Source organism: Paenibacillus albicereus (genome assembly GCF_012676905.1).
Lineage (GTDB): Bacteria > Bacillota > Bacilli > Paenibacillales > Paenibacillaceae > Paenibacillus_O > Paenibacillus_O albicereus.
In genome coordinates, this window is record NZ_CP051428.1 from 1,793,029 (window position 1) to 1,848,667 (window position 55,639).

Annotated in this window: 50 protein-coding genes, 1 tRNA gene and 1 pseudogene (1 of these 52 cut by a window edge); 39 read left to right on the forward strand and 13 right to left on the reverse strand. The window is 64.2% G+C overall.

What is annotated here, in order from left to right:
- Positions 1-1,657: 1,657 nt before the first annotated feature.
- Both pnpS and HGI30_RS07730 read left to right on the forward strand, forming a co-directional pair.
- On the forward strand, positions 1,658-3,448 hold the full coding sequence (gene pnpS, locus HGI30_RS07725) for a two-component system histidine kinase PnpS (protein WP_168907093.1): 1,791 nt from the start codon (positions 1,658-1,660) through the stop codon (positions 3,446-3,448).
- A 105-nt stretch (positions 3,449-3,553) separates the two neighbouring features.
- Positions 3,554-4,273 carry a response regulator transcription factor gene (locus HGI30_RS07730; protein ID WP_168907094.1) on the forward strand — a complete coding sequence of 240 codons (720 nt, stop codon included), beginning with the start codon at positions 3,554-3,556 and terminating at the stop codon, positions 4,271-4,273.
- 86 nt (positions 4,274-4,359) lie between these two features.
- Here HGI30_RS07730 and HGI30_RS07735 read toward each other — a convergent pair whose 3' ends face one another.
- Entirely contained in the window at positions 4,360-5,229 is an 870-nt protein-coding gene (locus HGI30_RS07735) for a helix-turn-helix domain-containing protein (RefSeq protein ID WP_168907095.1), read from the reverse strand.
- 171 nt (positions 5,230-5,400) lie between these two features.
- On the opposite strand from HGI30_RS07735, the gene HGI30_RS07740 reads away from it, so the two are divergent.
- Complete coding sequence (locus HGI30_RS07740; protein WP_168907096.1) at positions 5,401-6,480, forward strand: Gfo/Idh/MocA family protein; 1,080 nt, start codon at positions 5,401-5,403, stop codon at positions 6,478-6,480.
- Positions 6,481-6,538: 58 nt separating this feature from the next.
- On the opposite strand, the gene HGI30_RS07745 is transcribed toward HGI30_RS07740, so the two are convergent.
- Positions 6,539-7,048, reverse strand: a complete 510-nt coding sequence (locus tag HGI30_RS07745; RefSeq protein ID WP_168907097.1) for a tetratricopeptide repeat protein — start codon at positions 7,046-7,048, stop codon at positions 6,539-6,541.
- Positions 7,048-8,247 (reverse strand): M20 family metallopeptidase, encoded by a 1,200-nt coding sequence (locus HGI30_RS07750; RefSeq protein ID WP_168907098.1) that lies wholly within the window; start codon positions 8,245-8,247, stop codon positions 7,048-7,050. Before HGI30_RS07750 ends, HGI30_RS07745 begins: the two co-directional genes overlap by 1 nt.
- Positions 8,248-8,514: 267 nt before the next feature.
- On the opposite strand from HGI30_RS07750, the gene HGI30_RS07755 reads away from it, so the two are divergent.
- The 6 genes from HGI30_RS07755 to HGI30_RS07780 all read left to right on the forward strand — a co-directional run bounded on the left by HGI30_RS07755 (position 8,515) and on the right by HGI30_RS07780 (position 15,791).
- Positions 8,515-9,966 carry a PTS mannitol transporter subunit IIBC gene (locus HGI30_RS07755; protein ID WP_168907099.1) on the forward strand — a complete coding sequence of 484 codons (1,452 nt, stop codon included), beginning with the start codon at positions 8,515-8,517 and terminating at the stop codon, positions 9,964-9,966.
- Between the two features lie 109 nt (positions 9,967-10,075).
- Positions 10,076-12,202 (forward strand): BglG family transcription antiterminator, encoded by a 2,127-nt coding sequence (locus HGI30_RS07760; RefSeq protein WP_168907100.1) that lies wholly within the window; start codon positions 10,076-10,078, stop codon positions 12,200-12,202.
- A 16-nt stretch (positions 12,203-12,218) separates the two neighbouring features.
- Complete coding sequence (locus HGI30_RS07765; protein WP_168907101.1) at positions 12,219-12,650, forward strand: PTS mannitol transporter subunit IIA; 432 nt, start codon at positions 12,219-12,221, stop codon at positions 12,648-12,650.
- Positions 12,647-13,798 (forward strand): mannitol-1-phosphate 5-dehydrogenase, encoded by a 1,152-nt coding sequence (locus HGI30_RS07770; RefSeq protein WP_168907102.1) that lies wholly within the window; start codon positions 12,647-12,649, stop codon positions 13,796-13,798. Before HGI30_RS07765 ends, HGI30_RS07770 begins: the two co-directional genes overlap by 4 nt.
- Positions 13,795-15,525 (forward strand): phosphoenolpyruvate--protein phosphotransferase, encoded by a 1,731-nt coding sequence (ptsP, locus tag HGI30_RS07775; protein ID WP_168907103.1) that lies wholly within the window; start codon positions 13,795-13,797, stop codon positions 15,523-15,525. The genes HGI30_RS07770 and ptsP overlap by 4 nt, the downstream gene beginning before the upstream one ends.
- Positions 15,526-15,527: 2 nt before the next feature.
- Complete coding sequence (locus HGI30_RS07780; RefSeq protein ID WP_168907104.1) at positions 15,528-15,791, forward strand: HPr family phosphocarrier protein; 264 nt, start codon at positions 15,528-15,530, stop codon at positions 15,789-15,791.
- Positions 15,792-15,953: 162 nt separating this feature from the next.
- Here the strand turns inward: HGI30_RS07780 and HGI30_RS07785 are convergent, their stop codons facing one another.
- On the reverse strand, positions 15,954-16,208 hold the full coding sequence (locus HGI30_RS07785) for a GlsB/YeaQ/YmgE family stress response membrane protein (protein WP_168907105.1): 255 nt from the start codon (positions 16,206-16,208) through the stop codon (positions 15,954-15,956).
- A 412-nt stretch (positions 16,209-16,620) separates the two neighbouring features.
- On the opposite strand from HGI30_RS07785, the gene HGI30_RS07790 reads away from it, so the two are divergent.
- The 4 genes from HGI30_RS07790 to HGI30_RS07805 all read left to right on the forward strand — a co-directional run bounded on the left by HGI30_RS07790 (position 16,621) and on the right by HGI30_RS07805 (position 19,451).
- On the forward strand, positions 16,621-17,451 hold the full coding sequence (locus HGI30_RS07790; protein ID WP_168907106.1) for a transglutaminase domain-containing protein: 831 nt from the start codon (positions 16,621-16,623) through the stop codon (positions 17,449-17,451).
- 96 nt (positions 17,452-17,547) lie between these two features.
- Positions 17,548-18,210: a hypothetical protein gene (locus HGI30_RS07795; protein ID WP_168907107.1), complete on the forward strand. Its 663-nt coding sequence runs from the start codon at positions 17,548-17,550 to the stop codon at positions 18,208-18,210.
- A gap of 118 nt (positions 18,211-18,328) precedes the next feature.
- A complete protein-coding gene (locus HGI30_RS07800) occupies positions 18,329-18,988 on the forward strand; it encodes a nitroreductase family protein (RefSeq protein ID WP_168907108.1) in 660 nt (219 codons plus the stop codon).
- 94 nt (positions 18,989-19,082) lie between these two features.
- Complete coding sequence (locus HGI30_RS07805) at positions 19,083-19,451, forward strand: DUF3243 domain-containing protein (RefSeq protein ID WP_168907109.1); 369 nt, start codon at positions 19,083-19,085, stop codon at positions 19,449-19,451.
- 8 nt (positions 19,452-19,459) lie between these two features.
- Here the strand turns inward: HGI30_RS07805 and HGI30_RS07810 are convergent, their stop codons facing one another.
- On the reverse strand, positions 19,460-20,359 hold the full coding sequence (locus HGI30_RS07810; protein WP_168907110.1) for a LysR family transcriptional regulator: 900 nt from the start codon (positions 20,357-20,359) through the stop codon (positions 19,460-19,462).
- Positions 20,360-20,548: 189 nt separating this feature from the next.
- Between HGI30_RS07810 and HGI30_RS07815 the strand changes: the two genes are divergently transcribed.
- The 6 genes from HGI30_RS07815 (at position 20,549) to phoU (ending at position 25,839) form a co-directional block, all read left to right on the forward strand.
- The gene (locus HGI30_RS07815; protein WP_168907111.1) at positions 20,549-21,460 is read left to right on the forward strand and encodes a phosphate ABC transporter substrate-binding protein; all 912 of its coding nucleotides are present in this window, start codon (positions 20,549-20,551) and stop codon (positions 21,458-21,460) included.
- 116 nt (positions 21,461-21,576) lie between these two features.
- Entirely contained in the window at positions 21,577-22,590 is a 1,014-nt protein-coding gene (gene pstC, locus HGI30_RS07820; RefSeq protein WP_168907112.1) for a phosphate ABC transporter permease subunit PstC, read from the forward strand.
- Between the two features lie 2 nt (positions 22,591-22,592).
- Positions 22,593-23,480, forward strand: a complete 888-nt coding sequence (pstA, locus tag HGI30_RS07825) for a phosphate ABC transporter permease PstA (RefSeq protein ID WP_168909788.1) — start codon at positions 22,593-22,595, stop codon at positions 23,478-23,480.
- Between the two features lie 25 nt (positions 23,481-23,505).
- The gene (gene pstB / locus HGI30_RS07830) at positions 23,506-24,315 is read left to right on the forward strand and encodes a phosphate ABC transporter ATP-binding protein PstB (protein WP_168907113.1); all 810 of its coding nucleotides are present in this window, start codon (positions 23,506-23,508) and stop codon (positions 24,313-24,315) included.
- 74 nt (positions 24,316-24,389) lie between these two features.
- Positions 24,390-25,148, forward strand: a complete 759-nt coding sequence (gene pstB / locus HGI30_RS07835) for a phosphate ABC transporter ATP-binding protein PstB (RefSeq protein ID WP_168907114.1) — start codon at positions 24,390-24,392, stop codon at positions 25,146-25,148.
- Positions 25,149-25,179: 31 nt separating this feature from the next.
- Positions 25,180-25,839 carry a phosphate signaling complex protein PhoU gene (gene phoU, locus HGI30_RS07840; protein WP_168907115.1) on the forward strand — a complete coding sequence of 220 codons (660 nt, stop codon included), beginning with the start codon at positions 25,180-25,182 and terminating at the stop codon, positions 25,837-25,839.
- 1,271 nt (positions 25,840-27,110) lie between these two features.
- On the opposite strand, the gene HGI30_RS07845 is transcribed toward phoU, so the two are convergent.
- Positions 27,111-27,857 (reverse strand): glycerophosphodiester phosphodiesterase, encoded by a 747-nt coding sequence (locus HGI30_RS07845; protein WP_168907116.1) that lies wholly within the window; start codon positions 27,855-27,857, stop codon positions 27,111-27,113.
- A 178-nt stretch (positions 27,858-28,035) separates the two neighbouring features.
- Positions 28,036-28,575: a nucleoside 2-deoxyribosyltransferase gene (locus HGI30_RS07855; protein ID WP_168907117.1), complete on the reverse strand. Its 540-nt coding sequence runs from the start codon at positions 28,573-28,575 to the stop codon at positions 28,036-28,038.
- A 157-nt stretch (positions 28,576-28,732) separates the two neighbouring features.
- Here HGI30_RS07855 and HGI30_RS07860 point away from each other — a divergent pair, with 157 nt between their 5' ends.
- From HGI30_RS07860 to HGI30_RS23195, 5 genes and pseudogenes are all read left to right on the forward strand, one after another.
- Positions 28,733-30,004: an ABC transporter substrate-binding protein gene (locus HGI30_RS07860; protein WP_168907118.1), complete on the forward strand. Its 1,272-nt coding sequence runs from the start codon at positions 28,733-28,735 to the stop codon at positions 30,002-30,004.
- 1 nt (position 30,005) lies between these two features.
- Positions 30,006-31,037, forward strand: coding sequence for a FecCD family ABC transporter permease (locus HGI30_RS07865; RefSeq protein WP_168907119.1), 1,032 nt, complete (start codon positions 30,006-30,008; stop codon positions 31,035-31,037).
- The gene (locus tag HGI30_RS07870; protein ID WP_168907120.1) at positions 31,034-31,912 is read left to right on the forward strand and encodes an ABC transporter ATP-binding protein; all 879 of its coding nucleotides are present in this window, start codon (positions 31,034-31,036) and stop codon (positions 31,910-31,912) included. The genes HGI30_RS07865 and HGI30_RS07870 overlap by 4 nt, the downstream gene beginning before the upstream one ends.
- Positions 31,905-32,282 (forward strand): annotated as a pseudogene (locus HGI30_RS23190) (ankyrin repeat domain-containing protein); the annotation flags it as partial. The gene HGI30_RS07870 and the pseudogene HGI30_RS23190, both read left to right, overlap by 8 nt.
- 42 nt (positions 32,283-32,324) lie before the next feature.
- Positions 32,325-32,771, forward strand: coding sequence for an antibiotic biosynthesis monooxygenase (locus HGI30_RS23195; RefSeq protein WP_328805280.1), 447 nt, complete (start codon positions 32,325-32,327; stop codon positions 32,769-32,771).
- A gap of 60 nt (positions 32,772-32,831) precedes the next feature.
- Here HGI30_RS23195 and HGI30_RS07880 read toward each other — a convergent pair whose 3' ends face one another.
- Positions 32,832-33,062: a PLDc N-terminal domain-containing protein gene (locus tag HGI30_RS07880; RefSeq protein WP_328805254.1), complete on the reverse strand. Its 231-nt coding sequence runs from the start codon at positions 33,060-33,062 to the stop codon at positions 32,832-32,834.
- Between the two features lie 127 nt (positions 33,063-33,189).
- Here HGI30_RS07880 and polA point away from each other — a divergent pair, with 127 nt between their 5' ends.
- From polA to HGI30_RS07905, 5 genes are all read left to right on the forward strand, one after another.
- Positions 33,190-35,850, forward strand: coding sequence for a DNA polymerase I (gene polA / locus HGI30_RS07885; RefSeq protein ID WP_168907122.1), 2,661 nt, complete (start codon positions 33,190-33,192; stop codon positions 35,848-35,850).
- Between the two features lie 129 nt (positions 35,851-35,979).
- The gene (gene mutM, locus HGI30_RS07890; RefSeq protein ID WP_168907123.1) at positions 35,980-36,846 is read left to right on the forward strand and encodes a DNA-formamidopyrimidine glycosylase; all 867 of its coding nucleotides are present in this window, start codon (positions 35,980-35,982) and stop codon (positions 36,844-36,846) included.
- Between the two features lie 114 nt (positions 36,847-36,960).
- A complete protein-coding gene (locus tag HGI30_RS07895; RefSeq protein ID WP_206110043.1) occupies positions 36,961-37,785 on the forward strand; it encodes a manganese efflux pump in 825 nt (274 codons plus the stop codon).
- A gap of 104 nt (positions 37,786-37,889) precedes the next feature.
- Positions 37,890-38,486, forward strand: a complete 597-nt coding sequence (gene coaE, locus HGI30_RS07900; protein WP_168907124.1) for a dephospho-CoA kinase — start codon at positions 37,890-37,892, stop codon at positions 38,484-38,486.
- Positions 38,483-39,061, forward strand: a complete 579-nt coding sequence (locus HGI30_RS07905; RefSeq protein ID WP_168907125.1) for a lytic transglycosylase domain-containing protein — start codon at positions 38,483-38,485, stop codon at positions 39,059-39,061. The genes coaE and HGI30_RS07905 overlap by 4 nt, the downstream gene beginning before the upstream one ends.
- A 78-nt stretch (positions 39,062-39,139) precedes the next feature.
- On the opposite strand, the gene HGI30_RS07910 is transcribed toward HGI30_RS07905, so the two are convergent.
- Positions 39,140-39,358 carry an alpha/beta-type small acid-soluble spore protein gene (locus tag HGI30_RS07910; RefSeq protein WP_168907126.1) on the reverse strand — a complete coding sequence of 73 codons (219 nt, stop codon included), beginning with the start codon at positions 39,356-39,358 and terminating at the stop codon, positions 39,140-39,142.
- Positions 39,359-39,512: 154 nt separating this feature from the next.
- Here HGI30_RS07910 and nrdR point away from each other — a divergent pair, with 154 nt between their 5' ends.
- A complete protein-coding gene (nrdR, locus tag HGI30_RS07915) occupies positions 39,513-39,980 on the forward strand; it encodes a transcriptional regulator NrdR (protein ID WP_168907127.1) in 468 nt (155 codons plus the stop codon).
- A 93-nt stretch (positions 39,981-40,073) separates the two neighbouring features.
- On the opposite strand, the gene HGI30_RS07920 is transcribed toward nrdR, so the two are convergent.
- Positions 40,074-40,826, reverse strand: coding sequence for an SDR family NAD(P)-dependent oxidoreductase (locus HGI30_RS07920; RefSeq protein ID WP_168907128.1), 753 nt, complete (start codon positions 40,824-40,826; stop codon positions 40,074-40,076).
- A 50-nt stretch (positions 40,827-40,876) separates the two neighbouring features.
- Positions 40,877-41,326 (reverse strand): MarR family transcriptional regulator, encoded by a 450-nt coding sequence (locus HGI30_RS07925; protein ID WP_168907129.1) that lies wholly within the window; start codon positions 41,324-41,326, stop codon positions 40,877-40,879.
- A 266-nt stretch (positions 41,327-41,592) separates the two neighbouring features.
- On the opposite strand from HGI30_RS07925, the gene HGI30_RS07930 reads away from it, so the two are divergent.
- Together HGI30_RS07930 and HGI30_RS07935 are read left to right on the forward strand one after the other, a co-directional pair.
- Positions 41,593-41,665 (forward strand) — tRNA-Ala (locus HGI30_RS07930).
- A gap of 222 nt (positions 41,666-41,887) precedes the next feature.
- On the forward strand, positions 41,888-42,517 hold the full coding sequence (locus tag HGI30_RS07935; RefSeq protein ID WP_168907130.1) for a TVP38/TMEM64 family protein: 630 nt from the start codon (positions 41,888-41,890) through the stop codon (positions 42,515-42,517).
- A gap of 52 nt (positions 42,518-42,569) precedes the next feature.
- Here the strand turns inward: HGI30_RS07935 and HGI30_RS07940 are convergent, their stop codons facing one another.
- Entirely contained in the window at positions 42,570-43,487 is a 918-nt protein-coding gene (locus HGI30_RS07940) for a VOC family protein (RefSeq protein ID WP_168907131.1), read from the reverse strand.
- A 190-nt stretch (positions 43,488-43,677) separates the two neighbouring features.
- On the opposite strand from HGI30_RS07940, the gene HGI30_RS07945 reads away from it, so the two are divergent.
- Entirely contained in the window at positions 43,678-45,063 is a 1,386-nt protein-coding gene (locus HGI30_RS07945) for an FAD-binding oxidoreductase (protein ID WP_168907132.1), read from the forward strand.
- A 121-nt stretch (positions 45,064-45,184) separates the two neighbouring features.
- Here HGI30_RS07945 and HGI30_RS07950 read toward each other — a convergent pair whose 3' ends face one another.
- Positions 45,185-46,372, reverse strand: coding sequence for an MFS transporter (locus tag HGI30_RS07950; RefSeq protein ID WP_168907133.1), 1,188 nt, complete (start codon positions 46,370-46,372; stop codon positions 45,185-45,187).
- 131 nt (positions 46,373-46,503) lie between these two features.
- On the opposite strand from HGI30_RS07950, the gene HGI30_RS07955 reads away from it, so the two are divergent.
- From HGI30_RS07955 to HGI30_RS07980, 6 genes are all read left to right on the forward strand, one after another.
- Positions 46,504-46,875, forward strand: a complete 372-nt coding sequence (locus HGI30_RS07955; RefSeq protein ID WP_168907134.1) for a winged helix-turn-helix transcriptional regulator — start codon at positions 46,504-46,506, stop codon at positions 46,873-46,875.
- Between the two features lie 145 nt (positions 46,876-47,020).
- Complete coding sequence (locus tag HGI30_RS07960) at positions 47,021-47,509, forward strand: PH domain-containing protein (protein ID WP_168907135.1); 489 nt, start codon at positions 47,021-47,023, stop codon at positions 47,507-47,509.
- 167 nt (positions 47,510-47,676) lie between these two features.
- On the forward strand, positions 47,677-48,087 hold the full coding sequence (locus HGI30_RS07965; protein ID WP_168907136.1) for an RrF2 family transcriptional regulator: 411 nt from the start codon (positions 47,677-47,679) through the stop codon (positions 48,085-48,087).
- A gap of 97 nt (positions 48,088-48,184) precedes the next feature.
- Positions 48,185-49,102: an NAD(P)/FAD-dependent oxidoreductase gene (locus HGI30_RS07970; RefSeq protein ID WP_168907137.1), complete on the forward strand. Its 918-nt coding sequence runs from the start codon at positions 48,185-48,187 to the stop codon at positions 49,100-49,102.
- Positions 49,103-49,478: 376 nt separating this feature from the next.
- The gene (locus HGI30_RS07975; RefSeq protein ID WP_168907138.1) at positions 49,479-54,962 is read left to right on the forward strand and encodes a glycosyl hydrolase family 28-related protein; all 5,484 of its coding nucleotides are present in this window, start codon (positions 49,479-49,481) and stop codon (positions 54,960-54,962) included.
- Between the two features lie 271 nt (positions 54,963-55,233).
- Positions 55,234-55,639, forward strand: the 5' end (the start) of a protein-coding gene (locus tag HGI30_RS07980; protein WP_168907139.1) for a carbohydrate-binding protein. The gene runs 1,292 nt beyond the window's last position; the window shows 406 of its 1,698 coding nt (coding positions 1-406); its start codon is at positions 55,234-55,236; the stop codon falls past the right edge of the window.

Sequence of the window (55,639 nt, forward strand, 5' to 3'; positions counted from 1 at the left end):
GGGCCGAACAGGTCGCTGCGCGAGCTTAATTGAATGGGCCGAACAGGTCGTTGCGCGAGCTTAATCGGATGGGCCGAACAAGCCGCTCCGCGAGCCGAGCCTTTCTCCGATTCCACTGGAAGCCGGATGCCTGGATTGCCCAACCTCCTATTCGGAGGCCATTCGTCTTCCAAGAGGACCGCTGCCGCTTCTCCAAAAGGCATCGGCTCGCTTCGCTTCCTTCGTCCCGCCGCCCGCCTTCACCCCCTTTATATAGGGGGGATCGTCTCCCGCATGCCCGGGAGACGGCAGCCTAGCCTTGCGCGCTGCGCTGGCCAAAGCCAACAAGCAAGCTTTCCAAGCTGCCTTCGGCCAGCAACTATTTCCCCATGCCACCAAGCTGGCCGGCCATCAATCCATGTTAACTGAGAAAACTCTCTCCGATTAAGAGAACAAGATTTAAGCGGAAAAACCGAGCAACTCGGGCGAGGGAGAGCAGGAACGAGGGAGTTACGCGGAAAAGCCGAGCAACTCGGGTGAGGGAGAGCAGGAACGAGAGAGTCACGCGAAAAAACCGAGCAACTCGGGTGAGGGAGAGCAGGAACGAGGGAGATACGCGGAAAAACCGAGCAACTCGGGCGAGGAAGAGCAGGAACGAGGGAATTACGCGGAAAAACCGAGCAACTCGAGCGAGGGAGAGCAGGAACGAGTGGAGTTGCGCGGAAAAACCGAGCAACTCGGGCAAGGAAGCGAAGGAACGAGGGAGTTACGCGGAAAAACCGAGCAACTCGGGTGAGGGAGAGCAGGAACGAGGGAGTTACGCGGAAAAACCGAGCAACTCGGGTGAGGGAGAGCAGGAACGAGGGAGTTGCGCGGAAGAACCGAGCAACTCGGGCGAGGAAGCTAAGGAACGAGTGGAGTTACGCGGAAAAACCGAGCAACTCGGGCGAGGGAGAGCAGGAACGAGTGGAGTTACGCGGAAGAACCGAGCAACTCGGGCGAGGAAGCTAAGGAACGAGTGGAGTTACGCGGAAAAACCGAGCAACTCGGGCGAGGAAGCGAAGGAACGAGGGAGTTACGCGGAAAAACCGATTAGCTCGGTAGTGAAGGCGGAGGTTCGGCATCGATTTCGACGCCATCGGTCTGCAGGCGGTTCATGTGTCGGAGAGGCCTCCACGCGAAGCGGCAAGTGTTCGGAGAGGGCTCCCGCGAAGCGCGAATGTTCAGGGACCGGGAGCGAAGCGAGGGCGGGGAGCTCGTGGAGAAGCGGCAGCGGTTCCCTTGGAGGCCGGATTCCACCCCTGCTGGGGAATGGAATGAAAGGAATCTGGGCTCCAGGGAGATCGGAACGAGTCCCCGCTCCGCGAAGCGGATTCGGATTCCCAAAGCTCCCGCTCCGAGAAGCGGCTCCGGATTCCCAAAGGCCCCGCTCCGAGAAGCGGCTCCGGTTCCACCTAAGTCCCGCCGCGCGAAGCGGCTCGATCCCGGCTCAATTTGCCGCGAAGCAAACCTATCCATTTTGCCCCCGTCCTGCGAAGCCATCCAGCACTTTTGCTCAAGCTCCGCCCAGGCGCCCGCATGAAATTTTACACAAAGTTTACAATACGCCTATGGCGCCCTTGACCTGCTGGAGGTACGATGAATGGATGAAATCAGATGACAGCGGGGAGATTGCGGCATGAAGCGTTTTCGGGTTCGCCTCACGTGGATCATGATCGTCATGATCGGCCTGTCGGTCACGGCGGCCGGCTTGATGATGGGCAAGACCTACAAGGACAATCATATCGCCGCCCTCGAGGAAAGCATGCTCCGCGAGATGATGGTCATCAACGCCCATCTGGACTGGAGCCTGGCGGACAAGCCGGTGGAAGGGCAGGCGTATTTCAGCGAGCGCGCGAACGAGCTCAAGGAGCTCACCGGCGCGCGCGTCACGTTCATCCGCAAGGACGGCAAGGTGCTCGGCGATTCGGACTCCGATCCGAACGGAATGGACAACCATAGCGGGCGCAAGGAGGTGCTCGAGGCGGAAGCCGAGGGCTCCGGCCGGGCGATCCGCCACAGCGAGACGGTCGGGCAGAACATGCTCTATGTCGCCGTCGCCGCCGATCCGGGACGCCTGCCGTCCGATCTGATCCGGCTGTCCTACAGCCTGGAATCGGTCGAGATCAGCGTGAACAAGCTATGGACGGTGCTGATCGGCGGCCTCATCCTGCTCTTCCTGCTGTCGGCGGCCGTCAGCTACCGGGTGGCGCTCGGCCTGACGCGGCCGCTCGAGCAGATTACCGGCGCCGCGCGCCGCATCAAGGCCATGGACTATTCCGTACGGGTCGACATCCGCAGCAAAGACGAGATCGGCGAGCTCGGCACGGCGATCAACGCGATGGCCGAAGGGCTGCAGGTGCAGATGAACCGCATCCAGGAGAACGAGACGCAGCTGTACAGCGTCCTCGACAACATGACGAGCGGCATCGTCATGATCAATGCCGGCGGCCGCATGGTGCTGTTCAACCGGCGGGCCGAGGAGGTGCTCGGCTTCGAGCACCGCGAGATGGTCGGCAAGCATTACAGCGAGGTCAAGCAGCAGTACGAGCTGTCGCAATTCATCCAGCAGGGCATCGACAACCAGGAGCCGATGCACGACGAGATCACGTTCTATTTCCCGGAGGAAAGGCTGCTGGAGCTCAATCTCGTCCCGGTCTACGCCAGCGACGACCGCTACGGGGGCGCGCTGCTCGTGCTGCACGACGTCTCGGCGATCCGCCGCCTGGAGCGGATGCGCAGCGAGTTCGTCGCCAACGTCTCGCATGAGCTCAAGACGCCCGTTACGGCGATCAAAGGCTTCGCCGAGACGCTGCTCGGCGGCGCGGTGCACGATCCGGTCATGTCGCAGCAATTCATGCAGATCATCTACGACGAGAGCGAGCGGTTAAACCGGCTCATCGGCGATATCCTCGAGCTGTCCAAGGTGGAGTCCAGGCGGGTGCCCCTGCAGCTGTCGCCGGTCGACCTGACCGCCTTCCTGCGCCGGTCGATCGAGGTCATGGAGCCGGAGGCGGCCAAAAAAGGCATCGCGCTGGAAGCCGTGATCGCCGACGGCATCTTCCTGGAGGCGGACGAGGACCGGCTGCGCCAGATCGTCATCAATCTGCTGCAGAACGGAATCAACTACACGCCAGAGGGCGGCCAAGTCGCGGTATCCGCGTCGCTCGCGGTCCGGGAGGACGGGCTCGAGACGGTGCGCATCCGCATCAGCGACACCGGCATCGGCATTCCCAAGAAGGATCTTCCCCGCATCTTCGAGCGGTTCTACCGGGTGGACAAAGCCCGCTCGCGCGTGAGCGGCGGCACCGGACTCGGCCTGTCGATCGTGAAGCATCTCGTGGAGCTGCACAAGGGCACGATCACGGTCGACAGCACGGTCGGCGTCGGAACGTCGTTCATTTTGGAGCTTCCCGTCATCCAGCCGTAGCGGAAAAGGGATCTTTTTGACTCGACACGGGGCTGGTCATGTTAAGATGGAGATAACAATACCGAGAACGGACATCCGTTCCGGACGGCTGGAGGTTTGACGATCATGTCGCACAAAGTGCTTGTCATCGAGGATGAGCCTACCCTTTCAAGGCTGCTATCGTACAACTTGACGCAAGAAGGCTACGACGTGACGGTCTGCGACCACGGGGGAGAAGGGCTGCAGGCGGCGATTCAGCGCAGCTTCGACCTCATCATGCTGGACATCATGCTGCCGGGAATGAACGGCTTCGAGGTGCTGGGCAAGCTGAGGCAGAGCGGAGTCAAGACGCCCGTCATCATCTTGACGGCACGCACGGCGGAGGAGGAGGTCGTCCAGGGCCTCAAGCACGGAGCCGACGACTACATCACCAAGCCGTTCGGCGTCGCCGAGCTGCTCGCCCGCGTATCGGCCGTGCTGCGGCGCTCCGGCCATACGGTGGCGGCGGATGCAGCCCAGCCGCAGGACAAGGTCATCCGTGCCGGAGACCTCGCCATCTATCCGGAGCGCTACGAGGTCATCCTGGCCGGGGAGCAGGTGCCGCTCCGGCCCAAGGAATTCGAGGTGCTGCTGTACCTCATCCAGCGGCCGGGCATGGTCATTACGCGCGACGACCTGATGAACGTCGTCTGGGGCTTCGACTATATCGGCGGCCAGCGCACCGTCGACGTGCATGTCAGCTCCCTGCGCAAGAAGCTGGAGCTCGGGGCGGACTCGGTCTGCATCGAATCGATCCGCGGCGTCGGCTACAAGCTCGTGCTGCCCAAAAAGGTCGGCACGGGCTGAGGCGCAAGCCCTGCACCATCGCCGAATAAGGCTGCCTTCCCGTCCTTGGACGGGAAGGCAGCCTTTGACGTTTTTGACGGCGCTCGTCAGCTTCGGCCCCAAGCGAGCATCTTCTTCTGGAATTCCTTGGGCGAGCAGTCGTTGTATTTTTTGAACATCTTGTAGAAATGGGCCATGTTCGGCATCCCGATCCGGTCGCCGACCTCGGAGATGCTGAGGTCCTTGGTCAGCAGGATGCGCTCGGCCCACTTGATCTTGCGGTAATTGACATATTCGGTGAAGCTCAGCCCGATGGTTTTTTTGAAGTATTTGACGAAATAATAATAGCTCATGTTGGCGAGCTTGCACACTTCCTCGACCTGGATGCGGTCGGTGAGATGCTGCTCGACGAAGGTGAGCACGGGCTTCAGGCGGAGGCGGTCGAAATCGTCCTGGTCGGAAAGGATCTTGCGCTTGTCGTTGCGCAGCAGCAGCAGCAGGATGCGCTTGACGAGCATGCCTACGGCCAGCTCGTAGCCGATCTCCTTGACCGTCGTCTCGTCCAGGAGGTCGCGCACCGCTTGGGCGATCTCGTTCTTGACGAGGGAATTCTCCTGGAAGATGTAGTTCACCTGGCTGAGCGGATGGTTGGTCTCCATGAAGAAGCGCATGTACGGCATCGTGCTGTGGTCGAAAAACTGCTCGAGATCGAACTGCAGCACGATGTAGTCGAGCGCTGCGGAGCTGCTCCGGTCCCGGTGCAGCTGGTTGGCGCCGATGATCGCGACGTCGCCCTCGGCGAGATCGAAGCGCTCCTCCTCGACTTGAACCTCCAGGCTGCCGCTCAGGACGAGCAGCAGCTCCAGCTCCCGATGATAATGCCAATTGATGTGCAGGTTATGGTCGCGCTGCGAACGAAAGACGCGCAGCGACAAAAGAGGGTTTTCATAAAGGACCTTTTCGTTATAGACTTCCAAAGGGGGGCGGCCTCCAATACCAAGATCGCATAAAACCAACGCTAGAAAGAAGCTTTATTTTTGCCGATCGGTTCTCTTATACTTATTTTAGTGTTTGAAGCATGCGCCTTCAAGCGTTCCCCTAAAAAACCAACTTCAATCCAGCATCGGATATCAGGAGGAAAACGAGACATGTCTAAAGTACGTGTTGGAATCATCGGCTGCGGCGGCATCGCGAACGGCAAGCATATGCCGTCCCTGGCCAAAGTCAGCGAGGCGGAAATGGTAGCGTTCTGCGACGTCGAACGCTACCGCGCCGAGGAAGCGAAAGCGAAGTTCGGCAGCGGCGAGGCAGCCGTTTACGAGAACTACCATGACCTGCTGAACGATCCGTCGATCGCGGTCGTGCATGTCTGCACCCCGAACGACTCCCATGCGGAAATCACGATCGCCGCGCTCGAGGCCGGCAAGCATGTCATGTGCGAAAAGCCGATGGCCAAGACGGCGGACGACGCGCGCCGCATGCTCGAAGCTGCGAAGCGCACGGGCAAGAAGCTGACGATCGGCTACCAGAACCGCTTCCGCGGCGACACCCGCTTCCTGAAGGATGCCTGCATCCAGGGCGAGCTGGGCGAAGTCTACTTCGCCAAGGCCCATGCGATCCGCCGCCGCGCGGTGCCGACATGGGGCGTCTTCCTCGACGAGGAGAAGCAGGGCGGAGGCCCGCTCATCGACATCGGCACGCATGCGCTCGACCTGGCGCTGTGGATGATGGACAACTACAAGCCGAAGGTCGTGCTCGGCCGCGCGTACCACAAGCTGTCGCAGACCGAGAACGCCGCCAACGCATGGGGACCTTGGGATCCGGCGAAGTTCACGGTCGAAGACTCGGCGTTCGCGATGATTACGATGGAGAACGGCGCTTCCATCGTGCTGGAATCCAGCTGGGCGCTCAACTCGCTTGAAGTCGACGAGGCGAAGGTGTCGCTCAGCGGCACGAAGGCCGGCGCCGACATGAAGGGCGGCCTGCGCATCAACGGCGAGGAGAACTCCCGTCTGTACGTCAAGGAGATCGAGCTGAACAGCGGCGGCGTCGCCTTCTACGAGGGCGCTTCCGAAGATCCGGGCGAGCTGGAAGCCCGCGCATGGATCCAAGCCGTCATCCACGATACGGAGCCGGTCGTCACGCCGGAGCAGGCGCTCGTCGTCTCCGAGATTCTCGAAGCCATCTACGAGTCTTCCAAGACCGGCAAGGCCGTCTACTTCGAGTAAGCTTCTTGGCAAGCCAAAAGCCGGCTGCGGATCATCCGCAGCCGGCTTTTTCGCGTCCTCAGCCTTCGGCCCGCTCGTCCAGATCCTCCGCATAAGCCAGGATGCCCCGGCTGAAATACCGAAGCTTCTCGTCGTCGCTGGCCTCCAGGAGCGTGCGGATGAGCAGCTCGACGCTTTCCTTGCTGTCGCCGCGGTTGTACAGCGCCATGGAGAGGAAGACGCGCATGGGAAGATTCGCCGGAAATTCCGCGATACCCGTCCGCAGCGTCTCGATCGCCTCGTCGTAACGGCCCCAGTATCGGTACGTGCTGCCGAGCCCCATCAGGCAGCGTTCCCGCTCCGCGCCTGCGAGCCCGAGCTGGAGGGCCTTCTCATAGTAGGGAATGGCTTCGCGGCCGAGCCCCACATTGTCATGAGCGATGCCGGCCTGGTAGAGCGCCCTGGCGTTGCCGGGCTCGTCCGCCGCGAGCGCGAGCAGCCCGCTGCGCGCCTCCTCCAGCAGCTCCATGTCCTGCAGCGAGCGGCCCTGCTCGCGCAGCGCCGTCAGCTCTTCCAAGGTCGGCCGCATCAGGCGCGCCTCCCGTCTGAGCCGGATCGGCTCTCGAACTCGCCCCGGACAGCCCGATACAGCGAGTCGTCCGCGAGCACCTCGAGCGCGGTGGAGGCGAGCAGCCGCGCGCCGAGCAGCATCGCGTCCAGCGCCTCCTCGCGCATGGCTGCATCGCGGAACTCCGCCGTATGCAGGCCGAGCTTCTCCTCCACGACCTTGAGATACGGATGGATGGCCGGGCAGCGCAGCGAGACGTTGCCGAGGTCGAGCGAGCCGTGGTCGCTGCCCGCGAGCACCTGCTCGTCCGGCACGCCCTCCAGGCGCAGCATCCGCTGGTACGTGTCGGACAAAGCCTCGTTCGTGCGCAGCTCGTCATAGCTGAACTCGAACGGCGTGATCTCCAGCCGGCAGCCGGTCTGGAGCGCCGCGCCTTCCGCGCAGGCGCGGACGCGCTCCGTCAGCTCGTCGCGATACGCGCGGTCGGCCGCGCGCACGTAAAATTGAGCCGCGGCATGGGCGGGGATGATGTTCGGCGCCTGGCCGCCCTCGCTGACGATGCCGTGGACGCGGGCGTCGCCGCGCATCTGCTGGCGCAGCGCATTGACCGAGCCGAACAGCAGGAGCACGGCATCGAGCGCGTTCACGCCGAGATGCGGGCTGGCGGCGGCATGGGCGCTGCGGCCGTAGTAGTCGAACTGCAGCGCGTGCATCGCGAGCGAACGGCCCGACCGTTCATGCGCATGGTAAGGATGGGCCATAAGCGCGAAGCCGCAGTCGTCGAACCAGCCGGCCTCGCTCATCGTGACCTTCGCTCCGCGCGTCTCCTCGGCCGGGGTGCCGTAGACGCGGATGCGGCCGCCGCCGCCGCCGGCGTCCAGCGCTTCCTTCAATAACACGGCGGCGGCGACGCCCATGACGCCGATGAGATGATGCCCGCATGCATGTCCGATCTCCGGGAGGGCGTCGTACTCGCACAGCAGCCCGGCGACCGGACCCGGCCGGCCGGAGTCATATTCCGCTAGGAACGCCGTCGGCAGGCCGAGCACGCCCCGCTTCACGTCGAACCCCTGCCTCTCCAGCTCGTCCGCGAGTTGGGCGGAGGCGAAGAACTCCTCATGGCCGAGCTCCGGTCTTTCTCCGATCGTTCTTGACAGCTGCTTCCAGCCTTCCCCGCAACGCTCCGCGGTCTCCTTGAAAATAGCTTTGAAATCGGGCATAGCAATCCCTCCTGAAACCGACAATGTAAAATGGCGCCAGCCATCTGTTCTCCAGTATACCGCAGGATGGACAAAACGGCTTCTTCCCGGCGCAAGGGTCATCCAGCCAGGGGATTCATTGCGTTTTAAAGAAATGGCAGGAGCAATGATGACAGGATAGCGTTTACATTTTATTGAGAGCTTGCGTTTCGTAGCATAGAATGAACCAGGACGAAGGGCCTAGCGCGCAGGGCGCCTTCGGCAAGACAACTTGAGGAGGAATCCACCGTGGCGCAATCCACCAAAACCGCATCCGGCGGCGCACGCGTAGGCGTACAGAAGTTCGGACGCTTTCTAAGCGGCATGGTCATGCCCAACATCGGCGCATTCATCGCCTGGGGCCTGATTACCGCGCTCTTCATTCCGACCGGCTGGCTGCCGAACGAATACTTCGCCAAGCTCGTCGATCCGATGATCAAATACCTGCTCCCTCTGCTGATCGGCTACACCGGCGGCACGATGATCCACAAGCAGCGCGGCGGCGTCATCGGCGCCTTGGCGACGATGGGCGTCATCGTCGGGGCTGAAATCCCGATGTTCCTCGGCGCGATGATCGTCGGCCCGGCCGCAGCCTGGGTGCTCAAAAAGTTCGACCAGGCGGTCGAAGGCAAGATCCGCTCGGGCTTCGAGATGCTCGTCAACAACTTCTCGCTCGGCATCATCGGCGGCGTGCTCGCGCTGGTCGCCTACTCGCTGATCGGCCGCGCCATCGAAGCGGTGACGAACGTCCTCTCCGCCGGCGTCGACTTCCTCGTCGCCAACCACCTCATCCCGCTCGTCAATATCCTGATCGAGCCGGCCAAGGTGCTGTTCCTGAACAACGCCATCAACCACGGCGTGCTGAGCCCGATCGCGATCGAGCAGGCTGCTCAAGCGGGCAAATCGATCCTGTTCATGCTGGAGTCGAACCCGGGTCCGGGCCTCGGCATCCTGCTCGCCTACATGATCGTCGGCCGCGGCGCCGCTCGCCAGTCGGCCTCGGGCGCGTCGATCATCCACTTCTTCGGCGGCATCCATGAAATCTACTTCCCGTACATTCTCATGAATCCGCGCCTGCTGCTCGCGGTCATCGCGGGCGGCGTCACCGGCACGCTGACGTTCTCGCTCGTCGGCGCCGGACTCGTCGGACCTCCGTCTCCGGGCAGCATCATCGCCTACCTGGCCATGGCGCCGAAGGGCGAGATTCTGCAAGTGCTGAGCGGCGTGCTCACCTCCACGGTCGTCTCCTTCCTGATCGCGGCGCTGCTGCTGAAGACCGGCAAGCAGAAGGAAGATGAAACCCTCGAGGAAGCGACGCAGCGCATGAAGGACATGAAAGCCCAGGGCATGACCCCGGCAGCCGGAGCGGCGACGGGAGCGGCGGCTTCGGTCGATGCGGCCGCGGCCGAAGCGAAGGGCGCGACCGACATCCGCAAGATCGTCTTCGCCTGCGATGCCGGCATGGGCTCGAGCGCGATGGGCGCTTCGATGCTGCGCAAGAAGCTCAAATCGATCGGCTCCGGCGTCGAGGTGACGAACACGGCGATCAGCGACATTCCGTCCGACGCCGACGTCGTCATCACGCATCATACGCTGACGGACCGCGCCCGGTCGGTCGCCTCCGGCGCGGAGCATATTTCAATCGACAATTTCCTCAAGAGTCCGGAATACGACAAGCTGGCGGAACGCCTGAAGCCGTGATCCGAGCTTGACCTGCAAAGACGGATGGATGCCAGGAGCCGCGCGCTCCAGGCATCCATGGCGTCTTTCCGGCATTTCGGCGCTGAGGAAGAAGCGAGGAGGGGGACGCATGGAGCTAACGCATCGCATGAGACGCATGCTCGATCTGCTGCTCCAACCCGATGCGGGCGACATCACCGTCGCGGAGATCGCTCGCCGCATCCAGGTCAGCTCGCGCACGGTGCATCGGGAGCTCGATGCGCTCGAAGGCTACTTGCATCGCCAGGGCGTGCGCCTGCAGCGCAAGGCGGGCTCCGGCTTGCGGCTCGACGTCGACGAAGAGCGCCTTCGCCGGCTGAAGCGCGAGCTCGCGGCTCCGGAGGGGGCGGAATTCTCGCCCGAAGAGCGGCAGCTGCATCTGCTCGCCCGGCTGCTCGGCAGCGAGGAGCCGATCAAGCTGTTCGGGCTGGCGTCGGAGATGAAAGTGACCGTGACGACGGTCAGCGCGGACCTCGACGATCTCGAGGCCTGGATCGCGGGCAACCGGCTGGAGCTCGTACGCAGGCGCGGCTACGGCATCGAGCTGTCCGGGTCCGAAATCGCCCGCCGCGATGCGATTCGCGCGCTGCAGCGGCTTCGGCTGGACGATCTGGCGCTGCTTTCGCTCGCCGAGGAGCGGCCGCGCCATCCGATCGACGAGCTCATCTCGGCTCTGTCCGGCTCGCCGCGCATGCCCGCCATCGAGGAGGTGCTCTGGCGCTGGGAAGAGGAGCAGGACGACCATCCGCTCCGCGAGCAGGCGTACACCGACCTGCTCGTGCGGCTGGCGATCGCGGCCGAGCGCATCGGGCGGGGCCATCCGGCGTCGCTGGAGGAGCTGGAGGAGAGGCGCGGCTACTATCGCCGTCCGGCTTCGGAGTCGGAGCGGCTATGCGACCTGCTGCAAAAGGAAACCGGCTTGCCGTACGGGGAAGCCGAGCGCCATTATACGCAGCATCTGCTTGAGCTGGCGGCGCGCCGCTCGGCGGACTCGCTGCCGGCGGAGGATCTCGAGCTGGCAGCGATCGTCCGCCAGCTGATCCGCCGCATGGAGGAGGTCGGAGGCGCGGACTACGCGTCGGACCGCTCGCTGCGGGACGGCCTGTATGCCCACCTGCAGGCCGCGCTCGAGCGGCTCGCCGCCGGACAGCGCATCCGCAATCCGCTGCTCGAAGCCGTTCGCAAGGATTACGCAGACTTGTTCGCGCAGGTGCGAGAGGCGAGCGAGGCCGCTCTGCGCGACTGGAGCGTGCCCGAGGAGGAGATCGCCTTCCTCGTCATGCATTTCGGCGCCAGCCTGGAACGCCGCCGGCAGCTGCGCCAGCCGCTGCGGGCGATCATCGTCTGCACGAGCGGCATCGGCTCCTCGCGCATGCTGGCTACCCGGCTCGCCAAGGAGTTTCCGCAGCTGGACCTCGTCCAGCAGGCGTCCTGGTACGAGGCGAGCCGCATCCCGGCGGCCGCCTACGACATCATCATCAGCACCGTCGACCTGCCGATCGCCCCGAGCCGCTACATCAAGCTCAGCCCGCTGCTCGACGCGGGCGAAGCGCAGCGGCTGCGCGAGTTCATCCTCGCCCGGCCGGACGGAGGCGACGAGGCTGACGCTCAGCCGCAGGGCGCCGCGCCAGGGCCGCTCGACGAGACGCTGTCCGGCCCGAGCCCGCCTCCTCCCTCAGAGCGGAACGGACCGGAAGCGGCGATGCATTCGGTGAGCCGTGCCGCCGCGCAGTGCGCGAGGCTGCTGGAGGAATTCCGCGTGCTGCGGCTGAAGGCGGCGGACGGCGCGCTGCGGCCGTTGCTGATGGAGGCTTGCGGCCGGCCGGAGCTCGCAGCGGCGGTGCGGGATGCGGCGGCGATCGTCGATCGCTTGATCGAACGCGAAGCCCACGGCACGCAACTGCTGCCGGGCACCGATCTCGCGCTGTTCCATACGCGCAGCGGAGAGGTGAGCCGCCCGGTGCTCGCTTTGTTCGAGCTCGAGCATCCGCTCCGGCTCGATCCGGATCCGGGAGCGCCGGCTCTGAGGCGGTTTTTGCTCATGCTGGCCCCTCTGGTCCTTGCCCGCGAGAGCCTTGAGGTGCTGAGCGAGGTCAGCGCGTCGCTGCTCGACAGCGGGATGATCGAGGTGCTGGCGTCCGGGCGCGAGGAGCGCATCCGGGCCGACCTGGCCGTCCATTTGAAAGCGTACCTGAACCATAAATTAGATAGAGAATAAAGGAGTGCGAGACAACATGCTGAAACCTGAACTCATCCGACTGAACGTAGCCGTCAAGGACAAATGGGAAGCCGTGCGCCTGGCGGGCCAGCTGCTCGTCGAAGCCGGCCATGCCGATGCGGACTATGTGGAAAAGATGGTCGAGCGCGAACAGGCGCTGTCCACGTACATGGGCAGCGGACTGGCCATTCCCCATGGCACGAACGAAGCGAAGGCGCTCATCCGCTCCACGGGGCTGTCGGTGCTGCAAATACCGGACGGCGTCGACTTCGGCGGCGACGAGCCGGCGGTGCTTGTCGTCGGCATCGCCGCGCAGGGCGGCGAGCATATGGACATCCTGACGAGCGTGGCGATGGTATGCTCCGAGGAAGAGAGCATGGAGCGCATCCGCACGGCCGACAGCGCGGAGGAGATCATCCGCATCTTCGAAAGCGGGATGGAAGAATGAAGGCGGTCCACTTCGGAGCCGGCAACATCGGCCGCGGCTTCATCGGCCTGCTGCTGTCGCAAGCCGGGTACGAGGTCGTCTTCTCCGACGTGAACGAGCCGCTCGTGCGGGAGCTGCAGCGACGGGGCGAGTACGAGGTGACGCTGGCCGAAGAAGCAGGCCGGCAGTTCCGCGTCGGCGGCGTCAGCGCGATCGACGGCCGTGACCCGCAGGCGGTCGCGGAGGCGGTCGCGTCGGCCGATCTCGTGACGACGGCCGTCGGCGTCGGCGTGCTGCGGCATATCGCCCCCGGCATCGCCGCAGGGCTGCAGCTGCGCCTGGCGCGCGGCGGGGCTCCGCTGCATCTGATCGCTTGCGAGAATGCGATCGGCGCCAGCACGATCCTGAAGCAGCATGTCATGGAGCTGCTGAGCGGGCAGGAGAGGGAGGCGCTTGCCGCCAGCACGGCTTTTCCGGATTCGGCGGTCGACCGGATCGTGCCGATCCAGCACCACGAGGACATCCTCGCCGTCACGGTCGAGCCGTTCTACGAATGGGTCGTGAACCGCTCGCAGCTGCTGCCCGGCGCTGCGGAGATTCCGGGCGTGCATTATGTCGACGACCTGGCGCCGTACATCGAGCGCAAGCTGTTCACCGTCAATACGGGGCATTGCTCGGCGGCCTATGCCGGCTATGCAAAAGGCTTCGCCACGATCCAGCAGTCGATGCAGGACGAGGAGGTCGCCGGCTTCGTGCGATCCGTGCTGCGGGAGACGGGCGACATGCTCGTCCGCAGCTACGGCTTCGACGCCGCCGAGCATGACGCTTATATCGAAACGATTCTTGGCCGCTTCCGCAATCCGCACTTGACCGACGAGGTCGCGCGCGTCGGCCGGTCGCCGCTGCGCAAGCTGTCGCGCGAGGACCGTCTCGTCCGGCCGGCGCTGCTCGCGCTGGAGCAAGGCTTGCCGGCGGACCGCCTGGCCGAGGCGATGGGTCTCGCGCTGCGCTTCGACGAGCCCGGCGATCCCGAGGCGATGCAGCTCCAGCAGGCGCTGCGCGAGCTCGGACCGGCCGGAGCGCTGGCGCAAGCGAGCGGACTGGGCGCCGAGCACCCTCTCGTCCAGGCTGCGGCCGCGAGCTACGAACAGGAGGCGCAAGCATCATGACGACGATTCAATGGAAGGGCACGGCGGCATCGCCTGGCATCGCCATCGCCAAGGCGCTGCGGCTGGAGCCGGCCGCGGCGCCGCCGGAGCGGCGCGCCGTCGCCGATCCGGCAGCGGAGACGGCGCGCCTCGGAGCGGCCGTCGCCCAGGCGAGAGAGGCGATCGACGCGATCCGCCGGTCGACGCTGGAGCGGATGGGCGAGCAGAAGGCCGAGATTTTTGAAGCGCATCTGTTCCTGCTGGACGATCCGGAGCTGATCGAGGCGGCGGAGGACAAGATCCGGGACGAGCGCATCAACGCCGAATCGGCGCTCCACGAAGTGGCGGGCGGCATCGCCGAGCTGCTCCGCTCGATGGATGACGAGCTGCTGCGCGAGCGCGCGGCGGATGTCGGCGACGTCGCCGGACGGGTCATCCGCATTCTGGAAGGCCGCGAGAGCGGGACGATGTCCGGTCTCAGCGAGGAGACGATCCTCGTCGCCGAGGATCTGACGCCGTCGGATACGGCTCAGCTGGATCTCGACTACGTCAAGGGCTTCCTGACCGAGATCGGCAGCCGCACGTCGCACTCCGCCATCATGGCGCGCTCGCTCGAGCTGCCGGCGATCGTCGGCGCGGGCCGCGAGGCCGGCCGCATCGAGAGTGGCACGATGCTCGTGCTCGACGCGGTGGAGGGCATCGTGCTCGTCGATCCGTCCGCGGAGGAGCTGGAGCGCTACCGGCAGCGCAAGCGCGAGTACGAGGAGAAGCAGGCGCGGCTGCGCAGCTTCGTCGACCGTCCGTCGGCGTCGGCCGACGGCCACGAGGTCGAGCTCGCCGCCAACATCGGCAGCGTCGCCGACCTGGCCAAGGTGCTGGAGAGCGGAGCGGATGCCATCGGCCTGTTCCGCACCGAATTCCTCTATATGGGACGCAGCTCGCTGCCGACCGAGGAGGAGCAGTTCTCCGTCTACCGACACGTGCTGGAGAAGATGCAAGGCAAGCGCGTCGTCATCCGCACGCTCGACATCGGAGGCGACAAGGAGCTTCCTTACCTCGACCTGCCCAAGGAAAGCAACCCGTTCCTCGGACGGCGGGCGATCCGCCTCTGCCTCGCCGAGGAGGAGCTGCTGCGCGTGCAGCTGCGCGCGCTGCTGCGGGCAAGCGCCTACGGCCGCCTGGCCATCATGTTCCCGATGATCGCGGTCGTACAGGAGCTGCGCGACGCGAAGCGCATCCTCGCCGAGGAGCGCGCCAAGCTGGAGCAGGCCGGCATCGCCGTGTCCAGCGGGATCGAGGTCGGCCTTATGATCGAAATCCCGGCCGCGGCGCTGAATGCCGACGCGCTGGCTCGCGAAGCGGACTTTTTCAGCATCGGCACGAACGACCTGATCCAGTACACGATGGCCGCCGACCGCATGAACGAATCGGTCGCCTATCTGTACCAGCCGCATCATCCGTCGATCCTGCGCCTCGTCGAGATGGTCATCCGCGCCTCGGAGCGCCATGGCCGCTGGACCGGCATGTGCGGCGAGATGGCCGGCGACCCGGATGCGATCCCGCTGCTGCTCGGCCTTGGCCTGCATGAATTCAGCATGAGCGCCTCCACCGTGCTGTCCGCCCGCGAGCAGATTTCCCGCCTGTCCCGCGCCGAATGCGCAGGGCTGGCCCGTCAGGCGCTGGAGCTAGGCGCCCAGGACGAGGTGCTGGCGCTCGTCCGCAACTACATCGCAAGGAGTGAAGCTTAATCATGGTATCCGGCACATTCACCGTCATTCACCCGCAGGGCTTTCATGCCCGTCCGAGCAAGCTGTTCGTCGAGAAGGCGAATATGTTCCCGTGCAAGGTGACCCTGTTCAAGGGCGAGAAAAAGGCGAACGGCAAAAGCTCGCTCGGGCTGCTGACGCTCGGCATCTCGGCCGGCAGCGAGATCCGTCTGGAAACGGATGGCGAGCAGGAGGAGCAGGCGCTTCGCGAGCTCGGCGAGATGCTGACGAAAATATACGAGGAATAAGGAACGAAAGTCGCTCCATGGCAGCATGCCGCCTCGCGGCGCGCGAGCGATTTTCGGTCCGAGCTGAGCGGGCTGCATGCGAAAAAGGCCGCTTTCCCCAAGGGGAAAGCGGCCTTTTTGCGCTTGGCAAGCTGCCATTCGGCGCTTGCGCTCCGGACCGCCTTAGCGGGCGCGGCGCATGCTGCCGAGGATGAGGCTGACGATCGCGATCAGTACGATGGCGCCGATCAGAGCCGGTACGAAGTAGAAGCCTCCGACGACCGGACCCCATTCGCCGAGAAGCAGCGAGCCGAGCCATGCGCCGACGAAGCCGGCGACGATGTTGCCGATGATGCCGCCCGGTACGTCGCGTCCGACGAGCATGCCTGCCAGCCAACCGATGATGCCTCCGACGATAAGTGCCCATAACCATGCCATGATGTGTTTCCTCCCTTTGTTCGTTTCGTTTGTTTGGTGTCGCTCATGCTATTAAGTAACCGTGCCAGCCGAGCTCCAATCACATTGCCCGCAGCCCGGATTTCCGTTCGCTTTAGGTTATCCGCTTGAAGGCGCAATTATTAATATAGAAAGCCCCTATCGCACAAATGGTTCTAAAGAACTAATTCATTTGGCGGATATTCATTCGAAACTGATTCGATCCGAAGATATACCTAACTAAATACCCGTGCCAATAGAACTACAAATCGATATATTGATCGTTCATTAGTCTCATATCGAAATTTGGCAGGGCAAACGGGAGGATTCGGATATGAACGGATACGGATGTTTCGGAGCGCTGCTTTCAGGTAAACCGAAAGGAAACGCAAAGTCGGGCGGGCCGTCTCGTCGCATGCGGGCAGCGAGGCTCGCGCTGCTGGCCGTCGTCTCCTCGAGCCTGCTCCTCGGCTCGGCGCTACCGGCAGCGGCGGCGGATGCGGCGAGCCGGTCGCAAGCCCCAGCCGCAGCGGCAGACGTTGCGCCCGTGCTCGAAGCTTCGACGTTCGACGAAATCGCGGAGCTTGTCCATGGCGTCATGGCGGACGGATACGGCGAGCGGGCGACGATCCAGTATCGCGGCAGCACGGAAGGGCTGGACCAGAAGCTGCGGCAGGTGTTCAAGGCGATCGGCGCGAAGGACGACGACCTGCGCTTCGTGCTCAAGAAGATGACGTGGAACTGGACAAGCACGGCCTTCTCCGCGACGATCGACTACCGGATGACCTACTGGGAGACGACGGAGCAGACCGCGGCCGTGAACGAGGCCGCCCGGCTTGCCGTCGATTCGCCTGCGATCGCCCGCAAGAAGGAAGGACGGGAGCAGGTGCAGGCCGTCTACGAATGGGTCATCGACCGGTTCCGCTACGACCGCACGCTGGAGGAGCATTCCGCCTACGCGGGGCTGTACGGGAAGAACGGAACGGTCTGCCAGGGCTACGCGCTCATGCTTCACCGGCTGCTTCAAGCCGCCGGCTACGAGAGCCGCATCGTGTACGGCACCTCCAAGGGCGACCTGCATTTATGGAACCTGGTCCGCCTGGACGGCGCATGGCAGCATCTGGACGCGACGCTGGACGATCCCGGCGCGGGCAAAAGCAAGCTCTCCTACTTCCTCCGCTCCGATGCCGCGATGGCGGCGGACCATAGCTGGGACCGCTCGGCTTACCCCGCCGCCTCCCGCTGAAGCACGCGCGGCGAAGCGGCCGGCCGCGCCCTTCATCAAACGCCTTTCCCTTTGCGGGATGGAATGGTAAGATGGACGCATGAGGAGGATGCGTTCATGACGACTAATCAAAATACCGATGAGCTCCAGCAAGAGCAGGGAGCCGAAGCGGCGACGCCAGGGCAGCCTCAGCTGACCGAGGAAGAGCTGCAGCAGATGATCGCTGCGCTTTATCAGCACGGCGAGCTTGCGCTCAAGAGCTTCTACCAAGACGAATACGAAGTAGACGGACAAGTGGTGAATCACCCGATGTACGGGCCGCTGTTCACCTACCGGCTGCTCGATGCCAATAAGAATCCCCATTCCGTAGGCTTCTTCATGAACGAGCTCGTGCATAATTTCCAAAAGAACGAGGATCCGGCGCTCTGGATGTCGTCGTTCTTCGTGGATATCCTGCGCGGCGAGCGCAGCCGCCTGCTGCCTCCGCCTCCGCAGAACGAGGACGAGGCGAAGTACCTGTTCGACCAGATCATCGTGCCGCATTGCGCCAAGATGTGCCGCGCGGAGTTCGAGGACGAGCCGGTGCATGTCGACATCGACATCCATCCGGATCATGGACCGGTCGTCGAGGCCGGCTTCCCTTCGATCCGCGAGGGCAACAATGTCGTGGCGATGCCGTTCCATTACCTGCTTGCGCTGCATCTGCTGAACCGCGATACGGCCGATCCGCTCATCACCGGCTTGTACAAGATCCGCGAAGAACACGGCCTGGACGCTTGACGGGCCGCCCGCCATCCCCTGGAACGAGGGGATGGTTTTTTAATTCCAACCTATTGACAAGGAATTCGCCCGCTTCTATACTGTGATTATTATCATAACAGTTAGGGAGTGGGAGAACATGTCGACGAGCCATCCGCAAGCGAGCCTGCCGGCTGCCGATTTTCATGAAGTCATCAAGAGCAGGAGATCGGTCCGCAAGTATGATCCGGAGTTCAAGCTGACGGACGAGGAGATCAGGGAGCTTCTCACGACAGCGGCGCTCGCGCCGTCCGGAAGCAACATGCAGCCGTGGCGGTTCATCGTCATCACCGACTCGGAGCTCAAGCAGAAGCTGCTCCCGATCGCCTTCAACCAGGAACAGGTCGTCGCCGCATCGGCCGTCATCGCCGTGCTCGTCGATCTCAAGGCGTATACGGAAGCTCCCCGCATCTACGGCAAAGCGGTCGAGGCCGGCTATATGAACGTGGAGACGGCCGCCAAGCTGGTCGAGAACATGAACCGCTTCTACGGCTCGCTGCCGCCCGAGCGGGCCCTTCAATCCGCTCTGATCGACGGCGGCCTCGTCTCCCAGCAGCTGATGCTGGCCGCACGCGCCCGCGGCCTCGACACTGTGCCGATGGCCGGTTATAATGTCGACCAGTTCCGCGAGCTGTTGCAGGTTCCCGAGCGTTATGCCAACGTCATGCTGATCGCGCTCGGCAAGGCGGCGCAGCCCGGCCATCCGAGCGTGCGGCTGCATGTCGACGAGATCACCCATTGGAACGGCTTCGGCGTCTGATGCCGAATCAGGTCCAGAGTGTTTGATTCGCCGCATTTCCACCCGGGTAAGGAGTCCTCATGCAGGACAAATCGACTACGGGAGGCGATGCATCATGGCACATCTGGACGGCACGAAGGGCGAACCGAAAGCGACGGAAGCGTTCGACAAGGTGAAGGACACGATTCAGGGCATGGACGAATCCAAGAAGGACGAGATACTCGCCAGCTTCGACGAGTTCAAGAGCTACCTCGGCAACCGGATCGATCTGGCGCGGCGCATCGGGCTGGACGACGAGCAGCTGGCCGCTGCGGCCGAAAAAGTCGCCGGCTATCTCGCCGAGCACGAAGAGCCCCGCAACGCGGAGGAAAAGCTGCTGCAGGAGCTGTGGAAGGTCGGCAAGGAAGAGGAACGGCATATGCTCGCGCACATGCTCGTCCGCCTCAGCCAGGAAACGAACGAGCCCGTCCTCGAACGCTCGTAAGAATAGGCTCAAGCTTGATCTTCATCGGCCGCCTGCTTCCCATGGGAAGCAGGCGGTTTTTTGACGTCCGCAAACAAGGAAAGCAGCGCCGGCTCGTCCTTGCGCGCGAGCTGCGGGCCGGGATGGAGCTCCAGGCCGTAGGAGGGAGCGCCAGGCAGGGGAAGGAGGCGCAAGCCGGCTGCGCCTGCAGCCGCTGCCGCTGGATGATGTCGGCTGAAGTCGGGCACGATAGCGAAACCGAGCCCTTGCGCCGCGAGCGTCCGGGCCGTGCCGAGATCGGCGGACGTGTACGCCTCCCGGAGTGCGCTGCCGCGGGCGCCGCTCCATTCCAAGCAGAGGCGGCGCAGCTCCGATCCCACCGGGGGAGCGATCCAGGGAGCTTGCGAGCCGAGCAGCGATTCGGCCGAGGCATCCGCATAGCTCGGATGGGAGGCGGATACGGCGAGCTTCAGCTCCGCCTGCCAGTAGATGCTTCCGGCGACGGAGGGCGGCTCGGCCCGCTCGGAGACGATCAGATCCGGTTCTTCCTGCCGCCGTTCGGCGGTAAAATCAATCCCGCGCCCGAACGGCTCGAGCGCCGCTGCGGCCAGCGCCGCGGCCTGCTCGCGGCATGGGGCGTCGATTCGCACATTCAGCCGGCCACCGGCGGACGCGAGCAGCCGCATCTCCTGCCTCGCCTCCTCATGGAGGCGGATGATCTCGCGCGCGAAGCGCAGGAGCGCCTTGCCGGCATCGGTCAGCAGGATACGACCGGTTTTGGACTCGAACAGCTCCGTTCCCCATTCCTCCTCCATCTTCTTCATATGAAAGGTCGCCGTCGGCTGCTTGATGCCCAGCTCGCGCGCCGCAAGAGTCACCTTTTTGTGCTTGTCCAGCAGGACGAGCAGCCTCCATTTAACGATTGTCATGATGGCTCCTTTCTTGGCACCTGTAGTATAGATAAAGTATTTGATTGCCAGCTCTATATTATAGATAAACTAAATGCAATTTTACAATTCCCTTTACAAAGCGAACATACGGCATTAACACCTGGCTCGTACAATGAATTTCGTAAGCCAGATCAAAACTCGGATCTTCGGAAGGGGAAACAAAACAAGATGAAAAAGACGATGCTGGTCCTGATGACGACGGTGCTTGCGCTGACGCTGGCTGCCTGCGGAAGCAAGAACGAGGCGAACAGCGGCGGAGCGGAGGGCGCAAGCCTGAGCGGATCGATCCTGGCGGCAGGCTCCACGGCCATGCAGCCGCTAGTCGAGCAAGTATCCCAGAAATTCATGGCCGAATCGCAATATAGCGGAGTCACGGTCCAGGTGCAAGGCGGCGGCAGCGGCACCGGCCTGACGCAAGTGTCCGAAGGACAAGCCGACATCGGCAACTCCGACATCTTCGCCGGCGAGAAGTTCACCGACGCTGACGCCGACAAAGGCAAAGCGCTGGTCGACCATCAAGTGGCCGTCGTCTCCATCGCCACGGTCGTCAACAAGAACATCGCCGTCGACAACCTGACGAAGCAGCAGCTCGTCGACATCTTCACCGGCAAGGTGACGAACTGGAGCGAGGTCGGCGGAGCCGACGAGAAGATCGTCATCGTCAACCGTCCATCCAGCTCCGGCACGCGCAAGACGTTCGACAAGTACGCCCTCGGCACGAAATCGGAAGACCTGCCGGGCAACATCCAAGAGGATTCCTCCGGTACGGTCAAGAAGCTTGTCGGCGAGACGCCGGGAGCGATCGGCTATCTGGCTCTCTCCTACCTCGACGACACGGTGAAGACGCTCAAGCTTGACGGCGTCGAAGCGAACGCCGACAACGTCAAGACCGGCGACTATCCGGTATGGGCTTACCAGCACATGTACACGAACGGCGAGCCGAACGAAGTCGTCAAGGCGTTCCTGGACTACATGGTCAGCGACGACATCCAGAAGACGGACGTCACCGACCTCGGCTACATCTCCATCAACGAGATGCAGGTTACGCGTGATGAAGCCGGCGCGATCACGAAAAAATAAGATTGTCACCACAAGCTGCGCCCGCCGGCGCAGCGGCAGGCCAAGAGGGAGGCATCCGATGCCCCCTCTTGGCTTTGCGCCATGCCAAGAGTATCCGGCGTAAGGAGAGATCATTCATGAAAGCAACCTTAGACCCGGCCAAGCCAGGCTCCGAAGGCGCAGAGCCGTCCGCCGCCTCGGCCGAGCCGCAGGCGGAGGCTTCCCAAGCGGCCGCCGCCCCCTCCGGCGGAACGCCGCCTCGTCCGGCCGCGCGCCGCAAATCGCGCTCCGGTGGAGAATGGTTCGGCAAGACCTATACGCTCATCTGCGTCGCCGTGCTTATCGTCACGATTTTTTCGATCGTTTATTTCGTCGCGTCCAAAGGTCTGGCGACGTTCTTCGTCAACGGCGTCAGCCTGAGGGAATTCCTGTTCGGCACGAAGTGGGCGCCGGACGGCGAGCCGCAGTCGTTCGGCGCGCTGCCGTTCATCACCGGCTCGTTCGTCACGTCGATTCTGGCCGCCTGCATTTCGGCTCCGCTCGCCTTCTGCGCGGCCATCTTCATGACCGAGCTGATGCCGAAGTTCGGCAAAAGCGTCATGCAGCCGGTCATCGAGCTGCTCGCCGGCATCCCGTCCGTCGTGTACGGCTTCGTCGGCCTGACGGTCATCGTGCCGTTCTTCCGCGCGATTTTCCCCGGCCAGGGCCTCGGACTCGCTGCGGGCGCGGTCGTGCTGTCGATTATGATCCTGCCGACGATCACGACGATCGCCACGGACGCGATGAGCAACCTGCCGCGCGGCCTCAAGGAAGGCAGCTACGCGCTCGGCGCCACGCGCTGGCAGACGATCTCGCGCAGCATCCTGCCAGCGGTCATCCCGTCCATGCTGACGGGCGTCGTGCTCGGCATCGCGCGCGCGTTCGGCGAGGCGCTCGCCGTGCAGATGGTCATCGGCAATGCGCCGCATATTCCGCGCTCGCTGTTTGAATCGGCGTCCACGCTTACGAGCGTCATCACGCTCAGCATGGGCAACACGATCATGGGCCAAGTCCAGAACAACGTCCTGTGGAGCCTCGCGCTCGTGCTGCTCGTCATGACGTTCGTGTTCGTCGCGATCGTACGCGTGCTGGAAAGGAGAAGCCTGCGATGAGAATGTCCAACAAGACCGCCGACCGCGTGGCGACAGCCGTCTTCTATTTCTTCGCTTTCCTCATCATCCTCATCCTGGCCGGGCTGATCGGCTTCATCCTGTATCGCGGCCTCAGCCACATCAGCTTCGACTTCCTGACGTCCGCCCCGCAGACGTTCAAGGCCGGAGGCGGCATCGGACCGCAGCTGTTCAACTCGCTGTTCCTGCTCGTGCTGACGATGATTATCACCGTGCCGCTCGGCATCGGCGCCGGCATCTACATGGCGGAGTACGCCCGCCCGGGCCGGTTCACCGACTTCATCCGGCTCGTCGTCGAGGTGCTCTCCTCGTTCCCGTCGATCGTCGTCGGCCTGTTCGGCCTGCTCGTGTTCGTCAACTACTTCGGGCTGAAGTTCTCCCTGCTGGCCGGCGCGCTCGCGCTGACCGTATTCAACTTGCCGCTCATGGTGCGCATCACCGAGCAGGGCATCCGCGGCGTGCCGCGCGAGCAGAAGGAAGCCGGACTCGCCCTCGGTCTGACGCGCTGGAAGACGATCGTCAAGATCATGCTGCCGGTCGCGCTGCCGACGATTCTGACCGGCACGATTCTGGCCGCCGGCCGCGTCTTCGGCGAAGCCGCCGCGTTGCTGTTCACCGCCGGCATGAGCTCGCCGCGGCTCGACTTTACCGACTGGAATCCGTTCAGCCCGGTATCGCCGCTCAATCCGCTGCGCCCAGCCGAGACGCTCGCCGTGCATATTTGGAAGATCAACAGCGAGGGCATCGCCCCGGATGCCGCGCAGATCGCAGCCGGCGCTTCCGCCGTGCTCATCCTGACGGTGCTGCTGTTCAATCTGGGCTCCCGCTGGCTCGGCCGCTACCTGTACCGCAAGCTGACCGCATCCCGCTAAACCCGACTACGAGGAGGACCCCAACATGGCGATATCCGCACCCTCGCCTAGCGCAGCCGGCGCAAGCACTCGTCCAGGAGGCGCTGCGGCGCTGGCCGCCGAGCAGCTGAGCATTTTTTACGGAGAGAAGGAAGCGGTCAAGAAAGTCGACCTGAGCTTCGCGAAGGGCAGCGTGACGGCGCTCATCGGCCCGTCGGGCTGCGGCAAGTCGACGTTCCTGCGCAGCCTCAACCGGATGAACGACACGATCGCCGGCGCGAGCGCCACCGGAAGCATCTGGCTCGACGGCCAGGACATCAACGCTCCCGGCACCGATGTCGTCACGCTGCGCCAGCGGATCGGCATGGTCTGGCAAAAGCCGAATCCGTTCTACAAGTCGATCTATGAGAACGTCGCCTTCGGCCCGCGCTACCACGGCGTGCGCAGCAAGAGCGAGCTGGACGAGATCGTCGAGTCCTGCCTGCGCCGCACGGCGCTGTGGGACGAGACGAAGGACCGGCTGAACCAGTCCGCGCTCGCCCTGTCCGGCGGCCAGCAGCAGCGGCTGTGCATCGCCCGCGCGCTGTCCGTGCAGCCGGAGATCCTGCTCATGGACGAGCCGGCCTCCGCGCTCGACCCGGTGTCCACGTCCAAGATCGAGGAGCTCATCTCGGAGCTCAAGCAGGAGTTCTGCATCGTTATCGTGACGCATAACATGGGCCAGGCCGCCCGCGTGTCCGACAAGACGGCGTTCTTCTACATGGGCAACCTGATCGAGCACAACGATACGAACGTCATTTTCACCAATCCGGAGAAGAAGCAGACCGACGACTACATCTCGGGCCGCTTCGGCTGATCCGAAAGCCGTGCTGTCCGGAAGGGCCGCGCGGCGGCAATTCGACTATCGACGCATGGGAGAAGGGGAACGTTATGACGACATCGATTATGGAGATTGACCGCCTCAACCTGCATTACGGCGAGTTCCAAGCGCTCAAGAACATCGAGCTGGACATTCCCGAGAAGACCATCACCGCCTTCATCGGTCCGTCGGGCTGCGGCAAGTCGACGTTCCTGCGCACGCTCAACCGCATGAACGACCTCGTCGCAGGCGTCCGCATCGACGGCAGCGTCAAGCTGGACGGCGACGACATCTACGGCTCGGAGACGGACGTGGAAACGCTCCGCAAGCGGGTCGGGATGGTGTTCCAGCAGCCGAATCCTTTTCCGAAGTCGATCTTCGACAACGTCGCCTATGGCCCGCGGCTGCACGGCATCCGCGACAAGTCGACGCTGAACGAGATCGTGGAGCGCAGCCTGCGCGGCGCGTCGCTGTGGGAAGAAGTGAAGGACCTGCTCGGAAAGTCGGCGCTCAGCCTGTCCGGCGGCCAGCAGCAGCGGCTGTGCATCGCCCGCGCGCTCGCCGTCGAGCCGGAGGTGCTGCTCATGGACGAGGCGACGTCCGCGCTCGACCCGATCTCGACGCTCAAGATCGAGGAGCTGGTGCGCGAGCTCAAGAAAGAGTACACGATCGTCATGGTGACGCACAACATGCACCAGGCCGCGCGGGTATCCGACCGTACGGTGTTCTTCCTGAACGGAGAGCTCGTCGAGGCCGACGAGACGGAGAAGCTGTTCTCCAACCCGAGCGACGCGCGCACGGAAGACTATATTACAGGACGATTCGGCTGAAGCGCCGGCGAGAGGGAGAGGAGAGCCCGTCATGATCAAACGCAAGGAACTGGACGAAGGCTTGGAGCAGCTCGACAAAATGCTGCTGGAGATGGGCGAGCGGGTGGAATCGGCGCTCGCGGGATCGATGCAGGCGCTGATGAGCGTCGACGCCGACGCGGCGGCGGAGATCATCCATCGCGATCCGGAGCTGAACCGGCTGGAGGAGCGCATCACCGAGCTCGGATCCAAGCTGATCGCCACGCAGCAGCCGGTGGCCAAGGACTTGAGGCGAGTGCTGGTCGCGTTCCGCATCTCCGGCGACCTGGAACGGATGGGCGATCTGTCCGTCGACATCGCCAAGGTCGTGCTGCGCCTCGAGGGGCAGTCGCTGATCAAGCCGCTGATCGACCTGCCGCGCATGGCGGAGATCGTGCAGACGATGATCTTCGAGTCGATCCAGTCGTTCGTGCAGGAGAACGTCGATCTGGCGTACAAGATGGCCAAGGACGACGACGCGGTGGACGCGCTGTACTCGCAGATCATCCGCGAGCTGTACACGCTCATGGTGCAGGACCCGCGCACGATCAACCAGTCGATGCTGCTCAGCTTCGTCGGCCGATACATTGAGCGCATCGCCGACCATGCGACGAACATCGGCGAGAGCGTCGCCTATCTCGTGACGGGCCGCCGACCGGACTTGAACGTATGATTTGAACGTATAAGGTGGATGCGCCATGCCTGCTTCGGACTTCCGGAGGGGCATGGCGTTTTTTGCTTGAACCCCGTGCAACCCGAGAACCCCGTGAACCCCGTGAACCCCGTGAACCCCGTGACCCCGTGACCCCGTGACCCCGTGACCCCGTGACCCCGTGACCCCGTGACCCCGTGACCCCGTGAACCCGTGAACCCGTGAACCCGTGAACCCCGTGAACCCCGTGAACCCCGTGAGCCCCCTTTAGGCCGCTACGCCACCTCCGCTCCGCGGACGGAACCTCTTTCCGATTCCGCTGAAGCCCAGATTCCTCTGAACTCCCTTTCCTCAACGGAAGGAATCCGGCCTTCAAGGGAACCGCTCCCGCTTCTCCAAGAGGCTTCCGTCCCCTCCGCTATGTGCTCCTGCCGGCTCGTTACCCCATAATCCCCATCTCGGCGACCTAAGTCCTCGCAAACCCAACACCTCACCACGGCTACTCCAGCCACAACTCCAATCCGGCAGTCCACCTCGATGACCTCGGCAGACCAGCAATCCGCCAATACGGCAGTTATGCCTGCACCTCCAAGCCCCCAAGTCCTCAAGCCTTCAAGCCCCCAGGCCCCCAGGCCCCCAAGCACCCAAGCCCGCAAGCTTTCCGAGCAACCAAAGCGCCTCTGTCTGCCCAGCAATCCACGGCAACACATCAGTTAATTCTTGCTCCACCATGCCTAAAGAATTTAACGACTCGGTAGGGGCTTAGAAGCCCATTAAGAGCGAGTTTAAAAAGCTAACGACGGGTCAGAAGTTTAGACGTCACGAAAGGCCGATCAGAGAGGCAATTCGACTGATTTTCGGTCGCTAAGGTGCTCCTACGTCGTTAGGGTTCTACATCCCTGTCTGCGGGCCGTTTAACGCTTTGAATCATCGTTAGCCGTGTGCAATCTGAGGCATAGGCCGACGAAGCAGCTTTCAAGGCGAAGCCGACAGGATCAAACAAGGAAAGGTAGCAAAGAACAGAGGCGGAACCTGGCAAAGGAGGTATGGTTGCGGCTGAGAGAGGATAAGAGGCGCGAGGGAGGTGATCGAAGGCTAGCTCAAACAGCAAAAAGAAACAGGAGCCGCGCTGCATCAACCGAGCACGCTTGTGCGGCGAAGTCTCGGTCAGACAGAGCGTCTCCTGTTCCTTGATTGAATGAGCAGGGCGTCTCATGTTTCTTAAAGGTTGGATAAGCGTCGTTTCCCTGCGTCCACTATTCCGATCCTGGCGTGCGGGATGAACGGAACAATCAGCGGCCTTCGCGCTGGACAAGCCATTCGTTCAGCCGGCCCGGATAGTCGGTGATGATGCCGGAGATGCCGGCCGCGACCAGCCGCTCCCACTCCTCGGGACGATTGGCCGTGTACGGGTAGACCGCGATGCCGGCCGCTCTGGCATCCTCGGCGTCCTGGCGGCCTATGAAGCCGTGATGGGGATGGAGCGACCAGACTGCAGTCCCCAGCAGGGCGGCATAGGAGGCATGATGGTACAGGTCGGCGGCGTACAGCAGGCCGATGCGCAGTTCAGGCTCGGCGTTTTTGAGGCGGACGAGCAGCTTGTGGTCGAACGAGGAAACGACGGTGCGGCGCAGGTTCGTTCCCTGGCGCAGGAAGTCGAGCAGCTTGGCGTCGAGCTGCGAGCCGGCCGCGTCCTTCACTTCGACGTTGATCTCGACCGCAAGCGGCAGCAGCTCGTAGACTTCGCTCAGCAGCGGCACGCGCTCCCCGGCAAAGGCCGGTCCGAACCACGAGCCCGCGTCGGCGCGACGGATTTCTTCGGCCGTCTGGTCGCGAATCGCGCCGCTTGCGTCCGTGGTGCGGTCAAGCGTGTCGTCGTGGCAGACGATTAGCTCGCCGTCGGCCGACAGATGCACGTCGAGCTCGACCATGTGCGCGCCTTGCTCCTCGGCCAGCCGGAAGCTGGCCAGCGTGTTTTCCGGCGCTTCTCCGGCGGCGCCGCGGTGTCCGATGACGAGCGGTTGAAGAGAGGTACTCATAGAAAGACCATCCTTTCGGGTTCGGGTTCGGGTTCGGGTTCGGGTTCGGGTTCGGGTTCGGGTTCGGGTTCGGGTTCGGGTTCGGGAATGAGGCAGGTCCAGGAATGGGATGCGGCTGCATCCTCCTGCATGCATGATAAGCGTCGCGCCGAGGCTTGTCTACGGGACATCAGGCAGTTTAACCGAAGCTTAACACGCCGGACGCCAGATCGTCGGCAGCGCGCCGCAGCGCGTCCTCCAGTCCGCCTTGGACGACGGTGGCGGGCACGGCCAGCATCAGGTTCACCGGCAAGCCGAAGTTCTCGACGTTCATTCCGTCGCGATGGCGTCCGGTGATCGGGTCGATGTTCGCCGCCAAGCGTTCCGCCTGGTCGCGCGTATCGGCCAGATGGCCGTATAGCGGCTTGCCGAGCGCGTAGGCGAGCCCGCATTCGAAGACGGTGCCGGCGTCCGGCTCGGAGCCGCGAAACGCGTTCAGGTTGGCCAGGACGAAGTCGGCCTGACGGACGAGCCGTACGTTGCCTTCAAAGATGGCTCGGGCGGTGTCGAGCCGGTCGGGCAGAGGACGGATGTCCTTGTCCAGCGGAAAGATGCCTCGAAAGCCGTATTCCGCGCAAAGCGCCTTCATCGCGCGGCCGGTTTCGGCCGCGTCGGGCCGGAAAACCTCGAATCCGGCGAGATAGACGGACGGGGAGAATGCAGGGCTGGAGGAATTCATGGTCGGATGTCATCTCCTTCGAGTTCGATGGCTCCATTGTAGCATGGACGAGGAAAAAGATGGGCGACTCCATTGACAATGAGAATCGTTATCAATATTATAGTTCCTGTAGTTGATATTGATTCTCATTCTTAATAGACCCAGGGAGGTTTCATTCATGTTCCGCAGTTCCAAAAGCATTCTCGCCGCTTCGGCGGCAGCGCTCATTCTCATCTCCGCTTCCGGCGCGCCGTCTACGGCTCGCGCGGCAGCCGCTCCGATCCAAGTGACGCTCGACGGCAAGAAGCTGCCGCTCGACGCGCAGCCGATCGTAGCTTCCGGACGCACGCTCGTGCCGTACAGCTCGATCGTCCAGTCGCTCGGCGGCAAGGCCTCCTGGAGCAGCTCGACGCGCACGGTGACGGCGACGAGCGGCAGCGATACCGTCAAGCTGACGGCAGGCTCCGCCACGGCATACATAAACGGCAAGGCGACGAAGCTCGACGCCGCTCCGGTCATTCAGAACGGCAGGACGTTCGTGCCGCTGCGCCTGATAACGGAAGCGTTCGGCAAATGGGTGAGCTGGTCCCAGTCGAGCCGCACCGTCGCGATCTCGAGCAAGCTGACGCTGACGACGAGCACCGGTCCGTTCACGCTGAACAAGCGTCCGCAGCGCATCGTCACGCTGTCCTCGTCCGACACGGAGATGATCTACGCGCTCGGCGGCACGGTCGTCGGCCGTCCGACGGCGATGGGCGCGGTCAACCCGCCGGAAGCCGCGTCCGCGGTCGAAGTCGGCAGCACGCACGGTATCCTGTTCGAGAAGCTGGCATCCGTCAAGCCGGATCTGGTCATCGCGAGCCCGGCGCTGGCCAGCCAGAAGCCAACGCTCGAGAAGCTCGGCGCGCAAGTGCTGCTCAACTCGCACAACTCCTATGACCAGATCAAATCCTCGCTGCGCCTGTACGGCAAGCTGCTCGGCAAGGAGACCAAGGCGGAGGAGATCGCGGCCAATATGGACCGCACGGTGAGCAGCTTGAAGAAGCCGGCTTCCAAGCCCAAGGCGCTGATCGTCTACGGCGCGCCGGGCAGCTTCGTCGTCGCGCTGCCGAGCAGCTACCCGGGCAGCTTCCTGGAGCTGGCAGGCGGAGCGAACGTCGCGGCGAGCTTCCCTAAGATGACCACGATGCCTCAGTACGCCGAGCTCAGCATGGAGCGCATCGTCGCGGCCAACCCGGATCTGATCCTGCTCATCGCCCACGGCGATTCCGCAGAGGTCAAGTCGGCGTTCAAGAAGCAGTTCGAGTCGAATCCGGCCTGGAACAACCTGTCGGCGATCAACGACGACCAATTCGAGATTCTGCCGCAGAACCTGTTCGCCGCCAACCCGGGCCTGCGCGCGCCGGAAGCGATCAAGACGATCAACAAGCTGCTGCTGCAGGTGAACTGACATGGCGGCCGTCCTGTCGCCGGCTGACGTCAAGCGGGCCAGACGCCCGGCGTCGGCGCGGCATGCGGCCGTGCTCGCCGGCGCGGCGGCGCTCGTCGCCGCCAGCGTCGTCTGCGGCCTCGCGCTCGGCGCGATCCGGATCCCGGTCTCCGACGTATGGGCCGCGCTTCTCGGCTCCAATACGGACACGGAAGCATGGCAGATCGTCTGGAACCTGCGTTTGCCGCGCGTGCTGACCGGCCTCATGGTCGGCTGTTCGCTCGGGCTCGCGGGAGCGCTGCTGCAAGGCGTGTTCCGCAATCCGCTCGCCGATCCCGGCATCATCGGGGTCTCGTCCGGCGGCGGCATCGCCGCCGTCACGATCATGATCCTGTTCCCGGCGCAGATCGCGCTGCTGCCGGCGGCCGCGTTCCTCGGCGCGCTGGCGGCCAGCGCCGTCATCTATGCGCTCGCCTGGAAAGGCGGGGCATCGCCGATCCGGCTCATCCTCGCCGGCGTGGCGGTCAACTCGCTGCTCGGCGCCGGCATGTCGGCGCTCATGATTCTCAACAGCGAGAAGGTGCAGTCGGTGCTGCCGTGGATGAGCGGCAGCCTGAACGGCCGCAGCTGGCCGCATGCGGATACGCTGCTGCCGTACGCGCTGGCCGGCCTCGCGGCGGCGCTGCTGCTCATCAAGCCGGCCAACCTGCTTGCGCTCGGCGACGACGCGGCCAAGCTGCTCGGCGTTCGCGTCGAGCTGTACCGCCTCGTCATCGTCGGCGTCGCGGCGTTCCTGGCTGGCGCGGCGATCAGCCAGGCGGGCATGATCGGCTTCGTCGGCCTCGTCGTGCCGCATATCGTGCGCCTGCTCGTCGGCTCGGACTACCGCGTCCTCATGCCGGCATCGGCGCTCGGCGGAGCGGCTCTGGTCACATTGGCCGACACGGCGGCGCGCACGCTGTTCGATCCGATCGAATTCCCGGTCGGCATCCTGCTCGCGCTGCTCGGCGCGCCGTTCTTCCTCTATCTGCTGCGAAAGGGGGCGAAGCGATGAGCCGCCTGACCGGACAATCGCTCGTTCACGGCTACGGGGACCAGCTCGTCGTGCACGGCGTCGATATCGACATCCGCCAAGGCGAATGGGTCGGCATCATCGGGCCGAACGGCTCGGGCAAGTCCACCGTGCTGCGGATGCTCGCCAGACTGCTCAAGCCGCGCGGCGGGGCGGCGATGCTCGACGGCGAGGACTTGGCGGCGCTGCCGCCCAAGTCCGCTGCGCGCCGCATCGCCATGCTGGCCCAAGCCCAGGAGGCGGGCCTCGAGCTGACCGTGCGGGAGCTGGTGCGCAAGGGCCGCCATCCGCATTTGAAATGGTATCAGGACGGAAGCGCGGAGGAGCACGAGAGCATCGTCGACTGGGCGATCGCAGCCGCCTCGCTGCAGGAGCTGCAGCATCGCCCGCTGCCGGCGCTGTCCGGCGGAGAGCGCCAGCGTGCTTGGCTCGCGATGGCGATCGCGCAGACGCCATCGGTGCTGCTGCTCGACGAGCCGGCGACGTACCTGGACATCGCCCATCAGCTCGAGCTGATGGAGCTCGTCCAGCAGCTGAACCGCGAGCAAGGCCTGACGGTCGTGACCGTGCTGCATGACCTCAACCAGGCCGCCCGCTACTGCGACCGGCTCGTCGCCGTCAAGGACGGACGAGTCGCCGCTCAGGGGAGTCCGTCGGAGCTGTTCACGCATGCGTTCTTCTCCGACGTGTTCGGCGTCGAAGGCAGCATCCGCAGCGAAGAAGGCGTGCCGAGCTTCCAGGCGAGGCGCGCCACGCCTCGCCGGCTGGCGGCGACAGCCGGGGCCGCAAGAGCGGCTTCGGCAGAGAGTGGGTTTCAACCAAACGAACCGAAAACGGGAGAGATGACCAATGTCTGAGCAAGCATTGAATCCGGAACTGGTGCGCGCCTTTGTCGGCTCGGCGCACAGCGATCTGGAGCGCGTGCAGCAGCTTCTGCAGGAAGAGCCGGGACTGCTGCATGCCGCGATGAACTGGGGCGGAGGCGACTGGGAGACGGCGGCCGGAGCGGCCGCGCATGTCGGGCGCAAGGATATTTTGAACTGGCTGTTGGAGCAAGGCGCCCGCCTCGATCTGTTCGGCGCGGCGATGCTCGGCGAGCTGGAGCTGGTCCGCTCGGTCATCGAGCGGCATCCTTCCCAGCTGCACGCCAAGGGGCCGCACGGCATCACGCTGCTCCAGCACGCCCTGATGGGCGGGCCGGACGCGCAGCAAGTCGTTGCTTATTTGAAGGAAAAGCTGGGCGAAGCGAAGGAAGAGCAGGCCGGCCCGGTGCTCGTCGAGAACCGCATCGTCGTCAAGGCGGGCTTCGCGGAGGCGGTGCTGGAGCGGTTCGCCAAGCCGAAGCAGGTGCATACGTTCGAAGGCTTCGTGCGGATGGACGTCCTGCACGGCAAGAGCGAGAACGAAGGCGAGGAGGAGATTCGCGTCTGCACGACGTGGAGGTCCAAAGCCGATTTCGAGGCTTGGGCGTCGAGCGACTCGTTCCGCGGCGCGCATGCGAAGCGGCAGGAGCAGCAGGCTGAAGGCGCTGCGGCAGACCAGGCGGAACGGCCCGCGCATGGCCATGGCGGCCACGGCCAGCCCGCTCACGGCTCCGGCCATGGACGTCCGGCGGCGGCAGGAGAGGGCGCAGGCCCGATCGTCGGCAACCGCGTGACGTTCTACCGCGTCGCGGCTTCGCATCTGCCGGCGGCAGCGGCGGCCGAGCAGGGCTAGGCACGCACGGCAAAAAGGCATGGCTTCCGGACGACCGGTGCCATGCCTTTTTTTGCCGCGCTAGCGTCCCGGCCGATTCCCGCGCCGATCTTCGCGGATAATTAGATAGAGGATCAGGCCGACGATCGGGAAGAACAGCAGCGCGATCAGGACGAGCAGGGCGAACTCGCTGCTGTAGCCGCGCTCCCGAGCATCGCGGAACGCCCAGATGCAGAGGGCGACATGGAGCAGCAGCAGCCCGAGCGACACCAGCAGGAAAAGGACGCCCAGCATGCCGATTCCACCCATCATTTCCAATCCCCCCTTATTATGCAAAATGATCCTTTCCATACGAGTTGTTGACCGCTAAGGTTTCCAGGTTTCCCAGCGGAGTGTGGTATGATAGAAGCAATCATAAACGACGACGAGGTGCCTGGATATGGAGAAGTGGATCTTGATCGACGGCAACAGCATCGCCTATCGGGCGTTCTACGCCATGCCGCCGCTCACCAACGCGGCCGGATTGCATACCAATGCCGTTTTCGGCTTTACGACGATGCTGCTCAAGGTGCTGGAGGAGCAGAAGCCGACCCATGCGCTGGTCGCCTTCGACGCCGGCAAGGTGACGTTCCGCACGGAAAGCTTCGCGGATTACAAGGGAACCCGGGACAAGACGCCGTCCGAGCTGTCCGAGCAGTTCCCGCTCATCAAGGAGGTCGTGCAGGCGTTCGGCATCCGCCAGTTCGAGCTGCCGGGCTACGAGGCGGACGACATCATCGGCACGCTCACCCGCATGGCGGACGAGCAGGGCGTGCAGGCGGTCGTCGTCAGCGGCGACAAGGACATGCTGCAGCTCGCATCGGAGCAGGTGTCGATCGCCATCACGCGCAAGGGCGTCAGCGAGATCGAGCTGTACGATCCGGCGGCAGTGCGCGAGCGCTACGGCCTGGAGCCGTCGCAGATCATCGACCTCAAGGGGCTCATGGGCGACACGTCCGACAACATCCCCGGCATCCCCGGCGTGGGCGAGAAGACCGCGCTCAAGCTGCTGCATGAATACGGCACGGTCGAGGCGGTGCTGGAGCGCTCCGGCGAGCTCAAGGGCAAGCTCAAGGAGCGCGTCGAGGAGCATCAGGAGTCGGCGCGGCTGAGCAAGCAGCTGGCGACGATCTTCCGCGAGGTGCCGCTTGCGGGCGAGACGGGCGATTTCGCCTACAAAGGGTACGAGCCGTCGACGCTGGCCGCAGCGTTCGGCAAGCTGGAGTTCAAGTCGCTCATCGAGCGGCTCGACCTCGGCGCTGCCGCTCCGGCATCGGCCGAGCCGCAAAAGGTGCTCGACGTCCGGCCGGTCGAGATCGGGGACAGCGAAGCACGCCAGGCGCTGGAGCAGGCGCTGCGCGCTCCGGGCGCGTTCTACCTGGAGGCGGTCGGCGACAATCCCCATCACGCTGAGCTGATTGGCGCCGCCTATGCGGCCGAGGAGGCCGTCTACGCCATGTGCGGCGACTGGCTCGCCAGCCCGGACGCCGACGGCTTCAAGGCGTGGCTCGCCGACGCGTCCGCGCCGAAGGTCGGCTGCGACCTGCACCGCGCGGAGCTGGCGCTCAGCGCGCGCCTCGGCGTGCATCTGCAGGGCGGAGCGTTCGACATCGTGCTGGCCGCCTACCTGCTCGATCCGACCGCGACCGACCAGAGCGTCAGCGGCATCGCGGCTCGCCTCGGCCTGCCGTCCGTGCCGACCGACGAGTCCGTCTACGGCAAGGGCGCCAAGTTCAAGGTACCGGACAAGGAAGCGCTGTACGCGCAGCTGGCCGTCAAGGCCGACGCCGTGCGCGCGGCCGCGCCGCTGCAGCAGGCCCAGCTGGAGGAGACGGGCATGCACCGGCTCTACTACGAGCTGGAGCAGCCGCTGTCCGGCGTGCTCGCCGACATGGAGCGCCAGGGCATCTCCGTCGACGCGCAGACGATCCGCCAGCTCGGGTCGGAGCTGGAGACCGGCATCAAGGCCGACATGGAGGCGATCTACCGCCACGCCGGCCAGGAGTTCAACATCAACTCGCCCAAGCAGCTGGGCGAGATCCTTTTCGACAAGCTCGGCCTGCCCGTCATGAAGAAGACGAAGACCGGCTACTCGACCGATGCCGACGTGCTGGAGAAGCTGGAGCCGTACCACGAGATCATCCCGCTCATCCTGCACTTCCGCCAGCTCCACAAGCTGCAGTCGACGTATGTGGAAGGGCTGCTCAAGGAGGTCCGTCCGGACAGCGGCAAGATCCATACGTACTACCGCCAGACGATCGCGGCGACGGGCCGGCTGAGCAGCCAGTTCCCGAACCTGCAGAACATCCCGATCCGGCTGGAGGAAGGACGCAAGATCCGCAAGGCGTTCGTGCCGTCCGAGCCGGACTGGCTCATCCTCGCGGCCGACTACTCGCAGATCGAGCTGCGCGTGCTGGCGCACATCTCCGGCGACGAAGGGCTGAGCGAGGCGTTCACGCAGGACCTCGACGTGCACACGAAGACGGCCATGGACGTCTTCGGCGTGGCGCAGGCGGACGTGGATGCGGACATGCGCCGCTCCGCCAAGGCGGTCAACTTCGGCATCGTCTACGGCATCAGCGACTTCGGCCTCTCGCAGAATCTCGGCATCACGCGCAAGGAGGCCGCCCGCTTCATCGATCAGTACTTCGAGGCGTTCCAGGGCGTGCGCAAGTACATGGACGACATCGTGCAGCAGGCGCGCCGCGACGGCTACGTGACGACGCTGCTGGAGCGCAGGCGCTACCTGCCGGAGATCAAGGCGTCGAACTTCAACCTGCGCTCGTTTGCCGAGCGGACGGCGATGAACACGCCGATCCAGGGCACGGCCGCCGACATCATCAAGCTGGCGATGGTCAAGATGCAGGAGCGGCTGCGCGCCGAGGGGCTGCGCTCGCGCATGCTGCTGCAGGTGCATGACGAACTTGTCTTCGAGGTGCATCCCGAGGAGCTCGAGACGATGAAGAGACTCGTGCCCGAGGTGATGGAGAGCGCCCTGGAGCTGAGCGTGCCGCTGCGCGCGGACGTCAGCTACGGAGCGAACTGGTACGAGGCGAAGTAACGGACGGCTCCCGAGCCGCCTTTTCCGCGGAGCGGGGGAGGCGGCTCGGTTGTTTTCCCAGTCCTCTGGGCATGCAGGAAGCACTTATCTCCGTTATAATGGGTAGGATAGAGAAAGGTGTTGATCCCCATGCCGGAATTGCCGGAGGTCGAAACGGTAAGCCGAACGCTGACCTTAATCGCGGCGGGCAAGACGATCGAGAGCGTCGTCGTCACCTTGCCGCGCATCATACAGCGCCCGCAGGAGCCGGAGGCGTTCGCCGCCGCCCTGGCCGGGCATACGATCCAAAAAGCCGAGCGCCGCGGCAAGTTCATCCGCATCGTGCTCGACGGGCTCGTGCTCGTCTCGCATCTGCGCATGGAAGGCCGCTACGGCCTCTATGACGCCGGCGAGCCGGTGGCCAAGCATACCCATGTGCGCTTCCGCTTCACGGACGGCACCGAGCTGCGGTACCAGGACGTGCGCCAGTTCGGCACGATGCATCTGTTCGAGCCGGGCGAGGAGTTCGCACGCCCGCCGCTCGCCAAGCTCGGGCTGGAGCCGCTCGGCGAGGCGTTCACGCTCGAAGCGCTGCGCGGGCTGCTCGGGAAACGCACGACGATGATCAAGCCGCTGCTGCTGAACCAGGCCTACATCGTCGGGCTCGGGAATATCTATGTCGATGAGGCGCTGCACAGCGCGGGCATCCATCCGGAGACGACGGCGGACCGGCTGAAGCCGGACCAGTGGCGCAAGCTGCATGCTTCGATCCGGTCGACGCTGGAGCGTGCCGTCGAGGCAGGCGGATCGTCGATCAAGTCGTACGTCAACGGCCAAGGTGACGCGGGCCGCTTCCAGCACGAGCTGCTCGTCTACGGACGCAAGAACGAGCCTTGCCCGGGCTGCGGAGCGCCGATCGTCAAGACGGTCGTCGGCGGCCGGGGCACGCATTTTTGCGTGTCCTGCCAGCCGCTGCCGAGCGTCCGCCGCAAGCGCGCCGAGGCGTCCAGCCGGTAGCGCAGGCAGCGCGCCGCCACTTCCGCGAAGGCGGCGGGAGCGGCCGCATCGGAACAGATGCCCAGTTCCTGCATAGGATGGAGCAAAGCCATTCGCAGGGAGGACTGTACCGCCATGCTTGCCCATCTGCTGCCGCTGCTGCTGCTGTCCTTTGCCGTCAGCGTAGACGGATTCGGAGTCGGAATCACGTACGGACTGAGGCGGATCCGCATCCCGCTGCTGTCCGTGCTCATCATAACGGGATGCTCGGGCATCGTCATCCTGCTCAGCATGAAGATCGGGACATGGCTGACGGGATTCGTCGACGCCGAGGATGCGAAGCGCATCGGGGCGCTCATCCTGATCGGCATCGGCGGCTTCACGCTGTTCCAGCAGCTGCGGCCCAAGCGGACGACCGCCGATGCGGACCTTCCGGAAGCGCCATCCGCCCCGCAGGCAGCTGGCCGAGGCGAGGATGCGGGCCGCCCCGCCGCGCCAGGCGCCTCTCCGGCTGTCGATGGCCGCAGAGCTGCTCCGACCGCCGCCGGCTCCGCCGGCAGCCCGGCTGCGGCGATGTCCGCCGGCTCCGGAGCCGCCGCCGAGCTGGCGGTGCCGTCGATCGCCGTGCTGACGCTCGAGATCAAGAAGCTCGGCATCGTCATCCAGATTTTGCGCTCGCCGCAGACGGCGGACGTCGACAGCTCCGGCAGCATCAGCGCCGGCGAAGCGCTGCTGCTCGGCTCGGCGCTGTCGCTCGACGCGTTCGGCGCGGGCCTCGGAGCGGCGATGGTCGGCCTCGACCCGTGGCTGACGGCGCTCAGCATCATGCTGGCCAGCGGCCTGTTTCTGGCGGCGGGGCTGCGCTTCGGCTTCCGCTTCTCCGGCGGCAAGCGCATGAGGCTGCTGAGCGTGCTGCCGGGAGCGCTGCTGCTGCTGATCGGCCTCGGCAAGCTCTGGTGACAATTCGAGGAGCCGAGCTGATCCCGCCCGGCGATCCGGTATCAACCCGATCCCTCCCGTGGCGGGGGGATGTTGGACTTTATCCGAAGAAAGGAGGAACTCGCATGAGAATCGGACTCACAGGCGGCATCGCCAGCGGCAAAAGCACCGTCTCCCGCATGCTGCGGGAGAGAGGCGCGTTCGTATCGGACGCCGACGAGGCGGCCCGCGCCGTCGTCGAGCCGGGGGAGCCCGCGCTCGGCGACATCGTACGCGCCTTCGGCGACGGCGTGCTGCAGCCGGACGGACGGCTGGATCGGGCCGCCCTCGGCCGCATCGTCTTCGGCCAGCCGGACAAGCTCCGCCGGCTGGAAGGCATCCTGCACCCGGCGATCCGCCGCCGCATGCAGGAGGAGATGGAGCAGGCGGAGAGGCATAGGCCGGACCGGCTCGTCTTCGCGGACATTCCGCTGCTGTTCGAGACCGGACAGGACAAGGCCTATGACGGCGTGCTGACGGTATACGCGCCGGCGGACGTCCAGCTTGAGCGGCTGATGAAGCGCAGCGGGATGGACGAGGCGGAGGCGCGCCGGCGGATCGGCCTGCAGCTCGACCTCGAGGAGAAGCGGCTGCGAGCGGACTGGGTCATCGACAACGGCGGCAGCGAGGAGGAGACTCGGCTGCAGGTCGAGCGCTTCCTCTCCGAGCGGGGGAGGCCATGAGCTGGGGCTGGCTTGCCCGCAAGCGGGTGCTGCTGGTCGTGCTGATCGGCTTCATCGCCCTGCTGTTCCTGAAGTCCGACTGGCTCGGGCGCATGATGTATCCGATCCCCTTCAAGGACAGCATCGAACAGGCGGCCGCCGAGCAGAAGGTCGACCCGTATCTGATCGCGGCGATCATCCGGGTGGAATCCAACTTCCGTGCGGACAAGCTATCCAGCAAAGGGGCGGGCGGCGTCATGCAGCTCATGCCGGATACGGCGGAGTGGATCATCGGAGCCGCCAAGTTCAAGACGATGTCCCGCGACGCCGTCATGAGCGGGGTCGAGGAAAATATTCGCGCCGGCTCCTGGTACGTGCATTCGCTGCACGACCAGTTCAAGGGGAACCAGGCGGCTTCGGTCGCCGCGTACAACGCCGGTCCGGGAAAGGTCGGCCAGTGGCTCCAGGAGGGCCGCTGGGACGGAACGCTGGCGCGGCTCGATCAAGTGCCTTATGGCGAGACCCGCCATTACGTGCAAAGAGTCAATTATTACTACAAAAAGTACAAAAGCCTTTATCCGGAATGGTCCCGTTAGGTATAATGGAAACGAGACATGAAAAAGGCCCGGAGCATCCGCTTCGGGACGGCTCCGGGCCTTTCGGTATGAGGTCAATTATTTGTATTGACCTGCGAGGGATTGCTCGCCGATGGTGACAAGGCGTTTCGTGATGTAACCACCGAGGGAGCCAGCGTCATAAGTCGTGAAGTTGCCGTAGTAGCCGTCCTGCGGGATGGCGATACCGAGTTCTTGAGCAACTTCATACTTCATTTGGTCCAGGGCTGCATGGGAACCCGTTACGACCAGCTTGTTGCTGTTGTTGTTTTGGGACATTGTCGTTTCACCTCCTCGCGGTTGGTAAAAGTATTATGTGCCGAAATGCCAGGTTCATACGCAGGGAGAAGATAAATTTGTACAAATGGCTGACAGCCTTTGCGCAGAGCGGGATCGCCGCCGCGCGCCACCCTGAGGAAAAGGAGGGGCAACGATGAAATGTCCCTATTGCGAGCATAACGGCACCAAGGTGCTGGATTCCCGTCCCGCCAACGGGGACAAGTCCATCCGTCGCCGCCGCGAATGCGAGAAGTGCAGCCGCCGCTTCACGACGTTCGAGATGATCGAGGAGACGCCGCTGATCGTCATCAAAAAGGACGGCAGCCGCGAGGAGTTCAGCCGCGACAAGATCCTGCGAGGCCTCATCCGAGCCTGCGAGAAGCGGCCGGTGCCGGTCGAGCGCCTGGAGGAGATCGTCTCCGAGGTCGAAAAGGAGCTGCGGACGACGGCCCAGGCCGAAATCGACAGCCGGGCCATCGGCGAGCTCGTCATGCAGCAGCTCTATCCGGTGGACGAGGTCGCCTACGTGCGCTTCGCTTCGGTCTACCGCCAGTTCAAGGACATCGACATGTTCATGAAGGAGCTGTCCAGCCTGCTGTCCAAAAATCCGGCCGAGAGCTGAGGCGGCCGCGGCAAGGCCGTTATGACGGCAAAAAGCCCGAACCGTCTTCGTGCATGCGAAGAGGCTCGGGCTTTTTGGCGCGACGTGACCGAATTACTTGGCGTAGTAGCCGCCGTCGATCGGCAGCTCGACGCCGGTAATATAGGAGGACTCGTCCGACGCGAGGAACAGCACGCCGTTCGCGATATCCTCGGCTTTGCCGAGGCGAGGCAGCGGCGTCTGCATCTGGAACCACTGCACCATCTGCGGGTCCTTGAACATGTCGACGGTCATCGGGGTCTCGATGAATCCGGGATGGATCGAGTTGCAGCGGATGTTGTGCTTCGCATAGTCGACCGCGGTCGCCTTCGTCAGCAGGCGGACGGCGCCTTTGCTGGCCGTGTAAGGGCCGGTGCCGCTGCCGCCGGTGAGGCCGGCGATCGAGGAGATGTTGATGATGGAGCCGCCGCCCGCTTCGATCATCTGCGGGATGACGTATTTCTGGCCGAGGAAGATGCTCGTGACGTTGATCTTCATCACTCGCTCCCAGTTGTCGACCGTCTGGTCCATGAACGGAGTGGCGTCCGAGATGCCGGCGTTGTTGACGAGGATGTCGATCTTGCCAAAGACGGACACCGCCTCCGCGACGACGCGCTGCCAATCCTCTTCGGAGGCGACGTTATGCTTGAAGCCTGCGGCTTCTCCGCCGGCTGCCTTGATTTCCTCGACGACGGCCTGGAGCTTGTCCTCCTGCAGGTCCGTGACGACGACCTTCGCGCCTTCCTTGGCGAACAGCAGCGCGTCCGCCTTGCCCATGCCGCCGGCGGCGCCGGTTACGATCGCGACTTTTCCTTTGAGTCGATCCATGGTTGATTCCTCCGCATTCAGTTGGATTGTCGTGGACGTTGTTGCCCATGCTAAGATGTCCCGGTGGAGTCCTTTTCTTGCTGCAAATGAGCGATCAGCTGCCGGTACGAGCGTTCGAGCAGCATCCGCTCCTCTTCGGTAAAGCCTTCCCATGCCCCGTCCATCAGCTCTTCGAACCGGTCCAGCAGTCCTTTTTCGGCTGCCGCTCCGGCTTCCGTAATCTGCAGGAACACGATTCGCCGGTCCTGCTCGGAGACGATCCGCTCGACGTAGCCCTTCTGCACGAGCTTCGTGCTGAGGTTCGTCACGGCGGACGGCGTCACCTCCAGGCGTGCGGCCAGCTCGGACGAGGCCTTGCGGCCTTCGCGGGCCAGCGTCTGCAGGATCGCGTACTGCGGCGCCGAGAGGGAAGGGTCCTGCAGCTTGGTGAAGCGCTCGACGAGCGTCTGCATGTACTCGCCGATCAGGCGGGATAGAGGGTGCTGCGGATTCAGCGGCAATCACCTCGCGTGTCGATGGGATTCATCGATAATAGTTAATAGGTCTTAACAGTTAATAGAGTAGAACATTTTTTCGAAGAAAGCAAATGGCATTGGCCGGAAACTCGGCGGTGTGACGCAGCCGTTTGACGCCTTGCCCGCAGCATCAAAAGAATGGCGAATAAAGTGTTGACACTTCATTTAGTCACATGGTATATTCTTTCTTGTCGCGGTAAGCAAATCTCTTCGAAATAGAAGCAGAGGACATACATACGACATCCCTATACGGGGCCTTAGCTCAGCTGGGAGAGCGCATCGCTGGCAGCGATGAGGTCAGGGGTTCGATCCCCCTAGGCTCCATAGAAGCAGAACACCATCACAGCCTGTGATGGTGTTTTTCGTTTCATTTATAGGGCCCAGAGGAGGACGGATTTCGGGTTCAGCCCTCGGATAAAATGAACGAATTTCGGTTCCCGACAATCTTTGGACATCGCTGCGATATCCGGTACGGTTGTATCCTCCACGCTGTTTTCGTATTCTTAGAGAAGGCAAGCTAATGACGAACAAGAAGAGAGCGCAGCTATGATGAAAAAAATTTCGATGACGATCCTTTACGCCTGGGTCGCGGTCGTCGTCTATCTGTACCGCGAGCCGATCCTAGGCTGGATCGAGAGCCAGGAGTCGGCCATTCCCGTCATGCTGGCCGCGACCGGAATGGCGCTGTTCCCCGTCATCCCGTATCCGGTCGTCGGCGCCGTCATCGGGGCGGCCTACGGCCCGATCCAGGGCGGCATCGTCACCTGGGTCGGCTCGACCGCGGCTTCCTTGCTCATGTTCCTGTTCATCCGCTACGTCTTTCGGGACTGGGGGAGCCGCGTGCTGGCGCGATACGGCCGGCTGGATCGAATGACGCAGCTGTTCGAGCGCAACGCCTTTCTGATGATTCTTTTCGCGCGGCTTATCCCCTTCATCCCGTCGGTCGTCATCAACGTGTACGCGGCGCTCAGCCGCGTATCGTTCGGCGTGTACGCGACCGCATCGGCGCTCGGCAAAGTGCCGTCGATGCTGCTGTTTGTCATCATCGGCGACGGCCTCGTGTACGATGCGCGCTCGATTTGGGCGGCGGCCGCCATCTACGTCGTCTTTCTGGCCGCCACCCTGACGGGCTATCGCGGGTGGGCGCGGCGCAATTCCATTCGCCAAAGCCCATGACGACAAAAGCCATCCCGCAACGGGATGGCTTTTTTTGAATTCGCTGGCCGATTCAATCTCCCCGATAAGTCCGCTCCAGCTCGGCCAGATCGAATTTCTTCATCTTCAGGAACGCTTTCGTGACGCGATCCCGCTGCTCGGGCGTCCCTTCGCCCAGCATCTTGTCCATTACGGCGGGAGTAATTTGCCAGGAAACCCCATATTGGTCCTTCAGCCAGCCGCATTGCTCGGCGGCAGGAACGGCGGAGAGCTTGTCCCAATAATAGTCGATCTCCTCCTGCGTCTCGCAACGGACCACGAAGGAAACCGCTTCGTTGAACTGGAACGCGTGGTCATATGCGCTGTCCATCGCCGTGAACCAGGTGCTTCCGAGCCGGAAGTCGGAGAACAAGACGTGGCCCTCGCGATCGTGCTCCTGGCCGGGGCCGTAGCGGACGAGCTGGCCGGGCTGCGAGTCGCGGAACACCGAGAGGTAGAACGCCCGCGCTTCCTCCGCCTTGCCGCAGTTGGCGCCGACGAACATCAGGGAAGGAATGATCGGCGGACGGGGCTCCCCGTCCGGATTCGTCAGCATGAGCTGCCAGTTGACCCCGTATTTGTCCTGAATCCAGCTGTAATGCTTGCTGAACGGGTAGGACCCGAGCGGCATGAGAGGCGTTCCTCCATCGGACAGCTTCTCCCATGCGTCATCCAGCATGTCCTTCGCATTCGGTTCCCGCGACGGATCGAAGTTGGCGAAAAACGAAATGGAAGGATTCACCTTGAAATGCGGTCCTGCCGAAATCGCCATGAACGGCTGCCCCCAGACGCGGAACGAGACGATATGGGCATCGCCGGAAGGCGTGTCGTTCAAAGGCGTCACGCTGTTCAAGCCGGAATCCGGGAAGACCGAGCTGTAAAACTCCGCCGCTTCCTTCGCTTCCTTGTCGAACCACAGATGCGGAACAATCGCTTGATGGATTTTGCTCATGTACCTGGCCTCCTTATTGGATCTCTCTCCATTCTAACCGAAATCTCGCTGCCTGATTTCTTCCCGATTGCTGCAATCCGGGCGATAACCGGCCTGGCCGGCCCATTCCATCCGCTAGAGCCCCTCATACGATAAAGGGCTGCAAGCCGCAGGCATGCGGCATGACCTTTGTCGGACAGGAGCTGGAGTGGTGAAATCCAAAACAAGACTGACCGGGAAGGTCCTTTTTCGCGGGGATCCGGGGTATGATGCCGCGCGCAAAAACTGGGACCCGCATACGGATCGGTTTCCCAAGGTATTCGTCTTTGCCCGGACGGCCAAAGACGTGTCCAACGCCATCAAGTGGGCTCGCGAGAACAAGGTGCCGATCCGGCCGAGAAGCGGCCGCCATGCGCTGGAGGTCAATCTGTCCCAAGTGAACGGCGGCATCGTCATCGATGTCAGCAAGCTCAATGAAATCAAGCTGAACAAGGTCAAGGGCACCGCCGTCGTCGGAGCCGGCAACCGGGTCGGGCGGATCGCCCACACGCTGGCGAAGCAAGGCTTCATCGCTCCTTTCGGCGACAGCCCCACGGTCGGCATCGGCGGCATCACCCTCGGCGGCGGCATCGGCCCGCTCCAGCGTACGATCGGCCTCATCAGCGACAATCTGACCGCTCTGGAAATGGTCGATGCCGAAGGCCGCATCCTCCGAGCGAGCAAGAAGCGGAACGCGGACCTGCTGTGGGCCTCCCGCGGGGGCGGAGGAGGCAACTTCGGCGTCTGCACCAAGTATAAGTTCAAGGTTCGGAGGGCTCCGGCCAAAGCGACCGTCTACCGGATCACCTGGCCGTGGGAGCAGTTCGAGGAGGTGTTCCTCGCCTGGCAGAAGTGGGCGCCGTCCGTCGATACGAGGCTCGGCAGCGAGCTGTCGATCGGGCCGAAGAAGGGCGGCAATGTCAGCATGGAAGGGCTGTTCCTCGGCTCCAAGACCGTGGCGACGCGGCTGCTGGAGCCTCTGACGAGCATCGGGACGCCGACGAGCCGAATCATCCGGCTGCTGCCGTACGATGAAGCGGTCACGTTCCTTCTGCCGCCCGATCCGGTGCTCACGCAGCGCGAAAGCAATCAATTCTCCTCCGGCTTCGCCCGCCGGCCGTTCCCAAAAGCGGCGCTGAAGCCGATGCGCGAGTTCCTGGAGAACATCGAGGGCGAGTTCGCCGGGTTCTTCTTCCTCAACTGGGGCGGAGCGGTGAGCCGGCCGGCGCCTCGCTCGACGGCGTTCTATTGGCGCGACGCGAAGTTCTACGCGGAGTGGAACAGCTCCTGGATCAAGCCGAGCCAGGCAGCCCGGAACATCGCGATCGTGCGCAAGACGCGCCGGAGGCTGCAGCCTTACCTCGTCGGGTCCTACATCAATGTCCCGGACCAAGGCATCAAGGCTTCCGGCCCGGTCTATTACGGCAAGAACTACCCCCGGCTGCGCCGCGTGAAGGCGAAGTACGATCCGGAAAACGTGTTCCGCAATCCGCAGAGCATTCCGCCGGCCAAGCCGGGAACGGCGCTGCGGGCGAAACGGTCCCAGGCCGGCGGTTAGGCCGGGACGACAAGCAAGAGACGAAGCGGAGGCTGGCCTCGCTTCGTCTCTTTTTTTTGCTGCGGCCGCGCCGTTCATCCAAGCGGGACAGACAAGCCCGCGCCCCGCTCGCTTCCGAACCTCAAACCGCGTTTCTCTGTGCTGCCTGGATGTCGGCCCTGCGGCTGAGCGCGAAGCTGGCGAGCGCCGCCGCGAAGCCAAGTCCGATCAGCGATGCCGCAAGCCACGGATGGAATTCGACCGCATCGGTCCGATCGATCAGCCATCCTCCCGCTCCCGCGCCGCCGGCGATGCCGAGGTGGATGACGGAGGTGTTCAGGCTGAGCACGAAGTTGGCCGACTTGGGCGCTTGCTGGATCATATAGCTCTGCACCGCAGGGCCGGAGGCGAACAAAGCGAAGAACAGGATGGCGATCAATGCGACCGCGATCGGCGTCGAGAAGGCGAGGATCGGCAGAAGCGCCAGCGCCAGCAGATGGAGCAGGAGACTCGTGCCGAGCGTCCGCGCGGCTCCCCAGCGGTCGACGAGGCTGCCGCCGAGCCGGGAGGCGAATGCGCCGATCAGCCCGAGAGCGAGCAGGAGAAAGGCGATATCCGCCGTTCGGAAGTCCAGCATCTGCTGCAGGTAAGGGGAGATATAGGTGAGGAAGACGGAATTTCCCCCCTCGCGGAGCAGCGAGATCAAAAATGCCGTCAGGATGACCGCGCTGCCCGCATTCTTCAGCTGGCGGGACAACGGAACCGGCTCGTCGCCCTCCACTCGGGGCATGAGGCGGAAAATGACGGCGCCGACGGCTGCACTGAGAGCGCCGAGCAGGACGAAGATCGCTTGCCAGCTCAGCCATTCGGCGATGGCGACGCCGAGCGGCACGCCGAGGATCAGCGCGCTGCTGAAGCCGAGGATGATCGTGCCGACGGACCGCCCCAGCTTGTCGGCCGGTACGAGCTTGGCGGCGACGCCGAGGGATGCGACGAGAAAGACGCCGGAGCTTGCTCCGAGCACCGCCCGCGCCGCCATCAGCGACTCGATCGTCGAGCTCAAGGCGGACCAGGCGTTGCCGGCAATGAAGACGGCCAGCGAGCCGAGCAGCAGCGACTTGCGGTCCGTGCGGCTGGTCAGGACGATGAGCAGCGGGGTCGCGATCGCGAACGACAAGGAATAGACGGCAATCAATTGCCCGGCGACGGCCAAGGAAATATTTACATCCTCGGCGATGCGGGGTAGAATTCCTGATACGACCAGCTCCGAGGTGGCGGTGAGGAACACGCCGAGCGCAAGCAGATAGATCGTAAACGCGTTTGTTTTCATTGGAGATCGTTCCCTTCGGTTTGTTTGATTGGATTATAATTAAGTTTCTTTACTTTGGTAAGTACGCAAAACGGATGGACGTAGTCCAACGCAATGGACGTTCGTTCCGTACGGGAAGGGAGAGGAGCGTCATGGTGAAGCGACACGCAGAGGAAGAGCAGGAGATCGAGGAATGGAGCCGGGAGGGGTCGGATCATCCCCACATCTGCTCGGTGCTCGAAATATTGGGAGCGAAGTGGTCCATCCTGGTCATCGCGGAGCTCTACAAGGGGCCGCGCAGATTTCAGCAGCTGCAGAGGGATGTCGCGGTCGTGCGCACCCAGTCGCTGACGAACGTGCTGCGTCATCTGGAGAGCACGGGAATCGTCCGCCGCGAGGTGTATCCAAGCGTGCCGGTGATGGTGGAATATTCCTTGACGGATAAGGGCCGGGACTTCCAGGCGGCGCTCAAGGAAATGGAGAATTGGGCGATCCGCTGGGGGAGCGGGGAACAAGGGAAGTAGGGGTTGGCCGCTAGGGACTGATTTAACGTAAATGTTCGCTGTCCGACTTCATTTTTAGGCGAAATGCCCGATATAAAAATAGTAGGAATAGTTCGTTGTTCCTATTCAGTCGGATTCTTCCATAATAAATTCGGAGGGAAATACAATGGCGAGCTTCAATAAACAAATCGAGCATGGCAAAAAGCATCTTAAGCCGGGGGAAAAAGTGCTCGGCGCTGTCATGGGAGCATATGAAGGCAAATCAATGGGAAAAAGCGTTGTTAAAGTCGGCATCTTTCTGGCTACGAACGAAAGAGTGTTCTTTTTCGCCAAAAGAATGTTTGGATTCGATTCGGAATCCTTTCCCTATTCCAACATCAGCTCATTCGAATACAGCAAAGGGCTGAGCGGGTACTCGCTTTCCTTTTACGCATCCAACAATAAGGTAAAGATGAACTGGATCAATAAGGGCGAAGTCACGACATTCATCAATGAGGTCAACTCGCGAGTAGGAGTGAAGCAGCCGTCTGGCGAACCGATATTCAAGCAAGAGGACGCTGCGGATCAGATCAGGAAATTATCCGATCTGCTGAAAGATGGCATCATTTCTGAAGATGAATTCGCAGCGAAGAAGAAGCAGCTTTTGGGCGTATAGTTTGAAACGGTTTCATTGCGCGCATCGACAGATGGCATGGCGTGCAAGGGTTGGATCGGCTGGCAGCGGGATGCGAAAGCTCCCTCGCCAGCTTTTTTAAGTTGCGGTTTTGTTAAAACGGGGTTATCATAGACCCAGTGAGTCTACGATAGAGAAGGCGATACAGAATGAAATATTCCAAAGCGACGGATTACGCGATGCATACGATGCTGCACCTCGCGCTCGGCGGGCGGGAAGGGCGCGTCGGCGTCGGAACGCTTGCCGAGCGGATGCAGGTCTCCCCGACGTATTTGTCCAAGATCTTGACGAAGCTTGTCAAAGACGGTCTCGTGGAGTCCTCGCCCGGCGTATCGGGCGGCTACCGGCTCCGGCGCGGCGCCGGCGACATCGCCCTGCTCGACATCATCCAGGCGATCGAAGGCAAGACGTCGCTGTACGAATGCAGCGGCGTCCATCACAATCCCGGCTGCCTCATCCATCGGGCGATGGCGGAGGCCGAGCATAAGATGGAGGCGCATCTGGCCTCCGTCACGATCGCCGATCTGGCCCGCCAGCAGGACCAGAAGGCATCCTCTTGATTCGTATCCCGCCTCGCAGGCGCCCGAGGGCGCACGGAGGCGGGATCGTTTCGGGCTAATTATAGATATCAATACTCTACGATGGAGGCGATTAAGCATGGCGGAAACAAGGCTGGATGCGATCATCATTGGAGGCGGACCTGCCGGACTGAGCGCTGCGCTCGTGCTGGGCCGCGCCCGGCGCGACGTGCTGGTGCTGGACGAGGGCAAGCCTCGCAATCGGGTGACGAAGGAAAGCCACGGCTTCTTGACGAGGGACGGCATCTCGCCGATGGAGCTTCGCCGGATCGGACTGGAGCAGCTCGCTCCGTATCCGTCCGTCCGGGTGCTGGAGGGCAGAGCGGCGGAGGCTGCGGGCGACAACGGCCGGTTCCGTGTCGTCACGCAGGACGGCGAGACGTATGAGGCGCGCAAGCTCATTTTTGCCACGGGCAAGAAGGACCTTCCGCTCGAGGTGCCGGGACTGCAGGAGATTTACGGCCGCAGCGCTTTCGTCTGCCCGTTCTGCGACGGCTGGGAGATGCGAGACCGCAGCCTGGCGATTCTTGCCCGCGGGGATCATGCGATGCATATGGCGAAGCTGCTCGCGGCCTGGACGCCGCAGCGAACGGTGCTTACGAACGGCGAAGGCGGACTGGACGAAGCTCAAATCGCCGAGCTGGAGGCGCACGGCGTCGCGGTGCGGACCGGGACGATCCGCCGGCTGCACGCGCGGGACGGGATGCTGGAGCGCGTGGAATGGACGGACGGGGCGAGCGAACCGTTCGGCGGCATGATTTTTGCCTCGCAGCTGGCGGCGGGCTCCGACTTGCCGCAGCGGCTCGGCTGCCGCGCCGACGAGACGGGCACGGTCGAGGCGAACGAGATGGGACAGACGAGCGTGCCGGGCGTCTATTGCGCGGGCGATGCGATGACGGCCCGCTACCAGATCGTGCACGCGGCAGCGTTTGGTTCGTCCGCAGGCGCGGCGGTCGTGGGCGAGCTGATGATGGAGGCGTGGAACGGCCGGGATTGAAAAAGCCGGTGCGGCTCAGCGCCGCCCGAGCCGCCCCGTAGCGCTGCCTGAGCCGCCCCGTAGCGCTGCCCGGAGGCGCTGCGTCTCCGTCCTTATTCTCGTCGCGGCGGCCCTATCACGCCAGGGACAGCTGGCTTCATACGCCCGACGGCTGGCGGAGACGGGACGGGGAGAATACGTCGCCGAGCTGCGGAAGCGGCATCCGAGAGAAAGGTAGAGGCAGGAGCGACCGAGGAGCCGGACGACGGCTCCTTTTTGGCGTGCGGCCCGGCCAACAAGCCAAGAATGCCATGGTTAAGACCGTATCGCCTCCTACGGGCGGGGCCGTCCATGCCGTATGATGAAAGCGAATTCATGCAAAAGGGAGGAATCGATCATGAACTGGCGCAACCAAGCGCCCCACAGAGCCGCTTCCGTGCTGCTCGCCGTCGTGCTGGCCGGAGCCGCCGCGCTGCCGCATCCCGCCCCGGCGAAGGCCGAGCGGCAAGCGGCGTCCGTCGTGCTGGGGGAGTCGCCCGCCGAGGACGGCATCCGGCCGCGGGCCGGAGACAACCCGGACGGCCTGCGGACGGGCACGCTGGGCGGCAAGGGCTATTGGGAGACGGACCGGACGCAAGGCACGGTCTACCTGTACATGGACGTCGACGACGAGTTCCTGTACGACAATCAGAGCGAAGAGGTGTACGTGACCGCCGAGGTGTACGATGAAGGCACAGGGAAGCTGGTGCTGCAGTACGACTCGGACTCGGCGCCGTTCAAGGATGCGCCGCTGCTGGAGTACGGGGACAGCGGCACATGGAAGTCCTACTCGTTCAAGCTGGCGGATGCGCGGTTCGCGAATCGGACCGGCGGGGCCGACTTCCGGCTCGGCATCGAGGGGGGCGGCGCAAGCGCGGCGACCAACAAGGACGTCAAGCTCGCCTCGGTGACGGTGACGCACAAGCCGAAGCCGTTCTCGTCCTCGGTGACGGAGGTCGTCTATACGCAGTTCCCGACGGAGGACGTCGTCATCGCGGATCATATCGCCACCGATTACGGAGCGGCCGGAGACGGCATCGCCGATGACACGGCCGCGATCCAGCAGGCGCTCGACACGGCGGGCGCCCGGGGCGGAGGCGTCGTCTTCCTGCCGGCGGGCCGATACCGGCTCGACGGCAGCCTGACCGTGCCGACCGGCGTGACGCTGCGCGGCGACTGGACAAGCCCGGAGGACGGCGGAGGCGTGCGCGGCACGGTGCTGGAAGCGCATGCGGGGCGCGGGGAGGCGGGCGGCGACAGCCTGATCCGGCTCGCCCAGGCGAGCGGCGTGACGCATCTGTCGATCTGGTATCCGGAGCAGGATGCGGCGCAGCCGGTCCCTTATCCATGGTCGATCGAGCAGCTGAGCGGCGACAGCGCCACCGTCCGCAACGTGACGCTGGTCAACGCCTACAACGGCATCAAGATCGGACCGTCCTGGAACGAGCTTCATTACGTCAAGAATCTGTACGGCACGGTGCTCGGCACCGGCATCTTCCTCGACTTCACGACGGACATCGGCCGGCTGGAGGGCATCCGCCTGTCGCCGGACGTCTGGGCGGACTCCGGCCTGCCCGGCGCGCCGGCGCGAGCCGCTGCCGCCGCCTGGACGACCGCCCATGCGGAGGGCATCGTCATGGGGCGCTCCGACTGGGAGTACATGTCGGACATCCGCCTCAGCGGCTTCAAGACCGGGCTGCGCGTCACGACGCGCACCGACTCGCTGGAGACGGCCAACGCCCAGTTCTATGACGTGCATGTGGACGAGAGCCGCACGGCGCTCAAGATCGAGGGCGTCAACGATTACGGCCTGCTGATCTCGGCGAGCAGCTTCGCGGCGGACCAGGGACCGGAGCCGGTCGCCGTGCATGCGGGCGAGGGCTTCCACTCGATCGTGCAGTTCAACGATACGGCGGTCGGCGGCCGCACGCGCAGCGCGGTCGTGAACGAAGGCAGCGGCGTGCTGTCGTTCGAGAACAGCTCCATCGGCGGCTATGACGAAGCGCGGGGCTTCGGCATCGAGGCGGAGGCCGGCTCGCTTATTCTCGGGGCGACCGAGTTCGAGGGGGAGAGCGCGCATGTCCGCGCCGGCAGCCAGGCGGCGTCGGTGCGCTCGCTCAACTCCGGCCATGACGGAACGCTGGATCTGGACGACGCAAGCGAGTCGGCGGACATCCGCATCGACATCGATGCCGGGATCGTCCACCAGCCGCTGCCCGTTCCGGCGGCGCTCGACGCCCCGGCCAGGCCGAAGCCGGCGACGGCCAGCCTGTACAACATTGCCGCCGCGCCGTACGGGGCCGACAAGACGGGCGCTTCGGACGCTTCCGGCGCGCTGAGGCAGGCGCTGGAGGACGCGGCGGCAGCCGGGGGCGGCACGGTGTTCGCACCGGCGGGCCGCTACCGGGTCGACGAGCCGATCGTCGTGCCGTCCGGCGTCGAGCTGCGGGGCAGCTGGGACGTGCCGCATCATACGATCGGCGGCGGCACGGCGCTGTTCACGAACGTCGGCGAGAACGATCCGGACGGCGAGCCGTTCCTCTCGCTGGAAGCCCATGCCGGGGTACGCGGCCTGAACATCTACTACGACCGGCAGGACTGGACGTCGATCAAGCCTTACTCCTGGACGGTGCAGGGCCGGGGCGAGGGCGTCTACCTCATCGACGTCACGTTCCCGGACTCCTACCGGGCAGTCGACTTCGCCAGCTACGACACGTCGGGGCACTACATCGACTATGTAGCGGGGTCCCCGCTTCGCGACGGCATCCGCCTCGGCGGAGGCGCCCGCGGCGGCATCGTGCGCAACGTGCAGTTCAATCCGCACTACGCGGCGCGCAGCACGTATCCGAACCACCCGACCGACGAGCAGTTCAACGATGTCTGGACGTTCCAGAAGGAGAACCTCGATGCGTTCCGCGTGGGGGACGTGCAGGAGCAGACGCTGTTCAATACGTTCGTGTACGGCTCCCTGTACGGCATCCACATGGCGCCGGAGAACGGACGGGGGCCGGAGGCGATCGTCATCGGTCACGGCACCGACGGCAGCAAGAAAGGCGCTTACCTGGAAGCGGGCGGCCCGAACGGCGTCGCCTTCGTCAACACCGAGCTGGTGTCGATGAGCTCGCAGGACAAGGTCTACATCGAGACGGACGCGGCCTTCGCGAGCCGGGCAGAGTTCTACAACAGCTCGATGTGGGGCGATACGACCCGCTCGGCCGTCGTGGGCGGCGGCAGCCTGCTGCTGCAGCAGAGCAATTTCACCGTCGTCGGGGATAAGGGAGTCTCGGCGCTCGGAGGGTCGGCCGCGGTGCTCGATTCCTACTTCCAGCAAGCGGGCACGACGCATCTGCATGCCGGTCCCGACGCCGTGCGGCTGTCGGCTTCCAACAATCTCTACCGCGGCGGCCTCAAGCTGGTCAGCGAAGCCCCGGGGAAGGCGGAGGGCACCGACATCCTGCCCGTCTCGCTCGACGTGATGCGGCAGCCGTACGATCCGGCCCGACCGGAGCGGACCGGCCGCTGGATCGAGCTGGCCAACTCCGGCAGCGCCCAGCCGCTGTCCGGCACGGTGCGGATCGCGCAGCCGTCCGACGCGGCGGCCGCGATGAAGCCGGTACGCTTCGAGGGGCTGGAGCTCGGCGCTGCGGCGCGGATCGATCTGCCGCATCTGGCCGCCGACCGGCTGACGGCCGAGGTGGAGCTCGACGGCGGCAAGACGTACACGCTGAGCGGCGAGCTCGCCCGCTCCTATGCCGTCCGCGCGGGCGGCGGGGAGACGGGGCCGGCCGTGCTGCTGGACGACGCGGGGCATTACAGCAGCGTCGGCGGCAAGTGGCGCGGCAAGGACGATCTGAGCGTCTCCGCCCGGCTCGCGTGGGATGACGACAAGCTGTACGTGGACGTCGACGTCAAGGACGACGCGCATGCCCAGAGCTGGAGCGGCGGCGACATCTGGCAAGGCGACAGCCTGCAGCTCGGCGTCGATCTGGCCCGCGCGGACGGCGCGGACAGCGCGCGGGTGAACGAGCTCGGCTTCGCGCTCGGCGCGGACGGCGCGGTCAGCAAGTGGAGATGGCGCGCGCCGCAGGGCGGCTCGACCGGCTTGCCGCTCGCGCAGGCGTCGATTGAACGGGACGAGGAGGCGAAAACGACCTCGTACCGGATCGCGCTGCCGATAACGGAGCTGTATGGAAGCGGCACGCAGGAAGGCGCGGCCGGGCTGCTGGGCTTCAGCCTGCTCGTCAATGAGAACGACGGCCAAGGACGAGCCGGCTTCATGGAATACCACGGCGGCATCGGCAAGAGCAAGGACGCGTCCGCCTTCGGGGAGCTGATCCTGCTGGACCGCAGCTTCGAGTCGATCCGGGAGCTCTCGGCGGAGGAGGCCGTGCGGCAGGCGGAAGCGGCGGGGAAAGAGACAAGCGTGGATGCGGCGGCAAATTTCGTCGCGCTGCTGCAGGCAGGTCCGCTTCGGCAAGGACTGGAGGCGAGGCTGCAGGCGATCGGCGGCGGACACACGACGCCGACGCCGAGCCCGAGCCCAAGCCCGTCGTCGGGCCCGACGCCAAGCCCGAGCCCGACGCCGACTCCGTCTTCGTCCGGTGACCCGGCGGAAACGCCGGCGCCGACCGCCGCTCCAGGTCCGTCCGCGCCCGATCCTGGCGCCGGAGGCGGCAGCGGCGGCCCATCGGCTTCGCCGGAGCTGGCGCGCATGGCGGACGGCTCGGTAATCGCGCGCCTATCGCCCCTGGAAGGCTCCACGGCGCAAGCGCTGCGCGGCGGCATTGACGCCGATGAGCTGGCGGAGGCGTTCGAGCTTGCCTCGCTTCGCCGGGATGGAGTCAAGCAAGTCCGCCTGAAGCTGGAGGGCGATCCGCAGGCCGCCTATTCGATTTCCGTTCCGAGCGGCTTTCTGGACGGGAAGAGGGATCGCCTCCTGACGCTGGACACCCCTGCCGGCAGCCTGCGGCTGCGCGGGGACCTGCTGCCTGCGGCGGAGGGCGGAGCCGCCCCGGGCGAGCTCATCGTCACGCTGCGGCCGCTGGAGCCGGGAGCCGGCGCGTCCGGAGCGGCGGTATCGCTCGCGATCGACGGGCGGCCGGTCGGTTCGTTCGCGGTTCCCGCCGTGCTGACGATGCCGTGGCGGACGGAAGGAGCGGGCGCGGATGGACTCGCCGTCCTGGCGCGCCGAAGCGACGGAGCTCCGGTCGCCGCCAGCCGCGGCAAGAACGGCGCGGTCGAGCTGCTGATCCGGGAGGCAGGCCGTTATGCCGCGGTCCTGAGCGCCGGAGAAGCGGCGCCAGGGTCCGTTCCGGCCTGGGCCCAAGCCTCCTCGGAAGGTCTGCATGCCCGAAGCATCGAGCTTGCCGCAGGAGACGGCTCCGCGCCGACGGCGCCGGTCACGCGGGCATCGTTCCTGGCGGCGCTCGTGCAAGCGCTCGATCTGCCTCTTGCGGAAGGCCCGGCCTTTTCCGACGTGCCGTCCGGCTCTCCGCTCGCGCCGCCGCTCCGCACGGCGGCCCATCTCGGCATCGCCTCCGGCACGGGCGGGGGGAGGTTCGAGCCGGCGGCGCCGCTGTCGCGTCAGGATGCGGCCGTGTTCATCGATCGCGCGCTGGAACGGACGCTCCTGCTGAAGCTGGAGGGCGGAGCCTCGAAGCTGGCCGCCTATTCCGACTCGGGCCGGGCGGCCGTTTATGCGGGCGGCAGCCTCGGCAAGCTGATCGAGGCCGGCTGGCTGCGGGGAGACGGCGGCTCGCTTCGTCCGGCCGCGCCTCTGACCGCTGCGGAAGCGGCCGTCCTGCTGCATCGCATGCTCGAAGGCGTGCTCGACCGCCTGTAACGCCAAGCGCCCTCCGCTCCATGGGGGGCGCTTTTTGGCTTGGCGCGCGCTTCGGCGGCCTGGTGCATTGTAATCGCTTGCAAACACTTTGCGATCGCCCTGCAAAAGCTCGTTTTTCCTCCTGTTCAACAAACGGGGCCGCTCCTTAAACTGGAAGAGAAAGCAGCCTCTTCAAGATTCGAGCGCGGCTGCGGAAAGGAGGGCCCGCAGAAAGGACAGGCAGCGGAAGACATTCGACCGCCGGCCGATCAACCATTCCAAGGAGGTCCTTATGAACAATCTTAGCCCATCCCGGCGATGGCGGCCGCTGCTTGGCGCGCTCGCCGCGGCCGCGCTGCTGGCGGCCGGCATCTCCTGGCCTCAAGGCACCGCTGAGGCCGCCTCGGCCTTCGTCCAGACGGCGGCTTCGAGCTACACGAGCCAGTCCGGCATCCAGCTGGAGAATTCCAGCGAAGGCGGGCAGAACGTCGCCTTCATCGACAACGGCGACTACATCGCGTTCTCCAACGTCGACTTCGGCAGCGGCGCGGCCTCGCTGGACGTGCGCGTCGCCAGCAACGCCGGCGGCGGCACGATCGAGGCGCGGCTGGACAGCGCTGGCGGCACGCTTGCCGCGACCTGCGCCGTGCCCGGAACGGGCGGCTGGCAGAACTGGCAGACGAAGTCCTGCTCCGTCT

What these genes read in the sequence shown, in the direction of transcription:
- pnpS (WP_168907093.1), top strand. Translation starts at nt 1,658, where the DNA reads ATGAAGCGTTTTCGGGTTCGCCTCACGTGGATCATGATCGTCATGATC.
- HGI30_RS07730 (WP_168907094.1), top strand. Translation starts at nt 3,554, where the DNA reads ATGTCGCACAAAGTGCTTGTCATCGAGGATGAGCCTACCCTTTCAAGG.
- HGI30_RS07740 (WP_168907096.1), top strand. Translation starts at nt 5,401, where the DNA reads ATGTCTAAAGTACGTGTTGGAATCATCGGCTGCGGCGGCATCGCGAAC.
- HGI30_RS07745 (WP_168907097.1), bottom strand. Translation starts at nt 7,048, where the DNA reads ATGCGGCCGACCTTGGAAGAGCTGACGGCGCTGCGCGAGCAGGGCCGC.
- HGI30_RS07750 (WP_168907098.1), bottom strand. Translation starts at nt 8,247, where the DNA reads ATGCCCGATTTCAAAGCTATTTTCAAGGAGACCGCGGAGCGTTGCGGG.
- HGI30_RS07760 (WP_168907100.1), top strand. Translation starts at nt 10,076, where the DNA reads ATGGAGCTAACGCATCGCATGAGACGCATGCTCGATCTGCTGCTCCAA.
- HGI30_RS07765 (WP_168907101.1), top strand. Translation starts at nt 12,219, where the DNA reads ATGCTGAAACCTGAACTCATCCGACTGAACGTAGCCGTCAAGGACAAA.
- HGI30_RS07770 (WP_168907102.1), top strand. Translation starts at nt 12,647, where the DNA reads ATGAAGGCGGTCCACTTCGGAGCCGGCAACATCGGCCGCGGCTTCATC.
- ptsP (WP_168907103.1), top strand. Translation starts at nt 13,795, where the DNA reads ATGACGACGATTCAATGGAAGGGCACGGCGGCATCGCCTGGCATCGCC.
- HGI30_RS07780 (WP_168907104.1), top strand. Translation starts at nt 15,528, where the DNA reads ATGGTATCCGGCACATTCACCGTCATTCACCCGCAGGGCTTTCATGCC.
- HGI30_RS07785 (WP_168907105.1), bottom strand. Translation starts at nt 16,208, where the DNA reads ATGGCATGGTTATGGGCACTTATCGTCGGAGGCATCATCGGTTGGCTG.
- HGI30_RS07790 (WP_168907106.1), top strand. Translation starts at nt 16,621, where the DNA reads ATGCGGGCAGCGAGGCTCGCGCTGCTGGCCGTCGTCTCCTCGAGCCTG.
- HGI30_RS07795 (WP_168907107.1), top strand. Translation starts at nt 17,548, where the DNA reads ATGACGACTAATCAAAATACCGATGAGCTCCAGCAAGAGCAGGGAGCC.
- HGI30_RS07800 (WP_168907108.1), top strand. Translation starts at nt 18,329, where the DNA reads ATGTCGACGAGCCATCCGCAAGCGAGCCTGCCGGCTGCCGATTTTCAT.
- HGI30_RS07805 (WP_168907109.1), top strand. Translation starts at nt 19,083, where the DNA reads ATGGCACATCTGGACGGCACGAAGGGCGAACCGAAAGCGACGGAAGCG.
- HGI30_RS07810 (WP_168907110.1), bottom strand. Translation starts at nt 20,359, where the DNA reads ATGACAATCGTTAAATGGAGGCTGCTCGTCCTGCTGGACAAGCACAAA.
- HGI30_RS07815 (WP_168907111.1), top strand. Translation starts at nt 20,549, where the DNA reads ATGAAAAAGACGATGCTGGTCCTGATGACGACGGTGCTTGCGCTGACG.
- pstC (WP_168907112.1), top strand. Translation starts at nt 21,577, where the DNA reads ATGAAAGCAACCTTAGACCCGGCCAAGCCAGGCTCCGAAGGCGCAGAG.
- pstA (WP_168909788.1), top strand. Translation starts at nt 22,593, where the DNA reads ATGTCCAACAAGACCGCCGACCGCGTGGCGACAGCCGTCTTCTATTTC.
- pstB (WP_168907113.1), top strand. Translation starts at nt 23,506, where the DNA reads ATGGCGATATCCGCACCCTCGCCTAGCGCAGCCGGCGCAAGCACTCGT.
- pstB (WP_168907114.1), top strand. Translation starts at nt 24,390, where the DNA reads ATGACGACATCGATTATGGAGATTGACCGCCTCAACCTGCATTACGGC.
- phoU (WP_168907115.1), top strand. Translation starts at nt 25,180, where the DNA reads ATGATCAAACGCAAGGAACTGGACGAAGGCTTGGAGCAGCTCGACAAA.
- HGI30_RS07845 (WP_168907116.1), bottom strand. Translation starts at nt 27,857, where the DNA reads ATGAGTACCTCTCTTCAACCGCTCGTCATCGGACACCGCGGCGCCGCC.
- HGI30_RS07855 (WP_168907117.1), bottom strand. Translation starts at nt 28,575, where the DNA reads ATGAATTCCTCCAGCCCTGCATTCTCCCCGTCCGTCTATCTCGCCGGA.
- HGI30_RS07860 (WP_168907118.1), top strand. Translation starts at nt 28,733, where the DNA reads ATGTTCCGCAGTTCCAAAAGCATTCTCGCCGCTTCGGCGGCAGCGCTC.
- HGI30_RS07865 (WP_168907119.1), top strand. Translation starts at nt 30,006, where the DNA reads ATGGCGGCCGTCCTGTCGCCGGCTGACGTCAAGCGGGCCAGACGCCCG.
- HGI30_RS07870 (WP_168907120.1), top strand. Translation starts at nt 31,034, where the DNA reads ATGAGCCGCCTGACCGGACAATCGCTCGTTCACGGCTACGGGGACCAG.
- HGI30_RS07880 (WP_328805254.1), bottom strand. Translation starts at nt 33,062, where the DNA reads ATGATGGGTGGAATCGGCATGCTGGGCGTCCTTTTCCTGCTGGTGTCG.
- polA (WP_168907122.1), top strand. Translation starts at nt 33,190, where the DNA reads ATGGAGAAGTGGATCTTGATCGACGGCAACAGCATCGCCTATCGGGCG.
- mutM (WP_168907123.1), top strand. Translation starts at nt 35,980, where the DNA reads ATGCCGGAATTGCCGGAGGTCGAAACGGTAAGCCGAACGCTGACCTTA.
- HGI30_RS07895 (WP_206110043.1), top strand. Translation starts at nt 36,961, where the DNA reads ATGCTTGCCCATCTGCTGCCGCTGCTGCTGCTGTCCTTTGCCGTCAGC.
- coaE (WP_168907124.1), top strand. Translation starts at nt 37,890, where the DNA reads ATGAGAATCGGACTCACAGGCGGCATCGCCAGCGGCAAAAGCACCGTC.
- HGI30_RS07905 (WP_168907125.1), top strand. Translation starts at nt 38,483, where the DNA reads ATGAGCTGGGGCTGGCTTGCCCGCAAGCGGGTGCTGCTGGTCGTGCTG.
- HGI30_RS07910 (WP_168907126.1), bottom strand. Translation starts at nt 39,358, where the DNA reads ATGTCCCAAAACAACAACAGCAACAAGCTGGTCGTAACGGGTTCCCAT.
- nrdR (WP_168907127.1), top strand. Translation starts at nt 39,513, where the DNA reads ATGAAATGTCCCTATTGCGAGCATAACGGCACCAAGGTGCTGGATTCC.
- HGI30_RS07920 (WP_168907128.1), bottom strand. Translation starts at nt 40,826, where the DNA reads ATGGATCGACTCAAAGGAAAAGTCGCGATCGTAACCGGCGCCGCCGGC.
- HGI30_RS07935 (WP_168907130.1), top strand. Translation starts at nt 41,888, where the DNA reads ATGATGAAAAAAATTTCGATGACGATCCTTTACGCCTGGGTCGCGGTC.
- HGI30_RS07940 (WP_168907131.1), bottom strand. Translation starts at nt 43,487, where the DNA reads ATGAGCAAAATCCATCAAGCGATTGTTCCGCATCTGTGGTTCGACAAG.
- HGI30_RS07950 (WP_168907133.1), bottom strand. Translation starts at nt 46,372, where the DNA reads ATGAAAACAAACGCGTTTACGATCTATCTGCTTGCGCTCGGCGTGTTC.
- HGI30_RS07955 (WP_168907134.1), top strand. Translation starts at nt 46,504, where the DNA reads ATGGTGAAGCGACACGCAGAGGAAGAGCAGGAGATCGAGGAATGGAGC.
- HGI30_RS07960 (WP_168907135.1), top strand. Translation starts at nt 47,021, where the DNA reads ATGGCGAGCTTCAATAAACAAATCGAGCATGGCAAAAAGCATCTTAAG.
- HGI30_RS07965 (WP_168907136.1), top strand. Translation starts at nt 47,677, where the DNA reads ATGAAATATTCCAAAGCGACGGATTACGCGATGCATACGATGCTGCAC.
- HGI30_RS07970 (WP_168907137.1), top strand. Translation starts at nt 48,185, where the DNA reads ATGGCGGAAACAAGGCTGGATGCGATCATCATTGGAGGCGGACCTGCC.
- HGI30_RS07975 (WP_168907138.1), top strand. Translation starts at nt 49,479, where the DNA reads ATGAACTGGCGCAACCAAGCGCCCCACAGAGCCGCTTCCGTGCTGCTC.